The organism is Marinobacterium sp. MBR-111 (assembly GCF_040547585.1).
Classification (GTDB): Bacteria; Pseudomonadota; Gammaproteobacteria; order Pseudomonadales; family Balneatricaceae; genus Marinobacterium; species Marinobacterium iners.
The window spans coordinates 1-56,594 of record NZ_JBEPQA010000001.1 but is presented as its reverse complement, the minus strand read 5'-3'; the positions used below and the strand labels follow the sequence as shown (position 1 = coordinate 56,594).

Here is a 56,594-nt window from a genome sequence, read left to right as displayed (position 1 = left end):
CGGCGCGTCTTCGGTCAATCGACGGATATACTGAATATCGACCACCGCCGCACGCGGTGAAAAGTCCGCCCGGTAGCCCGCCGAAAAACCGCTGCAAAAATGGTTGTAGGTTTTTATTCCCTTTTCTTCACCCAGACTTTCGACCAGCGCCGCGTACAGCTCTTCGTTCCAGCTGCTGGCCGCCTGAGTGATACGCCGCTCAAGATCGACTACATCAAACTCTCGAGTAACTTCCTGATGGTTGCTGGTCCGCAGAATGAATTGGGTACGGGCCAGAACGGATTCGGAAAAATAGGTAGTGAATTCAGCCTGATCACAGCCCAGCTGTTGCTGCAAAATACGCTCAACACGCTGCCTGAAATCGGTGCTGTACACCTCACGCGGGGCATACACCAGCGCAGAGAAAAACTGGCCATAATAATCACGCCGCAGGAACAGCCTGATCTGACGTCGCTCATGAATCTGCAAAATCCCCATGGCGGTATCAAACAGCTCTTCAACACTTGCCTGAAACAAATCATCTCGCGGATGGATTTCGAGAATCTGTTTCAGCTCTTTCCAGTCATGCCCTTGCCTGTGCAGGCCTGAGCGCTCCATTACCGCGTTGATCTTGCGCCTGACGACGGGAATATCGGTGGCGCCATGCAGATAGACCGATGACGTATAAAGTCCCAGAAAACGTGACTCACCTACCAGCTGCCCCTCGGGATCAAACCGTTTGATGCTGATGTAGTCAGGGTAAGCTGGCCGATGCACGCGTGAGCGCCGGGATGACTTGGTAAATGACATCAGATCAGGAATCAGCGTAAACCCGCCATCCTCTCGATCACCGGATGGCAGCACACCCGGATGGCAACTGCCATCCTGCTGTTTAAACAGACCCAGGCAGCTGTCGCATACTGGCTCCAGCTGGCGGCTTTTGCCTTCGCCGGTCAGGGTCAGTTCATCGTATCCTAGAAAGGTGAAATGGTTTTTCAGCCAGGAAATAAAGTCGCGGGCTTCAACAACATCCTCTTCTTCCAGTCCCTCGGGAATCTTTTGATATTCTTGAAGCAGCTCATGCGCCTTGGCCAACATGGCATCAAAGTCCGTTACCGCTGCCTTGACTTCACCCAGCACCTCAAGCAAGCCCTTACGCAGCTCTTCCAGCTGAGCCGGATCCGTATGACGATCCACTTCAATGACAACCAGCGATTCGGGTTCACCGCCCTTGCACGCCACATTACGCGGCTGTAATTCCTGCAGCTCACCTTTCTTCTTGTCCCGGCGGATGCTGAAAACCGTATTGATGATCGCGTGAATGGTAAGGTTTCGACGGTTCAGCTCCATCCTCAGCGAGTCAACAATAAAGGGCATATCCGGCTGCATGACCTCGATAACGGTGTGGGTCGACTGCCAGCCATGCCGTTCAAAGTCAGGATTGAACACCCTGACCTTGATCTCTTCACTTGCAGAACGCTGCTGCAGAAAGTGCCAGATCGCCAGTGTGGCACCATAAAGATCATCGAGGCGCCAGCTGCCAAGATCCTGATCTGCCGCATGGGCAAAGAAGTGATCAACGAAGCTTCCAAGTGGTGCTGCCCGCTCCTTGGGCAACCGCTGCCGAATGGTCGCTTTAAGTTGCTGCATGAGTTCGGTTTTGCTGTCTGCACGTTGCCGGGACATATAGATCCTCAATTATTCTATTCCGCAAACAAGCTGAGCTTTTCGCTTTATCAGCTACTGATGTTCTTCATAATAGACGCTCAAAACGGATCAATCTAAGTCAATACACATGTTGATATTCAAGCCACATCAAACCCTAAACTGGTGATCATATAAAACCCGCCTGTTTTCAGCGTCTGCTACATCCATCAATGTAAACGCAACACTGTCACCGGGCTTGCGCTGGGAGAGTTTGGCAAGGTCCAGTGAAAACACGCAGCCGATTTTGGGATATCCACCAATTGTCTGCCGATCTCGCATCAACACAATCGGCTGGCCGTCCTGAGGAATCTGTATGGCTCCCAGAGCAATACCCTCGGAAATAATGCCGGACTGTTCACTGATGACCGCCTCTCCTTTAAGCCGGTACCCCATTCGATCAATATTGGACGTAACCATATAATCACTGCTGAAAAACTTCATGCGCTGCACTGTTGAGAAGCACTCAAACTGATAACCCGGTATTACCCCCAACAGCAGAGGCGCGCCATAATCCGGTACAGCCCAGTCAGGCATGTGACGCAAGGCATTTGGGTGAGGAGATGTGGACTGAAGAGTGTCTCCCTTTTTCAGCGATTGACCACTCCCATCCAGGCCGCCGACCTTTTCACGGACCACCGTTGCCACACTGCCAAGCCGAGGCTCGGCCTTGATGCCACCGGGCATGGCTATGTAGGCCCTCAACCCGCTGACCGGGGTTGCAAAGCTCAGCCGATCCCCCGCGCTTACCTGACAGGCCCGCCAAGGCAACAGCGGTTTACCGTTCAGGGTGGCCCCCAGGTCTGCACCGGTCAGGGCGATGGTCACGTCAGCCTGCGCTTCAAGCACGACCAATCCATAGGTGATTTCCAGGGCAGCCGCTCCTCTCGTATTGCCCAGCAACCAGTTGGCCCAGTCAAAGGCGTGCTCATCCATGGGGCCGCCCGTTGTCACACCCAAGTGCTGGAAGCCCTTGCGACCACCATCCTGAATCAACACCATGGCACCGGGATCAATCACCTTAAAGCTCATCCAGCCGCCCCCCCATTTCCAGAAACGTGTCGCGATCGATCGGCTCAAAGCGAACCCAGTCTCCAACCTTTACCCGTGTCAGGGTGTCACGGCTCCAGTCAATCATATCCAGTGGCGTTCGGCCGATGATCTGCCACCCGCCGGGTGTTTGGGTCGGATAGATGGCCGTCTGGTTATCCGCGATACCCAGACTGCCGGCGGGCACCTTGAGTCTCGGTGTGGCTTTTCGTGCAACACGCAGTGCTTCGGGGGTATTGCCCAGATAGGCAAAGCCCGGGCTGAATCCAATGGCATAGACACGATAACGCTGCTCGGAGTGCAACCGGATCACTTCATCCGTACTGAGCTGACACTCCCGGGTGATCTGTGCCATATCCAGCGCCGTTTCAGGGCCATAATAGACCGGCAACACAATCTCATCGGCGTCCGATACCTGAGCGGCCAGACTCTGCATCTGGCGTACCGCTGCATTCAATCGCGATTCAATCGCGAATCGGTCTGCCTGTTGCAGGTCAAAGCTGACCAGCACACTGGTATAGGACGGAATGATATCGATCAGACCTGGCCCCAGAGTCGCGCGAATGCTGTGTGTCAACTGCGCCACGCGAGCCGCTACCGCGTCGCTGATTTCGTCACCCAGATAAATGATCCAGGTGTTCTCGTTAACAGCCTGCATCCGAATCATGAGCCCACAACCTCACGTATATGACGCGCCGCTGCAACCGCATGTTCACTGTCGCCGTGGATACAAATGGTATCGGCCTTGATCGAGATCCGATGCCCTCCCAACGTTGTGACGGTTCCCTGCTCAACGATCTGAAGTACCTGAGCCTCAATCGCTTCTGTCGTGGTATGGACGGCACCGGGAAGGTGTCGACTGGCAAGACGACCATGGTCGTCATAGGCCCGGTCCGAGAAAGCCTCAAACCAAACTTCCAGCCCATAATGGCCAGCCCGCCTTCGAATATCATCAGCCTCCGGCGTTGCCATCACCACCAGCGGGCAGTCTATCGAGTAGTCTGCGACGGCCTGCATCAATGCATCCAGTGTCTGCTGATCAACCATCATACGATTGTAAAGGGCACCATGAGGTTTGACGTACTGAATCCGAGTCCCGTTAACTCGACAGATGCCATCCAGCGCCGCCAATTGATAGACCGTCATCAAGCGCAGCTCGTCGGCCGTCAACACCATGTCTCGACGCCCGAATCCAAGCAGATCGGGATACCCCGGATGGGCCCCCACCATCACCCCTGCCGCGCAAGCGAGTCTTACGGTCGCGTCCATCGTCTGGGGGTCTGATGCGTGATAGCCACAGGCAATATTCGCCATATCAATATAGGGCATCACGTCCGCATCCATGCCTTTGCTCCATGAGCCGAAACTCTCACCCATGTCACAATTGAGCTTCATCTCTGATCTCCAGCTGTAAAAGGTCCCTGCAACCGATAAGGTCGCAGTTGCGAAAACTGTTTTGGATAACCATCAAGCCCGCCCGGGTAACTCCCCCAGACGGGCAACGTCGTACACTAGCGCTGTGTCATGGTCGTCGGCAGATAGGTGACAATCTCCGGGAACCAGTAGATCAAGACGATCGCCAGCAGAATCAACAGGAAGAAAGGCAGGGCCGCTTTGGCCACATAGAGAATGTTTTTGCCGGTCAGTGCCTGAATCACGAACAGGTTGAATCCGACAGGAGGAGTTATCTGAGACATCTCGACCACCAGGACGATGTAGATGCCAAACCAGAGCAGATCAATGCCGGCCTGCTGCACCATCGGCAGAACAACCGCAACCGTCAGCACGACAACCGAAATGCCATCAAGGAAACAGCCGAGAATTACGAACAGGACGGTCAGGTAAATCAGCAGTTCAAATGGTGTCAGCCCCAATGTGCCGATCCACTCGGTCAGCGCACGCGGAATACCCAGGAATCCCATTGCCAGGGTGAGAAAATGTGCGCCTACAAGAATCAGGCCGATCATGCAGGAGCTTTTGACGGCACCGAGCAGACTCTGCTTGAAACTTTCAAGACTCAACGAACCTGTCACGGCCGCCAGTACCAGTGCGCCAAAAACGCCCAGAGCTGCAGCCTCTGTCGGGGTCGTAAATCCACCATAGATGGAGCCCAGTACAAAACCGATCAACCCCATGATCGGCAACAGCTTTCGCAGTGCCGCGACCTTGGCGGCAAGGGACACCTGATCGCGGGTATGCTCAGGCAGTTCATCCTTGTGCATCATGGCCCAGACCATGGTGTACCCCATAAACAGTACAACCAACAGCAGGCCCGGCAATGCGCCGGCAATAAACAGTCGTCCGATCGATACTTCCGCAGCCACGCCATACACTATCAGGATGATGGACGGCGGTATCAAAAGCCCAAGCGTACCCGATCCGGCCAGTGTACCCACTGCCATGCGGTCGCTGTAGCCCTGAGCCTTAAGCTCTGGCAGGGTCATGCGTCCGATGGTGGCGGCTGTGGCGGCCGATGAACCGGAGACGGCCGCAAAGATGCCACAACTGAGTACATTCACGTGCAGCAGTTTGCCCGGCAACCCGCCGAGCCAGGGGGCAAGCCCCTTGAACAGATCAGATGACAGGCGGGTTCTGAACAGCACCTCCCCCATCCAAATGAACATCGGCAACGCAGTCAATGACCATGCCGTACTGGCACCCCAACTTGAAGTACCAAAGAGCAGGCCAATTTGTTCATTGCCGGACAGCATCAGCCCGAGAACCGCCACCCCTACCAGCGCAAGCGAAACCCAGACACCCAACGCAAGCATCAATAACATGCTGATCGCGAGGACAATCGATAACGTCATCGGCTCCATCAGATTTCCTCCAGGTTAATTTCATCTTCAGCGCCGATGTAATCCGGAAGGTCGCCCCTGAGCACTGCAATCAATGCATCCAGCACCGCCAGCGCCAGCGCTGAAGCGCCCACTCCCAGCGGCACCTGAGGTGCCCACAGTGGCATGGCGATGTAACCGTGTGTCATCTCTTCAAAGACGTAGGACTCCCACACCATGAACCAGCAGTACCAGGTCATGAAACCGCTCAGAACAAGCCCAAACAACAGAACGCTCAGTTCCTGCAGCCGACGCCAGTGGCGCGGCAGGCGCTGAATGGCCAGCGTAACCCGGATATGGCCACCTTCTCGAAAGGTGTAGGCAAGACCAAAGAAGATGGACGCCGCCAGCGCGTAGCCCGCAAAGTCTTCAGCCGACGGAATAATGAATCCGAAAAATCGGCCGACAATCTGCGCCAGTATCAGCACCATGATGGCAACGATGCAGGCTCCAGACAGGTAACCGGATGTCAGATATAGGTTTTCTTTTAATGCTGACATGGAAAGTGCCTCATCATTGGGCCCCCTGCAGTGCTCGGGGGCCCTTCGCGTTTACTGCTGATACTGCTTGAGAATCTTGCCCACTTCAGCAGGCGCTTCGGCTTCCCACTCCTTGATCATGATGGCACCGATTTTTTCCAGCTCTCTCATCAACTCAGCGGAGGGTTCACTGACGACGATGCCGTTGGCGGCCAGGGTTTCAGTATCCTGTTTGGCTGTTGCTCGCACGCCTTCCCAGCCCTTGCGCTCTGCATTTTCAGCAGCCGCCAGGATGATCTGTTGAGTGTCCTTGTCGAGGCGACGGAACGCACGCTTGTTCACGACCACAATGTTTTTGGGAATCCAGGCGCGGATATCGGTGTAATGGGTTAGATAGTCCCACGCCTGGCCATTTGCACCTGTTGAGGGGGATGTGATCATGGCATCGATGATCCCGGTACTGAACGCCTGTGGGATTTCAGGCACCTGCACCGTTGTCGGTGAGGTATTCATCAGGTCTGCCAGACGCGAGGTTGAAGGGCTGTAGGCACGCATTTTAGTTCCCTTCAGGTCTTCCAGTGTGTTAACCGGAAACTTGGTATACAGGCTCTGTGCCGGCCAGGGGACTGTATACAGCAACTGCATACCCTCTTTGTCCAGCAGCTTTTCGATTTCGGGCTTGGCTGCTTCCCAAAGTCTCTTGGAGTCATCGAAGTTGGTGGCCAGGAAGGGGATATTGTCGTGCTTGAAAACCGGGTGGGTATTACCCATCACACCGATGAACACCTCACCCAACTGTACCTGCCCTGTTCTGACAGCACGCGGGATTTCGGGATGCTTGATCAACGAGGCACCTGAATGCACATTGATATCGATCTGACCGCTGCTTTTTTCACGAATCTCGTCAGCAAATTCATAGGCTATTTTGGTGGGCAGGTTGGCATCGCCATACGGGGTTGGCATATGCCATGTGTCTGCCTGCACCGCAGTGCTCATGGCCCCTGCAAGGGCAACAATACCAGCAATCTTCTTCAACATGATTGGATCTCCACGTGTTATTGTTTCAGCCTAGAGAACGGCCAGCTCATCGTTGAGCCTGTCGGTCACCAGCATTTTGCCGGGGACGTGTGTAATGCACAGCGGTGGCCTTGCATTACGGATAGCGACCTGCGGCGTCACACCACAGGCCCAGAAAACGGGAATTTCATCCTCTCCTACCGGCACGCTGTCTCCGAAATGAGGCGATGTCAGATCATCAATACCGATCAGATCCGGTCGCCCGATGTGGATCGGGGCGCCATGTGCCTTCGGCAGGCGGGTTGTCACTTGTATGGCACGAATTGCATCGGCCGGTGAAAACGGCCTCATGGTTACAACCGTATTGCCGTGAAAGCGTGTACTGGGTGATGTTGGGAGGCTGGTTTCATACATGGACACATTGCGACCGAGGTCAATATTGCGCACCGACAGCCCTGCACGCTGCAACGCCTCTTCGAAGGAGAAGGAGCAGCCCAATACAAAGGTCACCATCTGTTCATTCCACAGGTCAGCAATGTCAATGGCCGTATGCGTCAGCTCCCCATCAACGAACACGTTGTACTCGGGCACATCGCAACGGATATCAATATCGTTGCCCAGCTCTGGCAACAGGGGCTCACCGGGCCGCGACACTGCAATCAGCGGGCAGGAAACGGGGTTGAGCTGGCAGAAGTAGAGGAAGTCCTGCGCCCAGTCTGACGGCAAAATCACCACATTGCCCTGAATCAGCCCCGGGGCGAAACCACTGGTACTGCCGGTAAACTCACCGACTCGAATCTTGTGGCGCAGTGTATGCGCCGTCTCCAGCAAACCCTGCTTATAGTTGGAAACCGCCTGCCTGTTCATGCCTGACCTCTCGTTAAGGACAATCGGTGTTTTACTAAGACTAATCGAGAGGGTAAAAAAGTCTAATTATGGTTTTTTCTATTTAATGATAAAAAAATTTTATATAGCTTCATCTGCATAGGCTTCTGAAACCACCACCGCCAGTTCCGCTGCCCGTTCGGCAATCGGGCTGTAGGGCACCGCCGAGTAGGATGCCGTAAATGTCAGTTCTGAAGGTGTCCAGGTTACATGCAGGCGGGTGATGATCCCCTTTTCAAGCTCTTCAGTGATCATCCGGTAGGGCAAGGTTGAAATGCCAACCCCGTCAACCGTGAGTCGATAGCAGGCAGCAAGCGAACTGGAGGACATGAAGCGTACCGGCGCACCATCAATGGCGCGAAAGCGTTGACTGATCTCGGCAAACGGCTTGGTATTGCGTGCATAGGTGATAATGGGCCACTGAGCCAGCTCTTCGATATACAGCAAACGATCCGGGAGTTTGAGCGCTGGGCTGGCAATCCAGGCCAGCGGAAAACTGCACAGTGAAAGGTTGGCAATACTGGGATCCGAAATCGGTCCCATCAAAAAGGCAAGGTCAATTGATCGGTCGAGCAGACCGGCACGCAAATTACTGGTGACATCGACTGTCATTTCCACCTCGAGGTGAGGCATCTCATTATTCAAGCGACGAAGAAACTCGGGTAGCCATGTGTGTACAATTGTTTCAGAAACACCCAGCCGCAATATACCGGATACCCCCTGTACATTATTTGCACGTTTTTTGAGCTGTTCCTGCATATATATTATTTTTTCGGCATACGGAAGCAATTCCTTACCTTTTGCAGTGAGGGCCACAGGCCCCGGACCCATTTCTCGCTCAAACAGTTTGACACCCAACTCATCCTCAAGAATCGCAATACGGCTGGAGATCGCAGGCTGAGTGGTATGCTGGCGTTCAGCGGCCTTTCGAAAACTGCCAAGAGTGGCTACCCAAACAAAAGTTTCCAGTCGTTTAAAATTCACGCTGCATTTTCCATGATATTAAGAAACCGCTTAGTGATTAGCACATAATTTCCAGATAAGCCATTCTCGTACAGAAAAACATTCTCAACCTCTGAATATATAATATTGATCTAACCTGTCTCATGTTCGATAATCTTCAGAGATTGTTATCATTTATCTTCTGCACCATCACGGAGCTGTGGATGCGTTCATTGCTGGCATTGCTGTTATTGCTGAGCTGTTCATTGCCAGCCTGGGCTGAAGTGCGCGCCTCGCTTGACCGCTACACCCTCACCGCTGCCGATGTGCTCACATTGACCCTGGAAGCAACGGACCAACTGGAGCAGCGACCGGACCTGACGCCACTCGAGGGAGACTTCAGTGTACTGAGCAGCCGCAGGGTCATCATTTCCAGCCACTCCTCCTCCAGCCGTGCCGTACGAACGCGCTGGGAACTGCAATTGCGTCCTCGCACCACGGGCAAAATCCGGATTCCGCCCCTGCGACTGGGTAGCGATCTGAGTGCCCCCATGGAAGTTGAGGTAACAGGTAACCTCGCTCCGACACGGAACCGCGGCAACCTGTTTATGGACAGCCTACTGAGTCAGGATCAGATCTACAGCCATGCTCAGCTGCTGTATACCGCGCGGGTATTTCATACAGAACCACTGCCTGAATCAGCCCGGTTCCAGCCTCCCCAACTGCCCGAGGCGCTGGTCATACCACTGACGGAAAAGCGCAGTTACGAAACCGATCGCGGTGGCGAAAGTTGGCAGATTACCGAACAGGCCTTTGCGCTTTTTCCTTCAAACGAGGGCTTGCACACCCTGCGAGGAGCACGGCTGGTTCTTGACGATAATAGCGATGTCACCCCAAATGCGATTGCACTGGCCCCCGTGGAAAGTTTCGAGATAGAGGTACTGCCACAGGCACATCAGAATCAGCGCGGCTACTGGCTGCCAGCCGAGCGACTTTCATTCGAGGAAAAGACCCCGCTGCCTGACAGCCTGCAGCCTGGTGAAAGCTTTGTCCGAGAGATCAGCCTGACCGCACTTGGCCTGCCCGCCGATGCCTTGCCCACTCTATTTGTTGCAGAGATGGACTCAGCATTTGCCCGTACTGAAGATGTCAGCCTGACGGAAACAGCAACCCCGCAGGGATTGGTGAGTACCCGCACGGAAAGGATTTTGATCGAGCCGCTGGGTGAAGGCGGGCTTGTGCTGCCCGCCATCGATATTCACTGGTGGAATACACTCAGTGACAGAGGGCAAATTCTGACGCTGCCCGGCAGACAGCTGGAGATCGACATGGTGTCCTTGCCACCCGTTACAGACTCAAGCACGCCCGTAGCCCGAGACGCTACCAACCCGAGCAGCCCTTTGCGGATGCTGGTCGCAGGTCTTGGGCTACTGAGCATCATCAGCTCTCTGGGCTGGCTTTACAGTTGGCATCAGCTGCGCCAGCTGCGTAACCGTGACAAGGCTGCCAGCCAGGAAGTGCAGGCAGCGCAGGCAGCGCAGTTGCACCGGTCACACCAGCAGGCCGAGCGCAACACCTTTCAGGCACTGGCCATTGCCTGCCAGCAGAACGATGCCGGCAGCACTCAACAACGTTTGATCGATTGGGGACAGCAATTCTGGCTTGATCACCATGTGCACTCCCTTACGTCCCTGTGCGAAGCGGCAGGTAGCCAGGCGCTGGACTTTCTGATTATGGATCTGGAACACCACCTGCGCCACGAACCAACATTGTGGCAGGGTGACCTGTTACTTGAAGCACTGGAAACGATGCGTCGCAGACGCCTGCGCAACGCAGAGCCGAGTATGGACTCTCGCGAACAGGATCTTTTGATGGTGTCCTGAGGACCTTACCTCATTTCACATCCAGCACCTTTCGCAGTGCATCCTCCAGCCGTGGTTGCTGAAACTCGTAGCCGGCGGTGTGGAGGTTTTCAGGTACAACTCGCTGGCCTTCCACCAACAACTCACTGGCCTCGCCCAGCATTAGTTTTATTATCGTCGCGGGTACACGCATAAACGCAGGTCGACGCAAAACACGCGCCAATGTTCGACTGAACACTTCATTAGGCACCGGCTCTGGTGCAGTCAGGTTAAACGGCCCGTGGAGAGAAGGATTGTCCAGCAAATAAATAATGGCACCCACCTCATCGTCCAGATGGATCCAGGACATCCACTGTTTGCCATCACCAATGGGACCACCCAGACCCAGCCGGAATGCTGGCAGCATTTTTGACAGCGCCCCACCTTCTGGTCCCAGCACCACTCCAGTCCTGATCAGACAGACACGTACGCCGAATGATTCAGCCTCAAGGGCAGCCTGCTCCCAGTCACGACAAAGCTCATGGGCAAATCCGGGCATTGGCTCAGCATTCTCCTCCAGCACTTCATCAGCATGACTGCCGTAATAGCCAATAGCGGAGCCGCTGACCAGAACAGCCGGTGGCTGTGACTGTTGTCGCATCCAGTTCACCAGTGCATCGGTCAGCTGGATACGACTGTCACGCAAAACTTGCTTGCGTGCATCACTCCAGCGTTTATCGACAATTGGTGCCCCCGCCAGGTTGATGACCGCATCAACCTGGTTTTCAATATGATGCAAAGCCCCTACAGCCTGTACTCGCTTGCGTGCAGGCACGGCCTCCGGCGACCGGCTGAGGATGATGACATCATCTCCACGGGCGATGAGGGCCGTACTCAGGGCCTGTCCTATAAACCCGCTACCACCTGTAATCAATACACGCATTTTTTATTCTCCGTGCGGCTTTGGGTTAAACTTACGCTCCCAATACCGGATCAGATCTGATGTATAGAGGTTAGCACAACATGTTTACTGGCATTGTTCAGGGCACCGCCGAGGTTATCGCCTGCCGTCGCCACGAAGGTTTCATGCAACTGGAACTGGAGCTGCCACCTGCCCGTGCAAGCGCCCTGGAGACCGGTGCCAGCATTGCAGTTAATGGCACCTGCCTGACCATCACTTCGTTCAAGGGTCGCCATGTCTGCTTTGACTTGATTGATACCACGCTAGAGTTGACCAACTTGGGTGAGCTGAAACCCGGCGACCGAGTCAACTTTGAGCGTGCCGCCCGCATTGGTGATGAAATAGGCGGCCACCTGATGTCCGGACATATCTTGTGCTGCGCACGCATCAGCCGAATCGAAGCAAGCGAGCACAACCACCATATTCACTTTGAAATTCCACAAGCCGCGGCCCCCTACCTGCTCCCCAAGGGGTTTGTCGGTCTGAACGGCTGCAGCTTGACCCTGGCTGAGGTCGATAACCAACGGGGTGAGTTCGGTATATCATTGATACCGGAAACCCTTTCGCAGACAACGTTCGGCAGCCTGCAACCGGGCGCCAGGGTCAATCTGGAGGTTGATCCGCAGACTCAGGCAATCGTCGATACGGTCAAGCGTTATTTGGTACAGCGCGGCTAGTGCGCCGCACCGTTACGGTTCATGTCTTCCATCAATGCGCGATAGAGATCACGATACTCGGCAGCCTGCTTTTCACCGAAAAGCGGGTCTTCAGGCAACGGCAACGCTTCTTCAAGCTGTTGCCAGTCAGTATCACCGGCCAGTTTGCGAATACCGGGGAACAGTTCTCGCTCTTCAAAATCAAGATGCTGGCGTTCAGTGCTGACAAATTCATCCAACTGATTGGTGAATCGTTCCATCGGCATCACGGCGTCATGCAGGATCGCATCAATGGATTCGGCCAAGTCATGAGACAGTTGCTTCAGCTTTGCGTGTTCGGCTTCACACTGGTCAAAACCCTTATCCAGGTCAGCATCACGGCCACGGAAGTGTTCATACATCACATCTTCACGCGGGTGGTGATGCTGGTCGGCATAGCTGCCGACATACGCCACCACGTCCGCCATCAATGAAAAGTTCGGGTGATTGCCTTCACGCAACCGCTCTACTTTCAGCGTCAGTATTTCGAGCAGACGGTTCAGGTTGATATGATCCTGATGCAGTTCTGACAGAATTGTCATGTTGGTGTCTCCGCTACAGCTTGCTTTACTTCACTATAGACGAGTCTCATTGCCTCATCTTGACAGGGATCAAGCTTAACCAGTGCGGTAGACGAAGGTTGATCAGTGACCGTTGCCGTTGCTGCTGTCGATATCAAGCAGATCCAGCAACATACCCAGCTTGTGCTCGATATCCTGCAGCAGGTGCTGCCCCTTGTCATTGATGACCGGAGCAATACTGTTTTCAAGCTGCACGATGCCATCCTGACTTTGCCGCAAGGCCTGCATCAAATTGCGTGAGCGTTTCTTGTTGCTGTCGGTCAGTTGTTCAATACGTGACAGGGTGCGCTGCAACTGATGATCCAGCTCATGTAAACGCTCGCTCACGCCCAGCATGCCATCACTGAGGGCGTGACTGACACTGCCAAGCTGATGTTCCAGTTGCTGGACGGCATGACGAAAACGGGACAGAAACTGCTCGCCTTCTCGTTCCATGAAAATAGCCAATAACTCTTCCGGCAGCATGGCTCGGTTACGACCATCGGTACGGATGGAGTATTCGCCGCGTTGGGTACAGTAGGGCTTATTCTGCCCGGGGGGAATCTCGACCCGAAAGATGGGCCTGGAAGCCGAGAGGTTTTCGGTAAAAATATGGATATCAACGTTAGGTATACAGCCGGTGGCCTTGTTGACCAGCGTTAGCCTGGCTTTGTCGTCCACTTCACAGCCGACTACCCTGCCACGCTGCACACCGTCTTCAGTGGTGTACTCATCGATGCCGATCAACAATGTGCCACCCAGTGCCGTATTGGCAAAGGCAACCAGATCCGACGCCTTCACCGCCTGGGTTTCACGCTTGAAATCCACGTTCAGACCTTCCGGTAACGACAGAAGGTGGCGGGTGTGCTGGCTAAGGCGTCGGTACTCTCGCTGCATCGTATGGTGTCAGATCAGCGGTAAAGTTCTTCATTAAACGGATCGAGAGGCTGTGCCAGCTGGTCATCATTGCGTTGATACAGCACCCGGCTTTCAAACTTAAGCCCTTTGCTGGCAAACCAGCGCTCAATCCCTTCAACATTTTCCTCAACCTGACTCAGTCGATACCAGGCCGAAAGGATACGGTAGAAATAGAGGCCAAACAGACCAGCTGCAGCACCCAGAAAGAACTCGGAGCCCAGCGCAAACACCATCAACACCACACCTGCCACCCAGACCCTGCTGGCACGGGCATCCTTCAGTATTTCGTTCAGTACCTGGCACTGATCATGGAACTTCAGATAACGGCGGTAATTCTGCTGAAGATCAAATTTGTCACTGGCGTTCAGATACGGTTCCATCTACTTATCCTTCACGGTTTGTTGTTCCGGTTGTGTGCACCACCAAACGGGCGCGCTGTAATGCCCTGTTCAGACAAGGCTCTTGCTTACCACTTCATATACATCAGCCGACAGCTCGGCGGTATCCATCATTCGTTGTAGCTGATCACGCATCAGCGCTCGACGCACCGGTTCATAACGCTTCCAGCGAGTCAGCGGTGTCAGCAGCCTTGCTGCCACCTGAGGATTTTGACGGTCCAGCTTCAGAATCCAGTCTGCCAGCCAGGCATAGCCGCTGCCATCCTCGGCATGAAACTGCACCAGGTTCTGACCACAGAACCCACCGATCAATGCACGCAGCTTGTTCGGGTTGCGCATATCAAACATGGGATGCCGGCTCAGCGAAACCACGCGCTCCAGCGCACCGGGAGCCGAGTCGGATGCTTGAATTGCCAGCCACTGATTCATCACCAGCGACTCATGCTGCCACTGCAGGTAAAACGCTTCCAGCAACTCGGCGCCCACTTCACGAAAGCCCGAATGCACAACCAGCGAGAGCGCCGCCTGCTGATCAGTCATATTATCACTCTGCTCGAACTGCTGGCGTGCAAGCTCCAGCCAAGGCTCACGTCCTGTGGCGATCAGATACTCCAGGGCCAGATTCTTCAGGCTGCGCAATCCGATCGATGCTGAATCCGGCGAGTAGGTACCGGATGCAGCATCACAGCGCTGGTAGACTGCCAGCCACTCCGACTCAAGCGCTCGCGCCAGTGCTGTGCGCATGAATTCACGCGCTTCATGAATGGCAATGACATCAATTTCATCGGCCAGTTCACTCAATTGTGCCTCGGATGGCAAACGCAACAGTTGAGCCACCATCGCGGGATCAAGGTTCTCATCACGCAGCAGGCCACGCCAGGCATCGACAAGCGCCTGTTCACACTGCATCGGCTCGCCCCGGCACCAGGCTTCTGTCTGCTGCTGCAGCAAACGCACGCTCAATCGCTGGCCGGCATCCCAGCGATTGAAGCCATCAGTATCATGACGTAGCAGCATCAACAGTTGCTGATCCGTATAGGCATAGTCCAGTTTGACCGGGGCCGAGAAACCACGCAGCAGTGAGGGTACCGGGCGGCTCGGAATACCTTCGAAGCGGAACACCTGTTCCTCTTCGGTCAACTCCAGCACCCGGCTGCACAGTTCGGTACCATCATCAGCCAGCAGCCCCATGGCCAGCGGCAAATGGTAGGGCAACTTGTGCTCCTGGCCTGGACTCGGTGGACAGCTCTGACTGACGTGAAGCTCGTAGCAACCGGTTTCGGCATCGTACTGATCGGAAACCTTGAGCCTGGGCGTACCGGCTTGAGAGTACCAGCGGCGGAACTGGCTCAGGTCTCGACTCGAGACGTCTTCCATGGCACGTACGAAATCGTCTGTGGTAACGGCTTGGCCATCATACCGTTCAAAATAGAGGTCACTGCCTTTGCGGAACAGCTCCGGCCCAAGCAAGGTGTGCAGCATCCTCACCACCTCTGCCCCCTTTTCGTACACTGTCAGGGTATAGAAGTTGGAAATTTCGATGTAGGACTCCGGCCGTACCGGATGTGCCATGGGGCCTGCATCTTCGGCAAACTGGGCCGTGCGCAACAGCGTCACATCCTCAATACGCTTCACTGTACGGGAGTTCATATCAGCCGAGAATTCGGCATCCCGGAAGACGGTAAAGCCCTCCTTCAGACTGAGCTGGAACCAATCACGGCAGGTGACACGGTTACCCGACCAGTTATGGAAATACTCGTGTGCCACCACTGCTTCCACGCGCTGAAATGCAGCATCGGTAGTGGTTTGCGGGTGAGCAAGCACGCAGGAGGTATTGAAGATGTTCAGCCCCTTGTTCTCCATCGCACCCATGTTGAAGAAATCCACAGCCACGATCATGTAGATGTCGAGGTCGTATTCACGGCCATACACCTGCTCATCCCAGCGCATGGCATTCTTGAGCGAGACCATCGCATGGTCCAGCTTGTCCAGATCCTTGCGTTCGGCATAAATACGCAGTGCCACTTCACGGCCCGAAGCGGTGGTGTAGTGATCCTCAAGCAACGCCAGGTCACCTGCGACCAGCGCAAACAGGTAGCTGGGCTTGGGCCAGGGATCTTCCCACGTCACCCAATGACGGCCGCCATCGGCATCGCCTGAGGCAACCGGGTTACCGTTTGACAGCAGTACAGGATAACGCGTCTTGTCGGCCACCAGCGTAGTGGTAAATACTGACATGACATCCGGACGATCGGGAAAAAAGGTGATGCGTCGGAAACCCTCGGCCTCACACTGGGTACAAAACATGCCATCGGACTTGTACAGGCCTTCCAGTGCAGTATTCTGCTGTGGCAGCAGCCGAGTGACACATTCCAGCGTAAAGCTGTCAGGCACGTTTGGGATGACCAGTCGGCCATCGGCGCGGGCGTAGTCGGATGCACACAGCACCTCGCCGTCAATGCTCAGCCGCTGCAGCTCAATCTCGTCATCACCCAACAGCTCAAGCGCTTGGCGACTGCCCATTTCCGGATTGATGCTGATACTCAGCTGCGCTCGCACCAGTGCCTGTTCTTCTTCCAGTTCAAAGCGCAGCGCTGTACGCTCCACTCGCCAGGCGGGGGGCTGATAGTCTTCCAGATAGATTGCATGGGGCTGTTGAGCTGACATTGCGACTCCTGCCTAAACGCTTAGCTGTACCTTGTAAGCGGAAAATTTACGTATATTGATGACACCGGTATCCAGAATCAGATACTGCCCCTTGATACCCAGGAGCACACCGGATACCTCCGGTTCCTTATCAAAATTATGGGTGCTGATTTTGCTCGGGTACTGGTCTACCGGATACTCGATTTCGACCACATCGGCCTCCAGCTGGCGGATTGCCGCCTCACCGAAACGCTCTCGCAGCTTATTGAGCTCATCAGCGCAGAGCCCAAGCAAACGGTCACGTTCCGCTTTGAGGTCGATACCCGGATTTCCCCCCTTCAGCATGGTCCGCCAATTGGTCTTGTCACTGACGTGGGCCGCAATGATCTGTTCAATCAGACCCGAATGCAGGCGGTTGTCCACTTCAAGGATCGGCAGCGCCTGAATGGCGCCCTGATCCATCCAGCGGGTGGGTATCTGCTCACCCCGGGTGATGCCGACCTTGAGGCCGGATGAGTTGGCCAGATAGACCACGTGGGGCTGAAAACAGTGACGTTCGCCCCAGGCCGGATCACGACAGGTACCTTCGTGATAATGACATTTTTCCGGCTTGACGATACAGCTGTCACACTGGGGAAGCTTGGTAAAGCAGGGGTAGCAATAGCCCTGACTGAAGCTTTTTTTCGTTTTGCGGCCACAGTGAAGACAGTTGATTTCCTGCTGGTACACCAGTCGAATCGGCTTGCCGATCAGTGCATTAAGATCAACCTGCTCATCACCGATCGGCAGCTGATAGTGAACGGGCTGCTCCAGCCGGGTATACATCTTGCGCAAGCCACCAACAGCCGGGGTATCTACAGTATCAACCATCGGCCAGAATCTTCAGAACCTGCGGCTGCAGCGGATCACTGCCATGCTGCTTGCCATCAGGGCGGGTGCGGTCGATGAAACCGACACGTTGATCTTCGGGCATATTGCGCTTGTGCTCATAGGCGATGACGGCACGCAGACTGGTCTCGCGCTGCTCCTGCGTCAAACGCTCGCCATTGGGCCACTTGCCCAGCTCCACTGCGCGGCGCAGTGACTGGTAGATATCCGGCGTCATCGCCTCAATCATCTTGTCCAGAGTCATTAGCATCTCCTGAGTTGGATGTTCCGATTTTAGCACAGTGCTCAGCTGAAACGCCTGCCCAGAAACCGTACCAGCAACAGCCAGAGCAGCCCAGCCAGCAGCCCGGCAAGGTGGGCGGTATTGGCTATTGCGCCAAGGCCTACTCCCTGCAACACACCGGTGAACCCCAATACCAGCCACAGCAGCATAAAGCCCATCAATGCGGGAGGCAGACCAATACGAGGCTGCATCCCAGACCGGTCCCACAACCAGGCATAGCTAAGCAAGGCAAACACCACACCCGACATGCCTCCAAACATGGGGCCGCTGACAACAAACTGAGCTAGGTTGGACAATACGCCACTGAACAGTACCAAGCCAAGGAACGGCAGGCTGCCCTGCTCCGGCTCCACTCTTACGCCGACAACCCAAACCCAGAGCAGGTTAAACATGATATGCAGCAGGCTGAAATGCATGAAAACCGGCGTAATCAGTCGCCACAGCTCACCGGTTGCCAGCATGGCTGCCAGCGTATGCCAACGCGCCTGCTGGCCGAACACCTCAAAGGAGGTAAAACTGAACAGCGCCATCTGCTTCAGATCAGAACCGAAGCCAATCAGAAGACTGAACAGCGCGCTTAACGCTATCAGTGACAAGGTAACCGGAATGCGACGCCAGCTGACAGACCGTATCGCCCGTTCTCGGGAGCGAATTTCGACCTGATCCAGGTTGCCGCCGCCACGCCAGTATTCGTACAACTCATGCACTTGGCCGGGATTGAATTCGGGACTGACATAAAGCCGCTGCCACTCACCCTCCTCGACCACACGATGGGACACCCCATGCTGCCACAGGAACGCGGTAAATTCGGTCAGGTCCTCGCTCAGAGGTGATTCGACAGCCGGTATCATGAGGCACCGATCTCCGACTGAGGCAGATGAACCTCCCGCGCCACATCGACCCAAACAAACTTGTCAGGATCAATGCGGGTTTCATCATCCAGTCGGTAGGCTACCAATTTGCCGTACTTGACCGCACTGAAATCAATGCAGGCAATATTCTCCGTAACAGGCCGCGGCACCCCCTCCCGCCAGTAGTGACCTATGAACAACGGCTTTTCCTGCGGCCCATAATAGATCAGGTCTTTCCGCTGCCTCTCGGTAATGGGCAGGCGTGCCAGGTGAGGCGGCAGCGGATCTGGCTGAAATACCACATCGACGAGGTATTGTGGATCCGGCGTCCAGAATTTGGTGCGGAAAAAGCGACGTCGAAAACCATCCTTGCTTACCATCACTTCGTTATTGGGCAAGCGCAGATGAGTACCACGCAGAAGACGATCCATTATTTCCCATTCAAAGCTGTCTTCGATCGCCGAACGGCACAAAAAATCGTGCGTAATTTGATTGCCGCCGTACTGCTGTCGGAAACGATCAATCAATCCCTGATGCCAGCAAGCATGCACCACCCGAAAATGATCAAATTCGAGAAACAATGGCAGCTGCAGGAACCAGTCCATGTATTCCTGCTGCTCATCCGGCCAGGGTGAAAGCTGCTCAAGCGTTTGCTGCAGAATACGTTGGTGACGTGGGGTGTGCTCACGCAGAAATTCACCGGGCCGGTCCGGATGTGGGGTCATGTAGCAGAGATAGTTGTACTCGTGGTTGCCCATCACGATTTCGGCCTGGCCGGCATCAACCATATCCCTGACAATATGCAACGCTTCACGTATATGCGGCCCGCGATCAATGATATCGCCAATAAAAATGACCTTGCGATCAGCATGGCGATAGACGCCATTGATCTGCCGATACCCCATGCGGGCCAGCAACATGCGCAGACTGAGCGCACAGCCATGCACATCACCGATCAGATCATAACCCTGGCTTTTCACATTTCACTCCTGTTGACCGGGCTTGGAACTCCATCCCAGTTTTTCACGGCAGGTGCGATAGAAATCGTAATCCTGCGGGTGCAACAGTTTCAGCTTCTGCGATTTCTTGCGGATCGTAATACTGTCTCCAGGCGCCAGGCTCAGGTTCAACTGGCCATCACAGGAGATCGCGGGATAGGTCTTGTTATCCTCACTGATCACCATTTTCAACTCGCTGTTTCCGTCAACCACGATCGGGCGGCTTGATAGGGTATGCGGAAACATCGGCACCAGCACCAGCGCATCAATTTTGGGATGCATGATGGGACCGCCTGCTGACAGAGCATAGGCTGTTGAACCGGTCGGCGTGGATACAATCAATCCGTCCGAACGCTGGGTATAGACAAACTGCCCTTCTATATACAGCTCAAACTGTATCATCCGGGTCGCCTTGCCGGGATGAATCACGCAGTCATTTAAGGCGGTCATCTCAGCGATCGGCTCGCCGTTACGCTTGATTTCCACATCCAGCAGAAAGCGTGAATCAACCGTGTAACGCCCGGACAATACCTGTATCAGCTTGTCTTCAAAGTCCTGTGGCGGAATATCCGTCAAGAAACCCAGGTTGCCGCGATTGATGCCAAGCACCGGAATCTTGCTTTGTGCCAGCGAGCGAGCGGCACCCAACAGACTCCCATCACCTCCTACGACAATGGCAAGATCACAGATCTCTCCCATCATCTTCTGCTTGCAAACCTGTTGGCCATGGCCCGGCATCACCTCGGCGATGGACTGGTCCAGTATGACGTTCAACCCTCGATCATCCAGAAAGCGGATCAGCTGCTTCAGGGTATCAATGACAGACTTGCTGCCGAGGCGCCCGATCAAACCGATGTTACGAAAGTTATCCATGCCAGCCCTGCTCTCCCGATAGGATCTTTAGGTGTATGTGAACGCATTATACGACCAGAGGCCCGCTAAAGGCAGACGCCAGCATTGAAAGCCTGGCTTGATAGCCGCGAACGCCCTGCAACCCGCCAGTGTGTACCAGCACCACCTTGCTGCCTGCGACGACCCGCCCTTCGAACAGTAATCGATTGAATGCCATCAACAGCTTTGCGGTATAGACCGGATCAAGTGGCAACCGGTATACCTCATCAACATGCTTGATCATGGCTGCAAGCTCGGCATCCAGCCGCGCATAGCCCCCACGATGGGCATCTTCCAGCAGTTCCCAGCCACTGCTGTCAGCATAGCCGGCCCTGAGGAGCAACGCATTGATCCTTGAGACCATTTCAGGCCCACACTTGAGTACCGGCACACCCAGCACACGGCTACCTTCAGGCTTTGCGGCCACCAGCCCTGCAAGGGTACCGCCACTGCCAACAGCCGTCAGCAGCAGGTCGGCACCCTGCTCACGCATAACCGGCAACTGCCATATCTCGCTTACGGAATGAACGGCCGAAGGCGTAGTTCCACCCTCAGGGACAACCAAGGCATCACCATGCTCCAGCGACAGTTGATGCTGATAGTGCGCACAATCACGAAAACGGTAGGTTTTTCGGTCCACAAACTGCAGCCGCATACCCCACCGCCGCGCATCACTCAACATGGCATTGGCTGCATATTCAGGCTCACCACGAATGATACCAACGGTTTCAACACCTGATTGAAAACCCGCATAAGCCAGTGCGTGGATATGGTTGGACCAGGCACCGCCGAAGCTGAGGATGGGGCATCTCAGTTTTCGTGCCTGTTCAAGCGCAGGCCTGAGCTTGAACCACTTGTTACCGCTCACCAGGGGATGGATGCCATCAAGGCGCAACACTGACACATCAACCCCGAAACGGTCATATAAACGGGAGCACAGCGGTTGCATCACTATTTCGGCAGGCTCAAACAAGGACAGATTCCAGAGTCACATCAAACAGCTTTTGGACAACAGACTATCAGTTCAGTCCAAGTCTGAACCATTCAGCTTTCGTCGGAAGACAGCAACCAAGCGCGACTACTTGTTACAAAGAGATAAATGAGATGTAAAACAGGAAGGATGTTCTGGTGGGCGAAGAGGGGTTCGAACCCCCGACCCTCTGCTTGTAAGGCAGATGCTCTCCCAACTGAGCTATTCGCCCAGAACAGACATGGGTGTAACGTGTAGACATACAGGGCCAGTGACCCGGAACATCCTTGAGAGCTGACAGGCAGGTATTCTAACCTTTCTTCTCTCAGTGTTGGCGGAACGGACGGGACTCGAACCCGCGACCCCCTGCGTGACAGGCAGGTATTCTAACCAACTGAACTACCGCTCCGCGTTTTGGTGGGCGAAGAGGGGTTCGAACCCCCGACCCTCTGCTTGTAAGGCAGATGCTCTCCCAACTGAGCTATTCGCCCAAAACACTTGGCTTGATACAACTTCATCAGCACTTCGATGAAGAGGTTGGCGGAACGGACGGGGCTTGCGACCCAGAACATCCCTTGAGAGCTGACAGGCAGGTATTCTAACCTTTCTTCTCTCAGTGTTGGCGGAACGGACGGGACTCGAACCCGCGACCCCCTGCGTGACAGGCAGGTATTCTAACCAACTGAACTACCGCTCCGTGCTTTGGTGGGCGAAGAGGGGTTCGAACCCCCGACCCTCTGCTTGTAAGGCAGATGCTCTCCCAACTGAGCTATTCGCCCAAAACACTTGGCTTGATACAACTTCACCAGCACTTCGATGAAGAGGTTGGCGGAACGGACGGGGCTTGCGACCCAGAACATCCCTTGAGAGCTGACAGGCAGGTATTCTAACCTTTCTTCTCTCAGTGTTGGCGGAACGGACGGGACTCGAACCCGCGACCCCCTGCGTGACAGGCAGGTATTCTAACCAACTGAACTACCGCTCCACTTACTTCATTCATTCACAAACCGGTGCGTTTAAACTCACCCCGTGAATGAGGTGCGCATTTTAAGGAGTTCGCCTGCGTTGTCAATCGTTTATCAGAGATTTTTTTATTTTCCGCCCGCCCACCTGCATAGAGTTTCAACGAGGCGATCAGACAGCTTGCAGCGCTGACGGGCATAAGACAGAGTGTGACCAAATCAGAAACCAATCGAAAGCACAGCCATGACTTCAGTTGCCGATAATCATACCGCAAGGGCGTTGGACGCATTCATGCAGCGCCTGACTGATCTGCACCAGCCCGATAGCTGGCCACTCACTCCATACGACCCCGACTGGCCCAGCCCCTGTTACCAGCAGGAAGCCGCCACTGGAGTACGGGTACTATGGCGCCCTGTGCTCAATACTGACGGAACAGACCTGTTTGAGGGACTGAGCAACGCGTTTGAACAACCGATACACCCCTCCGTTATCACTTTCTACAGCCGCTACTGGTCGGATCATATTCCGACCCAGCTGCCCGACGGGCGAGAAGTCAGCCTGCTCCAGATCTGGAACCGGGAGGATTTCGAGCGGCTGCGCGGCAACCTGATCGGCCATGCCCTGAGCAAACAGAAGCAGAAGCGCCCTCTCACCCTGTTTTTTGCCACACTGGAGCCGGATACCGATCGTTTTTTCAGCGTCGACAACACGGATGGCAGCATCTGGCTGGAACGAGCCGGCAAGGCACCGCTGGAGCGAATCTCCGACAGTCTGGCCGACTTCCTCGATCAGCTGACGCCTTTGAAACTGCCAGACGTGGAGAGCTGATCAGCCTATGCTGTGTGCCAGCAAGCGACTAATCTGGCACAGAGGACGACCTGACTGCTCTCGCAACTGATTGAAAGCCTCCTGCACCTGTTCCAAGTCACGTTGGGCGGTAGGCTTTTTGTCCACCACGCCCTGCGCCTTCAACGCCACGATTACATCATCGGTTAAAATGAACGTATCCTTGCCCAGCATGCGCAGAAAGTAAGCACCTGAATTGCCGCCCAGCTGTTTGCCGCGCTTTTTGAACAGTTGCCACAGGCCAATGATGTTGTCTTCCGGCCACTGAGCGATCATCCCAGCGACACTGCCATACTCACGCGCCAGGTCGGTCATCAGCACTGCATTGGCGCGGGTCGCCTTGATCTTGCCAAAATGACGAATCAGCTGAGGGTTGTGCATCAACTGCTCCAGCGCCTCGTCACTCATTTCCTCTACCGCTTCCGGGTTAAAGCCGAAAAAGGCCTGCTCGAATGCCGGCCATTTGGCATCAACCAGCGAGTGCTTAAGGCCGGCGCGAAAGATGCGCCGGGTCATTACGGAAAACACCCTGTCATCATTCAGCGCAGCCAGAGTCATTGAGTCCAAAGGCAACGGTCCAAGTATTTCATCAAGTCTTCGTTCCGGATGTAAATTAAGTGCCTGCTCACACAGTTCCGACCAGTTCTTCATGGACACCACCTCCTGTTCAAATCAGGTCTGAAAACAGATCAGTTTGTTGCTCAAGCGGGACCGGGGCGCCATTGTCACGACCAGTACCGAGCGCGTATGATTGGTCACTTTAAATTTGCTGTCCAGTCAGTGCCACGCTCGGCCAGATGCATACGCCCGCCCGTCGCGCCTGGAGCTCAGGAACGAGAAGATGTCCGTCATTCGCAAATCGAATAAGCTGATCAACGTCTGCTACGATATTCGCGGCCCCGTCCTGCAGGAGGCCAAGCGCCTCGAAGAGGAAGGTCACCGCATCCTCAAGCTTAATATCGGCAACCCGGCCCCCTGGGGGTTCGAAGCACCGGAAGAGATCGTGCAGGATGTAATCCTCAACCTGCCCGCCTCGCAGGGCTATTGCGACTCCAAGGGCCTGTTTTCAGCGCGCAAGGCGGTGATGCAGGAGTGTCAGCGCAAAAATATCCGCAATGTGGGCATTGATGACATCTACATCGGCAATGGCGTATCCGAGCTGATCGTCATGTCGATGCAGGGACTGTTGAACGATAACGACGAAATGCTGATTCCGGCTCCGGACTACCCGCTCTGGACAGCGGCGGTGAGCCTGGCCGGTGGCAACCCGGTACATTACATCTGTGACGAGCAGCAGGACTGGTACCCGGACATCGACGACATTCGCAGCAAGATCACCCCCTACACCCGTGGCATTGTCGTCATCAACCCGAACAATCCCACCGGAGCACTCTACCCGGAATCGCTGCTGCTGGAGATTCTGGAGCTGGCCCGCGAACACAAGCTGATCGTGTTTGCCGACGAGATCTACGACAAGATCCTCTACGATGGCGAGCAACACACCTCACTGGCTTCACTGGCTGATGACGTGTTGTGCATCACCTTCAACGGCCTCTCCAAAACCTATCGTGCGGCCGGCTTCCGGTCCGGCTGGATGATCATCAGCGGCCCGAAACACCGTGCCCGCGACCTGATCGAAGGCTTTGAGATGCTGTCCAACATGCGCCTGTGTGCCAACGTGCCTTCGCAGCATGCCATCCAGACGGCACTGGGCGGTTACCAGAGCATCAATGAACTGATCGTGCCTGGCGGGCGCCTCTACGAGCAACGCACCCTGGCCTGGGAGATGCTGAACGACATTCCAGGCGTATCCTGTGTCAAACCGAAAGGCGCCATGTACCTGTTCCCGAAACTGGACCCGGCACGCTACCCGATTCGCAACGACGAGAAGTTTGCACTTGATCTGCTGCAGCAGCAGAAGGTGCTGATCGTACAGGGCAGCGGCTTCAATTACCCTGACACCCAACACTTCAGGCTTGTATTCCTGCCCTCCAAGGACCTGCTCACCGACGCCATTGAACGCATCGGCAGCTTCCTGCGTACCTACGAGCAGTGATGCACCTCCGCTGGCAACCCGCTCGGGTTGTCAGCAAAATGTCACCTGAATGACATATACTCAAGACAGACCCACCCATGACAGAGAGTCATCATGTTTATCAAGATCAAGAAAAACTGCGGTATTCAGATGGAACACAACGGTCTTGAGAAAGGCCGCCTGGTTCCGGTTACCTCCAACTTTCTGCTCAACCTGAGTCAGGTTGCGGAAGCGTCCTTCTATACCATCAAGGATCGCAAGGTACGTCAGGATCTGGAAGGTCACAACATTGAGCTGCCATTGCAGACACGGGTCATCCATCTGCAAATGACCTACCTGTACGCGACCTACAAGGAAACCATCAACGGCAACAAGGGCCGCCTGGTGGAGCGACAGTACTACAAACTGTACTTCTCGCCCGAGAACGTGGATACCTATGAAGAGCTTCGCGGCGTGATCGACCGGCAGGTCGCCAACTCCTGAGCGCTAGGGGGACTCATACAACACCGTACGAATGGCGCTGATCAGATCCTCCACATCACGCATCGCCCGATGCCTGCGAAACTGGGTACGGGCGATGAACTGATACTGGATGCGTTGCTCGCCGCTGAGTACGGCATCAAGCCCTACTAGCCGAAACGAAGGCTGCATGCCAACGGCTTGATATAACCGACGCAACCAGAAACCATCATAATCAAACGCATCACTGATCACTTCCTCACCCTTAAGTGCCTTATTCAGGCGCCGACAGGCTTCGTCCGCGTCGATCCCGTCCTGCTGAAGCAACTCAGGCTCAATGCCGTGCAGCTCTTCGGCAAACTCATCCCAATAGGTCCAGCCGGGTACAGATTCCGGGTTGATCAGAAAGCTGTCATTGCGACCTGTTTCGGCACAGGCCCATGCAATCTCGATCGGATAGGAGTCCGAGGCAAGACCACTGGCTTCAAGGTCGATACAGATCACGCACTGCTCCCAACTGCTTAAGTTCCAAACGGGTGCACATGATACCAATTTATGTGGCGATTCGGAGGCAAAAGCGGAAGCAAAATTTTCTTGTCCAGCACAGTGCACTGATTGAAACTAACGCACAACACCCCCATCTAATGGGCAAACCCAACTTCAGGAACATTTAACCACCATGATGAGAATTGCACTCTTTCTGGCCACCAACCTGGCTGTCATTCTGGTTGCCAGCGTCACGCTGAACCTGCTCGGGGTTGAACACTACCTCAGTGGTACGGGCCTTAACCTGACTTCACTGCTGATCTTTTGTGCCGTGTTCGGCTTTGCCGGCTCCATCATCTCACTGCTGCTGTCGAAAATGATGGCCAAGATGTCGACCCGCACCCAGCTGATCGAACAGCCTCGCACCGAACAGGAACGCTGGCTGCTGGATACCGTTGCAGAGCTGTCACAGAAAGCGGGCATCAAAATGCCGGATGTCGGTATCTTCCCGGCACAGCAGGCCAACGCCTTTGCGACCGGCTGGAACAAAAATGATGCACTGGTTGCGGTGAGTGCAGGCCTAATGCAGCGCTTTCGCCCGGAAGAGATCCGCGCCGTGCTGGCTCACGAAATCGGTCATGTTGCGAATGGTGACATGGTGACACTGGCTCTGATTCAAGGCGTCGTGAATACCTTCGTCATGTTTTTTGCTCGTATTGCCGGTTATGCAGTGGACTCTTTCCTGCGCCGCGGCGAGCAGAGTGGCGGGGTTGGGATCGGCTTCTACATCACCACATTCGTGTTCGAAATCATATTCGGCATTATTGCTTCCACCATCGTGGCATGGTTCTCTCGCCGCCGCGAATACCGTGCCGATGAAGCCGGCGCACAGCTGGCCAGCCCCCATGCCATGATCGGTGCACTGCAGCGTCTGAAGGCCGAGTACGGCATGCCTGATCAGCTGGAGGGTCAGCTGACCGCCTTTGGCATCAGCAGCCACATGAAGCAGGGATTCATGGCCCTGTTCGCCAGCCACCCGCCACTGGATGATCGTATTGCTCACCTGAAGCAGATCGACCGCTAGGGACAAAACCGAAAAGGCGCCTCGACAGGCGCCTTTTCAGCTTCAGGGAAGGTTGTCCGTATGACTACTGATTTACCGGTTTCGCAACGGGATAAAGTACAGCATCGCGATAGCCTGTATGTACCTGAATCAGCCCTGCCAGCGCAGCATCCAGCTCAGGGTCACCACTGTCAACGATCAGCGGCCGCCCATCAAGTGCATTCAGCTTGGTTTTGGTCGCCACCACATAGAGACCGCCCCGACCAGCACGCCTGAGCAATTCAGGGCCAAGCTGCTGATTGCCACGGCCGATGATGTGCCCCTGCCCTCCTATCAGAGTGATGACGATCTGCACTGATTGATCTGCCGTTAAGCGCTCCAACTCGTGGGCAGTACAGTCAGACGCAATCAATTCGCCGTTGCGCACAAGGTCGACACCCAGCAGGGTATTCTCAATCCTAAGCGCATCCATGATGGCCGCCACGGTGGTACCGGAACCGATCAGATAGTTCACGTCCGCGTCCATCTGCTCGATAAAGCCGGCGGCAATATCATCAAGCACCAGCTGCTCATCTTCCTGACCACCGCCGTTTTTAACATGCTGCAGATAGCGGTGCTCGACCGGAACGTTCATTTCGCCAAAAAAGCGAGCCTGTACTCGCCCGGCACGAAAGGCATCTTCATCAAGATCACGCACCTCCTGCCCACCCAGGCTGACCAGCTCACCACGCACCAGCATGGCCAACAACTCTCCTGCGGCGGCAGGTGTAATCGCGTAGACACCGGAGTGAATCTTGACTCCCGCCGGAACACCCAGTACCGGAATCGTATCGTCCACCGCTTCGCAGACATTACGCGCAGTCCCATCACCTCCTGCAAACAGGATAAGATCAGCACCTGACCCTTTCAGGGCTCGCGCCGCAGCCAAGGTATCATCAGCGGTGCTGGGATCGGTCTGTGGCTTACCGATAACCCGGGTGACAAAGCCCAGCTCACGCGCCAGATCAGCCCCCATATCACCGTCCCAGGTCAGTATTTCAATCTCCATGCCCTGGACAGCCATCAGCGCGACACGCGTACGCTCAATGGCACGCGGGACCGCTCCCAGCTCAAGCGCACGTGCAGCAACATTATCACTCCCCTTAAGCGCCACACTGCCACCCAAACCGGCCAACGGGTTAATGATCAATCCCAGCCTGAAGCTCATCTTTCCATCTCCTCCAGGTAGCCGGTATCCAGTAACTGCTGCTGGTAAATAAAGCCCGCCAGAATCAGACGTGTCTCCTCCTCAAGGTCGATGAACTCAATACCATGACTGAAGGCATTGAGCAGTCCAGCAGCAGACTGATACTGGTTGCAGATACGCGCCGGCAGTAACAGCATATGATCCATACCGGCCACACTGACTCGTGCGGTAACATAGAGCGAGTCACCGGGCTGACCGAGAATACGGGCAGCATCAATACGCGCACCTGACAGACTTAGGTCACGGCAGCAGGCCGTAATGGCCGGGCTTGAGCCGGGCAGCGCAAACTCATCCGCTTCAATCCTGACAGTCAGATTCATTGCTACACGGGTGTGCTGGCGCACCTTTTTCAATTCGACCTGCTGCGGGTAGGCCAGATGCCAGTAGTGAAACGGTTGCGACTGGATTTGCAACAGGCGTGTTTCGAAGGTACACAGATAATTGCCACTCATCAGCCGAGCGGTAAAACGGGTTCCTGCATGTACCAGCCCCGAGCCGGACGGCTTCGGGCCCGTCACCAACAGGCTTTGATTTTCCTTCAGGCCAATCAGCTGCACCGTAAAACGCTGACGTGGTGAGCGCACTTCCAAGCGTACCTTTTCACCGATCACCGGATTCAGTTCAGCCAGCGTTTTCAGTGTTTTGCCTGGCAAGAAGGCGGACATATCGGTCATGCGTTACCTGTTGTCTGTTGCAGTTGTCCCAAGCGGTTATCGATAGTGAAGCCCAATGCGTCCAGCTGACGCTCAAGCACTCCACTGGCAGAAACGCGCAGGGTAGCGAATTCTCGGCGTTCAGGATACATGCGCCGCAGCTGATCGAATGCTTTCCCTTGCTGTTCAGGTGACAGGGACAACGTAGCGCGCAGGGCTCGATCATCCCGGAAGGGATCATACACCAGCCGCACCGGTGTCAGCAGGTCGGCATCCAGTGACAGCGCCAGGAATTCCACCTCGGCGGCGGGCAATATCTTCTCCAGCTTAATAGTCACAGGCCGACCAAGATACTCACACAGCGCACGATAGAGCATCCAGCTGCCCCGTATCTTTCCATCCAGCGCATAGCCGGCAATATGCGGCGTCGCTACGGCACAGAGTGCCGCCAGCTGCGGATCAACTTCAGGTTCATGCTCCCACACATCCAGTACAAGCGTCACGTCAGGACGCTGCCGCTTGAACGCCAGCAACGCTCGGTTATCGATCACCGACCCACGGCCGGTATTGAGCAGAATCGCATCCGGTTTCAGCAACGCCAGTGTTTCAGCGTTAAACAGATGCCAGCTTGGCCAGGGCCCTGACCTGACCAGTGGTGTATGCAGAGAGACGATATCAGCCTGTTGCAACAACGTGGCAAGATCAACAAAGCCCGCTTCCCCTTCCCGCTCAACCCTCGGCGGGTCACACAACAGCACTTCGATACCCATGGTTTCCAACCGCTGCTGCAGCCGGCCACCCACATTACCGACCCCTACAATGCCGACCACTTTGTCAAACAGATCGAATCCCCGTTCACCGGCCAGATGCAACAGACTGCTGAGCACATATTCCACCACCGAGTCGGCGTTGGAGCCCGGCGCACTGCTGAAGCCAATACCCTGCCGCTCAAGCCAGGGCAGATCAACATGATCCGTGCCAATGGTGGCCGTGCCCACAAAGCGCACCGGCGTATCGGCGAGGAGCGCTTCATTCACCTGCGTCACCGAACGCACCAACAGTATATCCGCAGCCACCAGGTCATCACGACACAGCTCCCGGCCGGGGCGGCGTACAAGACGACCCAGACCGCCAAACAGGGAATCGAGCGCAGGCATGTTCTCATCGGCCACAATTGTCAGTTCAGCTGTCTTCAAGTTCCTATCCTTATCAGGCCGGGGGCTTTACAAATGCCAGTGAATCAGGCTCAATCACGCGCCCCATTATAAGACTATCCCCCCTTCGGGTCATTGAACGGTAACGCTTCCTTGGTTGTGCGCTGGCAGAAAAATCATGATTTTCTTGTTGTCCGGATCTACCGTGATCTGGCTGGCGATTGGGTCGTGACCCAATGCGAGGGCAACCGGTTAACGCCGAAGTGCTATCACCAGACCCTGACCCCCTCCTATCAGGCAGCGCTGCAGTTACTGCGCCAGATCAGCCGCGAACAACGTCAACGAGGCTATCGCCGTACAGCCGCCCATGAAGAACAACTGGGCTTTGATTTCAGTTGAGTTTTTATCACTTCAGCCTTGGCACCCTCACGCCTGCGTTTTATAGTCTCTGACCGCACCAATATGACTGATTGATGGCAGCCAGATGCCTCAGCGCATGGAGAGAGTATGAGCAGATTCGAGTTTTCCCAGATGCCCGACGCCAACGGCTACTTCGGTGAATACGGTGGCCAGCTGATTCCGCCCGAGCTGAAGCAGGTGATGGATGAGATTGACCATGCCTATGAAGAGATCCGCCACCAGCCCGAATTTCAGCAGGAACTGGCCGATCTGTTCACCGACTATGTCGGACGTCCAAGCCCCGTATTCTATGCCCGCCGCCTGAGCGAGAAACTGGGTGGAGCACGCATCTTCCTCAAGCGCGAAGACCTCAACCACACCGGTGCTCACAAGATCAATCACTGCCTGGGGGAAGCCCTGCTGGCCAAATACATGGGCAAGACCAAGGTAATCGCCGAAACCGGTGCCGGCCAACACGGTGTTGCACTGGCAACCGCCTGTGCACTGGTAGGCATCCCCTGCGAAATTCACATGGGTCAGGTCGATATCGAAAAGGAACACCCCAACGTGGTCAAGATGAAAATTCTTGGCTGCACACTGATTCCTGTGACGCGCGGCACCGCCACCTTGAAAGACGCTGTCGACAGCGCCTTTGAAGAATATCTGAAAGACCCTGACAACTTCATTTATGCCATCGGTTCAGTGGTAGGCCCTCACCCCTTCCCGAAAATGGTGCGCGATTTCCAGAGCATCATCGGCAAGGAAGCGCGTGAACAGTTCCAGCAGCGTGAAGGCCGCTTGCCGGATTATGTCACGGCGTGCGTCGGCGGCGGTTCCAACGCTATCGGCATGTTCACGGCCTTCCTCGAAGACGATGCAGTCAACCTGGTCGGCGTTGAGCCCGCCGGATTTGGTCTGGATACCGACAAGCACTCCGCCACCATGACTCTGGGCAAGCCCAGTGAAATCCATGGTATGCGCTGCTATGTGCTGGAGCAGGAAGATGGCACACCGATGCCGGTACACTCCATCGCATCAGGCCTGGACTACCCGGGTGTTGGCCCGCAGCACAGCTATCTGAAGGACCTGGGTCGGGTACAGTATGAAACCGCCACCGATGACGAATGCCTGGATGCTTTCATGACCCTGTCCCGTGTGGAGGGGATCATTCCTGCACTGGAAAGCTCACATGCCGTTGCCTGGGCGATGCGCAAGGCCCCAGAGCTAAGCCCGGAACAGTGCATTCTGGTCAATCTGTCAGGCCGTGGCGATAAAGACGCGGACTACGTAGCACAGAAACTGGGGCTGTAACGCCCCTTCAGAAGTAATACACCCGCTCTTCAAGCATGATCGACCGATGCAGCGCCTGCTCTGACCGGTCGATCAGCTCGTCTGCGGTAAGACCATCATCGGGGCTGACCGCCACGCCGATATTGATGCACAGCCCCGGCAGATCCGCTTGCTGCATCTGTTCCAGGGACGCCGCCAGCTTGTTGATCACCCGCTCAATGGCTTCCGGGCAGTCGATCTGCTCCAGCACCACCAGCCAGGCACCTGAGTCCAGCCGCGCCAGCGTATCGCCCTTGCGGATCTGCTCCTGCAACACCTGCGACATCCGTTTCAGACTGCTGTTATAGCGCCCCTGTCCCTGCTCCGGCTGCTGTCCGCTGAGCTGAAGCGACAGAAACACAACATACTCCTGAGCCCGCTGGGCACGCTGCAGGGAATGCTCCAGGCGTGCCCGCACCTTCATGTCTGCTGCCGGCGGCAAGTTGTCCTCACTCAAAGGTGCCAGCGGATGTTGCAGGCGGTACAACGGTGTCATGTCACGCCCAGTAATCAGAACCGAATCGATCGCCTCGTCATCGCCGACTCCGGGGGTCACCTCGAATCGAATCAGACGTGGGCTGGAATCAGGCACCTCCAGCCAGCGCTCCAGATCCTTGCGCTCGTCCGTCACCATCAGTTCACGCAAGACAGGCAACGGGTAGGCCTTGCCCAGCAGCACTTCACGAGATTTGCCGGTGAGACGCGCAAACGCAAGATTACACCAGCTGCAGGTTCCATCCAGACTCAGGACCAGAATCAGCTCCGGCAACTGGTCCATAAGGGCATACAGGTGTTGCGGGTTTACAGCCTGTACTGTTTTTTGTTCTGTGCTGCTGGCACTCATTGGGGGGCTTTCCTGATCTGGTTGTTACAAAGTCTGTCGGGCCTGACACGATAACCAATCCTGCGCCATCTGACCAGATTGTCTCGACCTGTCAGGCCATCAGGTGCGACAATTTGTCACCTTCACGGCTTACCCCTGCTCACCTAAACTGGAGCTCGAATGAATACGCGCACCGATACTGCCATGGACTGGCTGAAGCCACTGCTGATGGCACTGTTGATGATCGGCCTGCTGGCCAGCTTCTGGCTGGGTGCACGCTTGATCCAAGAAAGCCTCAGCAGTGGGACGCATGCCCAAACAGTGGACTGTGACCTGCAACAGGGGCCGTGCCAGTTTGAACTGGACGGGGTATTGATGCAGCTTGAAGCAACACCGAGACCTCTGCGGTCATTACTGCCGTTCGAGCTGTTTCTGAAGGTACAGGGTGAACGGGATATTACCCAAGTTAATGCAGAGCTGCAGGGGGTAGATATGTATATGGGACAGAACCGTTTCAACCTCACAGCTGAACCCGGTAAAAGCAACCTATGGCGCGGACGCAGCGAACTCGCCATCTGCACCACCGGCGAGATGCGCTGGTACCTTCTGCTGATGCTTGAAACGGCCACCGGGCAGAAACAGGCCCGATTCGAGTTCAATGCCCGATGAATACACAGCTGAAAACACTCAAGATATTGCTGTTACTGACCGCCTTTCTACTGGCGGGGCTTACGCTCGCGTTCGTATTGCGGCCACAGCCAGTCGAGACACGCATTGCACAGGGCGATACCCGCCTTGGCGGCGATTTCACCCTGACTTCTGCCACGGGGCCGGTATCCCTGTCCGACTTCAGGGGGCAGGTTGCCGTTGTATATATCGGCTACGCCTCCTGCCCGGATGTCTGCCCCACTGCTCTAGCCGTGCTGACCCAGGCACTTCGCAACCTGGATGACACTCAGCGCGAACAGGTACAGGGCATTTTCATCAGTGTTGACCCGGAGCGAGACACCCCCGAGAAGCTGGCACAATACACCGCTTTCTTCTCACCACGCTTGATCGGTGTTACCGGCAACAAGAGTGAAATCGACAGGGTGGTGAAACAATATGGCGCTTTCTATCGACGCGTAGAGATGCGTGATTCTGCGTTGGGATATGCAGTGGATCACTCATCAAGGCTTTATCTGATCAATCGCGAAGGACAGCTGGTGGACACACTGCTGCACAACAGCACCCCGGATGAACTAACGCTGCACCTTAAACAACTTCTCGCCGAACAAGGATAACATCATGACTCGATTGTCGACTCTGCTGACCGCCCTTTGCCTGAGCAGCTCCATGGCCTTTGCCGCCGATATCAGCGTTGAACAACCTGTTGCCCGCGCCACACCACCGGGCCAGCCTAACAGCGCCGCATTCATGCAACTGGTCAACAAGGGCGAGACAACCGCGCTGGTCGCAGCCAAGTCATCCGTGGCAGACGTGGTTGAACTGCACACGCACACCAATGACGAAGGTGTAATGCGCATGCGCAAAATCGGGAAGATTGAACTGCCCGCCGGAGAAACTACTGTACTGCAACCCGGTGGACTGCATGTAATGCTGATCGGCTTGAAGCAACCGCTGCAGGCCGGCAGTCAGATCGACCTCAGCCTTGAATATGCAGATGGCAGCCAACAGCAGGTTGAAGTTCCTGTACAAATGGCGATGCCGGCCGGCATGCAGATGCAACAGCAAAAACACGGTAGCCACTGAGCCCGGAATGGACCGGAGCCGGCAGGCTTCGGTTCAGCACATCTTGCAGCCGCGCAAGCGTGCATCGAAATGGCTGTAAATTGCCAGGCAGGCTTCCTTCTCGCTTGCCACACCCAAAAATTGACTGTTGTAACCTTCCACATAGTGCATGCTGCGCAGTTCGGGATCCAGCTTGTCCGTCTCAACCCGATACGACTTGAAGCCTACCCGGTAAACACCGGCATAATCCGCATAAGTCAGCTTCCCGCCGTCCACCGTTACGGGCGGGCCTGACCGAGGCAGCTCCAGTGCAGGCACTTTCAGCGGATTGTCAGTGTGCAGAGCCAGAAAAAAGTCTGCCTGCCCAGCGGTATCAAATACACCCAGCACCCAGCTGGCGTCTTCATTCCAGGCATAAAGATACCAGAACACCTCAGCCCCACGACTCAGCGCCAGGCGCTGGTAGTAAAACTGGTCAGAGCGGGCACACTCAAGCGTCAGCAACCGCTCCTGATTTGGCAGTTCACATGACGCATCCGGCAGGCAACTGGCCCAGTCGGTTGCCTGAATCATCAGGTTACGCATATTCACACTCGTCATGTTCGAGGCAGAACTGTTCCGGCTGAAGGGGTTCAGTGCCATATTCTTGCTGCAGTCCTTCCACCAGCGTTCTGACCCGCGGCGGCAACCCCCGCTGCAGTATCATCTGCACCTCAGCCAGTACCGACTGCCTGAAGCCATCGCTGGCACCGATACCGGCACTGAGATTATCGGCACTGAAGTGAAACTTGCGTCCGGCGGACATATTGAAGATCCACTCATAGGCCTGTGGACGCACTTCAACACGCTCGAACTCGGCCTGTTCATCCGCAGTGCGACCATCCGGCTTGTACCAGTAACCGAAATCTTCCAGCAGACGACGCTCGGGACCCGCCACGCACCAGTGTGCAATTTCGTGCAGCGCACTGGCATAAAAGCCATGCGCAAAGATGATGCGATGATGCGGATGAACCTGATCGGCCGGCAGATAGATCGGCTCATCGTCACCCGCTACCAGTTCAGTGTTGTAGCTGAGAAGAAAAAGGCGGTTGAACAGCCGAATCAGCGGCTGGTAATCCGGTTCAGTCACTGATGTACTCCTGCCAGCGGGTATCGTTGAGCCACCAGGTACTGCCGGTGTTACGATCAATCCTGACCGCCACATACCCTTTGCGATCCTGGTCCGCTCGGTGCAGCAGCACTTTATAGTCCCCTTGCGATGGCGCTTGCTGCTCCTGCAGCGGACGCCATTCACCTCTGTCCGCAAGCCAGGTCGAACCGTTCAGTCGGTGGTAACGCAGCAGAATCCAGTCGCCGTTGCGTGTATAGGTCGTGCCGAGTGCATATTCACCGTCCGAGGAACCGGTATTGTCGAGCGAATTCAACACCTGCATCAGCTGCCCGATCGCCATATCCAGCTGTTCACTACCATTGGCAGCTGTTCCCGAGGCTTCAGATTCAACATCCACTTCACTTGTAGCTGCAGTACTGCTGCTGATCAGCTGCAAGCGATTGAGCACCATCTGGTTTTGCTCCTGCAGACGCTGATTATCGGAGCGCAGTTGCAGCATCTGCTCCTGAATGAGCGTCAGGCGACCACTGAGTTGATCAAACTGGGACTGGCTCGAAATCGTTGGTGCAGCAGGTGGCTGCTGTTCGGGACGTGAGCGATCTTCGCTGGCAGATTGACCGCCAGAGGCTTCTGCCCTTGCACCATCACGCACCTGCTGAGTTTGTGGGGCTTCGTCAGAGGCGCTTTCCGGCCGCGTCTGATTGGTGGCATTACACCCCAAAAGCAGGGCACTCAACAGCAAGGGAATTAATTTGATGATGCGCACATTAGCCTCGGGTCACCGTAAAATGTGTAGTTATCTTATCCGATCTAGCCGCCGGCATCAGCATTGCCCGAGTCCGTTTCATGGCCCAATTGCAAACGCTGCAGCTTGCGATACAGGGTACGCTCACTGACTCCCAGGCGCCGTGCCAGCTCCCGACGTTCACCGCTGAAGCGGGCACTGACTTGCTCCAGATAGCGGTTTTCAAGTTGATCCAGTGGCATCAGCGGCAACGCATCCAGATCCTGCTGCGGCAGCGGTTGTATCTCCAGGCATTCCTGTGGCAAGTGCTCCGGCTGAATAACACCATCATCGGCCAGCAGAATCCCGCGCTCAAGAATGTTGCGCAGCTCACGGATATTCCCCGGAAAGGCGTAGTGCTGCAGCAGGTCGAGCGTTTGCGCAGCCAGCGTCACCCCCACTCCGCCCGGCAGACGTTGCAGCAGCGACGCCGTCAGCAATGGCAGATCTTCTATACGCTCATGCAACGCCGGCAAGGGTACCGGAAACGCTGAAATCCGATAGTAAAGATCCTGACGGAACAGCCCTTCTCTCACCTGCTGACGCAAATCACGGTGAGTCGCACAGACCAGCCGGAAATCGGCATGTTGTGGCTCAACACTGCCCACGGGCCGAAAGCTGCCGGTTTCGATCAAACGCAACAGTTTGACTTGCAGACTGAGCGGAATTTCGCCAATCTCATCCAGAAACAACGTGCCACCTCGGGCCGCTTCCACCAGCCCCTTCTTGCGACTGACGGCACCGGTAAACGCCCCCCGCTCATGACCGAACAACTCACTTTCAAACAACCCTTCACTCAGGCCGGAGCACTCCACTGTTACGAATGGCGCACGCGCACGCGGGCTGCTCTCATGCAAGGCACGCGCAACCAACTCCTTTCCGGTACCGGACTCGCCCAGCAACAGCACAGTGATTTCACTGGGCGCCGCGCGATGGATCAATGACAACATGCGAGTAAAGGCAGGCGCACGCCCAACCAGCCCTTCCTGATCACTGACCTGCGCCCGCGCTTCGCGTACCTGGTGCATCACTTCCAGAAACCCGGTCAGGCGCCCGCGCGCATCGGTCAGCGGCATCATTTCCACATCCACATGCTCGTCACCATAGGGCGTGTTGTGCAGATGCAATACACGTTGACGCTGACCACTCTGACGGCATTCCTTCAACGGGCAGGATTCCCCCGCCTGGTCACAGGGCACCGAATAACCGTGTGACACCTCATAGCAGGTGCGGCCAATCACCTCCCGCTCACCCGCATAAAGGGCACGGTAAGACTGATTGGTTGCCATTACTCGGTATTCAGTCGACAGCAATGCTGCCGGTTCGGGTATTGCTTCCAGCATTGTCGCAGGATCAAACGGCCCGGTTTGTTGCATCGACTACCTCCATATTTCACCTAAAGCCCTACCGCCACAGATGTCAGCCACGCCATCAACGACTGACATTATTGACGCTCCGCGACACTTTGTCACTTCCATAAGCGCCAAAATCAGCGTAAAACTCCAGTCACTATTGTGATCTACACTTGATGAATACTGACTTATGCAAAAACGTTACCCATTACAAACAAAATGAAATATATGGCACAGGTCCTGCATTATTGCAGGCAGATGCATTACGCACTCGGTTTTAACCTGCAACAGGAGACTGGTAATGATCACTGAGGAAATCGTTGATCTTTCCCGGCTACAGTTCGCCATAACGGCACTGTATCACTACCTATTCGTCCCGCTGACGCTGGGACTGTCATTCATGCTTGCCATCATGGAGTCGGTTTACGTCATGACCGGCAAGCAGATCTACAAGGACATGACCAAATTCTGGGGCAAGTTGTTTGGCATCAACTTTGCGCTTGGGGTCACTACCGGTCTAACCATGGAATTCGAGTTCGGTACCAACTGGGCTTACTACTCGCATTACGTGGGCGATGTGTTTGGCGCTCCGCTGGCGATCGAAGGCCTGATGGCATTTTTCCTTGAATCAACCTTTGTCGGCCTGTTCTTCTTTGGCTGGGAGCGACTGTCCAAGGTCAAGCACCTGATGGTGACCTGGCTGGTCGCACTGGGCTCAAACCTGTCTGCACTCTGGATTTTGGTGGCCAACGGCTGGATGCAGAATCCGGTCGGTTCCGAGTTCAACTACGAAACCATGCGCATGGAGATGACCAGCTTCGCCGAAGTGTTCCTCAACCCGGTGGCGCAGGTGAAATTCGTTCATACCGTTTCAGCAGGGTATGTCACCGCAGCCATGTTCGTGTTGGGCATCAGTGCCTATTACCTGCTTAAGGGGCGCGACCTTGCTTTTGCACGCCGCTCGTTCGCGATCGCATCCGCTTTCGGTCTGGCCTCTATTCTGTCAGTGATCCTGCTGGGCGATGAGTCCGGTTATGAGCTGGGTGACGTACAGAAAACCAAGCTGGCCGCAATCGAAGCTGAATGGCATACCGAAGCGGCACCGGCAGCCTTTACCCTGTTCGGCATGCCGAATGATGAGACCATGAACACCGACTACGCCGTCAAAATCCCTTATGTGATGGGTATCATCGCGACTCGGTCGTTGGATGAAGAGGTCACTGGCATCCGTGACTTGATTGTTGAGCATGAAGCCCGTATCCGCCGCGGCATCTACGCTTACGAGGTACTGCAGAAACTGCGCAATGGTGAAGTGACCGAAGAGCTTGAGGCCGAATTTGATCGCGTCAAAGTCGATCTGGGTTACGGTTTGCTGCTCAAGCGGTATACCGAAAACGTGGTCGATGCCACTGAAGAACAGATTCAGGCAGCCGCCCGGGATACAATCCCAAGTGTTGCACCGATGTTCTGGGCCTTCCGCATCATGGTCGCCAGTGGCTTCTGGATGTTGCTGGTATTTGCACTCGCGTTCTACTTCACTGCCAAGCGCACAGCCTTTACCAAACGCTGGTTGCTCAAAGCGGCATTGTTCTCCATTCCAGCACCCTGGATCGCCAACGAGATGGGCTGGTTTGTTGCCGAGTATGGCCGTCAGCCATGGGCGATCGGTGAGATTCTTCCCACCTTCGTTGCACCATCGGTACTGACCAAAGCTGACCTGCTGGGCAGTCTGGCCGCCTTTATCGTGCTGTACACCCTGCTGGCGATTGTTGAGATCTACCTGATGGTGAGATTCTCGCGCATCGGCCCCAGCAGCCTGCAAACCGGCCGCTACCACCACGAGCAGGATGAGCAATCCGCTTCCGAGCCGGCCAAGGCCTGATCAGGCAAGAGGAGAGATACGATGCTATTCGATTATGAAACACTGAAACTGATCTGGTGGGTGCTGGTTGGCGTGTTGCTGGTCGGCTTCGCCATTACAGACGGCTTCGATATGGGGGCCTGTGCCCTGCTGCCTTTTTTGGGCAAGACAGATGACGAACGCCGCGTGGTGATCAACACGGTAGGCCCACACTGGGAAGGCAACCAGGTCTGGTTTGTTACCGCTGGTGGCGCGTTGTTCGCTGCCTGGCCTGCGGTTTATGCCGCAGCCTTCTCGGGCTTCTATTGGGCAATGCTGCTGGTGCTGTTTGCCCTGTTTTTCCGCCCGGTCGGTTTTGACTACCGCTCCAAACTGACCAATACCAAATGGCGCAAGGCTTGGGATATGGGGCTGATTGCCGGAGGTGTCGTTCCCTCACTGGTTTTCGGTGTGGCCTTTGGCAATCTGCTGCTGGGTGTGCCCTTTCAGCATGACGAGTTTTTACGCCCAAGCTACTCCGGCAATCTGTTCGGTTTGCTCAACCCCTTCGGCCTGCTTTGCGGCGTTGTGAGCCTAGCAATGCTCTCAATGCACGGCGCCGTCTGGGTACAGCTGCGCAGTCACGGCGAGGTAGAGCTGCGCGCCCAGCGTTATGCCCAGTTGCTGTCCGTGGTGACACTGGTGGCCTTTGCGCTGGCTGGCATCTGGCTCAGCATGGGCATCGATGGTTATCGCATCATCAGCCAGCCAGCACTGGATGCACTGCCCAACCCGCTGGCCAAGGAAGTTGAAGTCGCAGCCGGCGCCTGGCTGAGCAACTACAGTCTCTACCCGCTCAGCATGCTGGCACCCATCACTGGTTTCACCGGTCTGATTGGCGTCTTCCTCATGGCAGGACGTGGGCGCACAGGATGGTCATTCCTGTTCAGCGCACTGGCATTGGCCGGTATCATTGCCACTGCGGGGGTTTCCATGTTCCCGTTCGTGATGCCATCAAGCCTGAGCCCGAACTCCAGCCTCACCCTGTGGGACGCTGCTTCCAGTCACCTGACCCTGAATGTGATGACCATCGCCGCCATCATCTTCGTACCAACCGTTCTGGGCTACACCCTGTGGTGCTACCGCTCCCTGTGGGCCAAAATTTCAGTGGAATACATTCAGGACAACGATTACTCATCCTACTAAAGGAGATTCAGCCATGTGGTATTTCGCTTGGATTCTCGGTGTGCTTCTGGCCTGCGCATTCGGCATCATCAACGTGATGTGGCTTGAGGCCGAGGACATCGACAGCGAATGATTCGCTGACGCTATAATCATCTCTCCCCAAAGGCGCCCCGCACAGGCGCCTTTTTATCGCCCGCTCAGCGGTGCGTCCATTCCGGTTTGCGCTTGTTGATGAACGCATCGATACCTTCCTGCGCATCTGCCGTCAGCATGTTTTCCACCATCACCTCACTGCAAGCCGCATAGGCATCCGCCAATGGCAACTCACGCTGGCGCTGGAACGCCTGCTTGCCGATCTGCAACGTGCGTCGTGATTTGGATGCTATCTTGCCGGCCAGTTCAGCGACCGCCTGATCCAGATCGGACTCAGGCACCAGACGATTCACCAGACCGATCTCGTAGGCGCGTTGTGCATTGACCAACTCACCGGTCAGCAACAACTCCATCGCATGTTTGGGTTGAACCGCACGACTCAGCGCCACCATCGGGGTCGAACAGAACAGGCCGATATTGACACCCGGTGTGGCAAAGCGGGCATTATCCGCTGCGACCGCGAGATCCGCCGTGGCGACCAGCTGGCAGCCGGCTGCGGTGGCAACGCCGTGCACCTGAGCGATTACCGGTACAGGCAGACTAACAATGCGCTGCATTAACCCGGCGCAGGTGTTAAAGGTACAACGGTAGTAGTCTTCTTCGCTCTCACCCAGCATTTGCTTGAGATCATGACCAGCACAGAAACCTTTGCCTGACCCCTTGATCACCACACATCGAATGGTGAGGTCATCAGCAATGGCATCAAGCTCAGCATGCAATGCCTGCATCAACTCCATGGAAAGGCTGTTGTAGGCGTCGGGACGGGAAAGCATCAAGGTGGCCACGCCTTCGTGGTCCTGACGCTCCAGTAATGAATGGGTCATGCGGTTACTCCCTTTTTGTTGTTATTCGGGTTTACCCGAATATCGGTCAAAAGGGAGCAACAGGTCAAGCCGGTTTTTCAGACCGAGAGAATATCGATCTTCTCCATCACCTGTACACCCGACCCACCAGCTGTAGCTTCATCATCTTCACCTAGTGGGCCTGCCATAGCCTGCATGGCCGGGCCAATACCATGCGGAAAGCCCAGCTGCAGGTTTTTGAAATCAAACAGCTGTGGATCGGCCAGATGGGAGGGCACCACATTGCACAGGGCACGGAACATGGTCTCAATCCTGCCAGGATGGGATTTATCCCAGCCCTGCAGCATCTCCTTGATCACCTGACGCTGCAGGTTCTCCTGTGAGCCGCACAGGTTGCACGGAATGATCGGGAATTCACGCAACTCGGCGTACTCCATGATGTCCTTTTCACGGGCATAGGCCAGCGGGCGGATTACCATGTTCTTGCCGTCATCAGACACCAGCTTGGGCGGCATCGACTTCAACTTGCCACCGAAGAACATGTTAAGGAAAAAGGTCTCCAGGATGTCGTCACGATGATGTCCCAGCGCGATCTTGTTGGCACCGATCTCATCGGCAAAGCCATACAGTGTGCCGCGACGCAAACGCGAGCAAAGACCGCAGGTGGTCTTGCCTTCCGGCACCACCGATTTGACGATGGAGTAGGTATCACGCTCGACAATATGAAACGGTACGCCCAGTGACTCAAGGTAGGCCGGCAGTACCTCTTCGGGGAAGCCAGGCTGCTTCTGATCCAGATTGACCGCCACCAGCTCAAACCGAATTGGCGCGCTTTTTTGCAGGTTCATCAGGATGTCCAGCATGGCAAAGGAGTCCTTGCCACCCGACAGGCAGACCATCACTTTGTCGCCGTTTTCAATCATGTTGAAGGCTTCGATCGCCTGCCCCATTTCACGGCGCAGCCGCTTTTGCAGCTTGTTAAGGCGGGTTTTCTTCTGCTTATCGAGGCTGTCGGTCTGCATGGTTAGTTACTACTGATGACGGGTTAAAAATTGAGCGCGGATTATACATGAATAGCGCTGCGGATAATAAACCCGATATTTTAATGCAGCCCTGATCCATTAAATAAAAAACCTCTAATTTAATGGAACCTTCATGCCCTAAGGGCTATGCTTTTTGGCTGAACTCCAGCATCAACGTGGCGCAGTTCTGGGTTAACCGTGCAGCTGATCTACCCGTACTTCCATGACAGTGAAGCGACCACTCGACTGAGGCTGGGCCTCGGCGTGCAGTAGGGACAGTGCAATAAACTTCTACTATTGCCCCCATTGCCATGTTAAATTTCATTTTGTTATAAGCTTATAATATTGTGTTCTCAGTAGGGGCGCAGCAGCGCCAAATGAATGACAACAGGAGAAACAAAATGGCACTTCGCATTAATGACACCGTACCCAACCTTGATCTGAAAACCGATCTGGGCGACTTCAAACTGCACGACTTCATCGGTGACAGCTGGGCGATCCTGTTCAGCCACCCGAAGGACTTCACCCCGGTCTGCACCACCGAATTCGGTGCTGTAGCACAGCTGGCTGCCGAGTGGGAAAAACGCGGCACCAAGGTGATCGGTCTGTCCGTTGATGGCGTGGACGAGCACGTTGAATGGAAAGCCGATATCGAGAAATACGCCGGCGCACCGGCCAAGTTCCCGATCATCGCTGACGAAGACATGGCTGTTGCCAAGGCTCTGGACATGCTGCCGGCTGATGCCTACCTGCCGGATGGCCGTACCGCAGCTGACTCCGCCAGCGTACGTGTCGTGTTCATCTTCAGCCCGGACAAGAAGCTTCAGCTGTCCATGACCTACCCGATGTCCATCGGCCGTAACTTCGCTGAAGTCGTTCGTGCTCTGGATGCGCTGCAGGCAACCTACAAGGTGCCGATCGCAACTGGCGCCAACTGGGAAGTGGGTGATGACGTGATCGTGGCTTTGTCTTTGAACGATGAAGAAGCCAAGGCCAAGTTCGGCGATATCGACGTCAAACTGCCGTACCTGCGTACCACTAAACAGCCGTCTTAATTCCGGCTGTCACTATTGCTCGAACACTATGCTCGAAACAATAGTACTCAACAGCTCTGATACACATTGGTGCTGATTCCGGCCTGCCGAGGCAGGCCGGATGGCAGTGTGCCTCTCCGGGTTTCCCCATGCCTGTCTGGCAGCACCTGCATAAATACTGGCCTGTATTTCTGAAAACCACAAACAGACAGGTTCACGATATGAAAATTGCCGTTACCAGTCAAAACCGCAAGACCGTTACTGAACATGCCGGACGCTGCCGGCGATTCTGGATCTACACCGTCGAAAACGGTGTCATTACCGACAAGAACCTGCTCGAGTTAAGTAAGGAAGAGTCTTTTCATGACAGCGACAGCAATGTACCTCATCCGCTGGATGGGATAGATGTACTGCTGACCGGCGGCATGGGTAGTGGTCTGGCCCAGCGTCTGGCGCGCAAGGAGATAGTGGCAAAAGTTACAACCCAGACTGAGCCTGATAAAGCCATCCAGCATTACCTTGATAGCCGGACTGGACAGGAAGATGACTGACATTAAGACGTCATCCGGTAGGTTTTAGTCTGGTCCGTCCTTGTATGGCGCTGTGATCGACAAGGAGCAGGAATGACCCCTTCACCTCTTTTGACGCCTTTTGTTCGCCGGATACTCGTTTTCAGCGTTCTGCTCGCACTGGCAGGTGGTTGGTTGATGGGTCGGCTTACAGCACCAGTGCTGGGCCTGGAAGTCAGTTTTCGCAACGTCAGCGACGTGACAATTGAATCCATACAGCTGGATTTTGGCAGTGCCGATACACAGTCCAGTATTAAGGCTTTTCGCATTGAGCCGGGGGAAGTACGCACACTGGCGCTGAACCACGGTCCCGGAATGGGCTTCAACGTGCAGGTCAGCTACAGTAATGGTCGTAAGCAGGAGTTCTGCGCGTTGCGCGGAGATGAGCGTACTCAGCCAAGGCTGGATTTACGGCCATGAATTTCTAATCACCTGTTCGCAATTGACAAGGAGTTAACATGCGCAAGGTAACAATTGCCGTTATTGGTGCCGGAACTGCCGGCCTTACCGCCTATAGGGCAGCCCGAAAGCATACGGACTCGGTACTATTGATCGATCCAGGTCCGCTGGGCACCACCTGTGCCCGTGTCGGCTGCATGCCCAGCAAGTTGTTGATTGCCGCGGCCGATACCGCCTGGCATATGCGCCACGCGGATATGTTCGGCGTGAGTGCGGCCGACATTCAGGTGGATGGCCACAAAGTGATGCAGCGTGTCCGCCGGATGCGCGATCGTTTTGTCGGCAAGGTACTGGAGGGAATGGAGTCAATTCCGGAACAGGATATGCTGCATAAACCCGTGCGTTTTATCTCTGATCATCTGCTGGAAACGGCTGACGGACAGCTCATTGAAGCGGAAAAAATTGTAATCGCCACCGGATCACGCCCTGCTGTGCCCGAATTTCTGCAAAAAGCCGGCAAGCGGCTGCTGCTCAATGATGATCTGTTTGAGCTGGATACTTTGCCTGAGTCAGTTGCCGTGTTCGGTCCCGGTGTGATCGGGCTGGAACTGGGGCAGGCCCTGCTCCGCCTTGGGGTACGGGTGCGCATGTTCGGCGTTGGTGGAGCCGTAGGACCAATCGGTGATGATGAGATTCGCCAAGCAGCTGTTGAATGTTTTAGCGCTGAATTCCCGCTTGATCCCGATGCCCAGGTAAAAGAGATCCGTGAAACGGACAGGGCTGTCGAAGTCACTTTCATACATACCGATGAAAAGCCTCTGACCGAGCACTTTGACTACCTGCTTGCGGCAACCGGGCGGCGGCCCAACGTGGATCAACTGGGACTTGATCAGACTCATCTGCAGCTGGATGACCGTGGTGTGCCTGTTTTCGATCCACACACGTTGCAGTGTTCGGTCGAACACATATTCATCGCCGGTGATGCCAACAACCATCTGCCCCTGCTCCATGAGGCTGCGGATGAAGGTGGCATTGCAGGCCGTAATGCCGCCCTGCTGCCCGATCTGCAGCCGGGAGATCGCACAGTCCCGTTGGCCGTTGTGTTTTCCGATCCGCAAATTGCGACGATCGGCATGCGCCCTGCCGATATCCACGAGCAGTTTTCCGGCCGCTTTGCAGAAGCCGCGTATGACTTCGCTGATCAGGCCCGCGCCAAGGTACTGGGCAGAGACAGAGGCTTGATGAAGGTATGGGCTGAAACCGGCAGCGGAACCCTGCTCGGGGCCGAAATTCTCGGGCCTGACGCTGAGCATCTAGCCCACCTGCTGGCCTGGGCCATGCAGCAACAGTTGAGCGTTAGCGATCTTTTGGCGATGCCCTACTATCACCCGGTGCTGGAAGAAGGGCTTCGCAGCCTATTGCGTGATCTGCAGACACGCCTTTGAAGTCAGCAGACGATCCAAGTGGCTGCCTGGAATTGATGGCGCTGTTCAGACCCCAGTACTGACAGCGCCTGCAACATTATTGCTTGAAACGGTTGACCAGCTCATGCAACTGGTCGGATACCCGCTGTGACTGGCGAATACTTTCAGCGCTTTCTTCTGTTCTGGCCAGGCTGCGTTCGGCCAGCTCGGAAATCTCTTTCACCTGACGGTTCACCTCCTCCGATACCAGCGCCTGCTCCTCAACCGCCGCGGCCATCTGCTCGGACATCGCCGAAATCTGATTCACCGCCTCGGCAATCCCCTGCAGCATGGATTCCGACTCAATAACCCGCTGTAGACCGGTCTCTGCATCCTCCGCGCCCTCTTTGGCCACGGCAACCGAAGAGTGGGCCTGACCTGTCAACCCTTCGACGATTTTACGGATGTTCTGCGCCGACTCTCGGGTATTGCCCGCCAGTACACGCACTTCATCCGCCACAACCGAGAAGCCGCGACCATGATCACCGGCACGGGCCGCCTCAATCGCCGCGTTCAGTGCCAGCAGGTTGGTTTGATCGGAGATATCTTCGATAGACTGGGCAGCATGAGCAATCTCGCTGGTCTGCTCAGCGAGCAAATGCACTGCCTGACCAATCTCGGACACAGTATTGCGAAGCTCTTCAATCGAGGTACAGGTGATGCGGGCAATCTCGCCGCCTTTTCCGGCCAGTTCCCTTGATTGCTCGGCCTGCCCTGCTGTTTGCTGCACGTTGTGAGAGATTTCATGAATCGCCAACGACATCTCATGCATTGCGGTCGCGACCAGCTCGGTTTGATGAGTCTGAGCCTGAATTTCCTCGCGCGCGGTTTCGGACAACTCCAATCCACGACGCGACTGTTCCGCCACCTGTCGGGACGCATCTTCAATACGGGTCAACACCGCATCCAGGTGTGCACGCAGGCTCATCACCCCCACCATGATATTGCCGGTCATACCGTGCTGATTGGTGTAGGTATTAGCCGCCAGAGGATGCATGAACACCCCGTGCAGCTCCTTGCTGATCAGGTCAAGGTCATGCTTGTGGTGCAGGAACTGAATACCACCGAAGATCAATAGGGCAGCGATCAACCAGAGGGTACTGGCAAGCGGTGACAGCCAATAGCCCAGAACCACGGCCGGTACGATAAAAGCCAGCGCGATCAGGAACTGCTGCAGATAACGAGGCACATGCAACTGACGACGTTTGCGGTTGATACGGGCGTACAGTTTTTCGGCCCGCTCCACATCCTTGCGCGCAGGACAGGAGCGAACGGATTCATAGCCCACTACCTTGCCTTCTTCGGTCACGGGGGTCACATAGGCGCTGACCCAATAGTGGTCACCATTCTTGCAACGGTTTTTGACCAACCCCATCCAGGGGCGACCTGCCTTGAGGTGGTTCCACATCACCTCGAAGGCCTCTGCCGGCATATCCGGATGACGCACCAAATTGTGATTGTGACCAATCAGTTCTTCGCGGGTGTAACCACTGATCTCCTGAAACGCATCGTTGCAGTGGCTGATCACACCCGACAGATCAGTTGATGAGATCAGTTTAACATTCGCATCAAAATGCTGTTCACGCTGAGTCACGGGGCCATTGTTTTTCATCTCAACCACCTCAATTACGCCATAACATCTGCTGCCTGGCCAGAGAGCCAGCGCTGTTCAAATTCTTTTGCAGTCAGCGGACGGGCAAAGCAGTAGCCTTGCCCAAAATCACAACCCATTCGCTTCAACTCGTCCGCGATTGCTTCATTTTCGATCCCTTCCGCGAGAGTTTTCATACCGAAAATATGTGCAGTGGCGATGATGGTTTGTACGATCGCCCGATTGGCAGCATCACGGTCCAGGTTGCGCACAAACGACATATCGATTTTCAACAGATCCGCATCAATGTCTTTCAGATAATTCAGTGATGAGTGACCGGTGCCGAAGTCATCAATGGCCAGGGCAAAACCTTTTTCCTTGAGGTGATGCAGCATATTGATTGCATCCTCGGGGTCACGCATCAAACCGGTTTCGGTCAGCTCCAGCTCAAAATCGCTTGGTGAAACGCCTTCCTCCGCCAGTAACAGCAACAGGTCATTGGCAAAGCGGCTATCATCCAAGTCACGTGCCGACACATTCACCGCCAGTTTTATCTGAATCCGGCCCGGCACCAGCAAGCCCTGCTCCTGCCATACACGGCGCTGGTGTCCCGCCATTATCAGCACCTTGCGGGTGATTTTGTCGATTAAACCTCGCTCTTCCGCCAGCGGTATAAACTGGTTGGGGCTAACCCAGCCCAGTTCGGCATCAAACCAGCGCAACAACACCTCAGCACCACAGAGCTGGCCCGTAGCAAGGCAGATCTGCGGCTGAAAACGTAACTCCAGCCCTTTACCCTGCACCAGCGCGGCCTCAAGCCGACGGGCAAGATAGGCTCTTTCTCTGATTTTCAAACCCAGCAGTGCATCATAAAAACACACCTGATCTGCACGCGCCTTGGCTTGATGCAGCGCAATATCGGCGTGTCGGAGCAGAATCTCGTAGCTGTCACCATCATGAGGCGCCAGCACTACACCATAACGCTTGCGCACAGTCACTTCGGCGCTTTCAATCCGAAATGGCTCAGCGAATGCCTTATTGATGCGCGACACCAGTGACAGCACCGCATCACCGTCCGGCACAAAACAGGCCAGGGCAAACTCGTCACCGGTAATGCGTGCCAAGGCTCCACCGGCAGCCTGTTCCTGCCGCCCCAGAAGATCCATTTCGCGGATTGTCTGCTTCAGCCTCAGGCTCACCGCCTTGAGCAACGCATCCCCCACCTCATGACCAAGAGTCTCATTCACTTCTTTGAGATTAATTATGTCCATATAAATCAAGGCCAGTGTTCGTTGCTCTCGACGAGTAACGGTCAACTGCTGCTCTACCAGCTCACCCAACAAATTACGGTTGGGAAGTCCCGTCAATGTGTCATAGAAAGCCAGTTTTTCAATGTGTTTGGCCTGTTCGTCAAAACGATTTTGTGCATCGTCTCTGGCACGCATAATCGCGTTATGAGCTGCGTGACTGTAAGCATCCAGGGCCAGTGTTACATCCAGCAGTACGAGTTTATTCAAAGCCGTGAGCACCTGACTACTAACTTCAGGAGCGTAACGAAACTCATGCTGTAGCCCCAAACTGAAATGTTGCACAAAACTACCGAAAGCGCCCGTATACCACTGTGGCTGTAGGCCTATTCTCTGATGTGCTATACCAACCGCGAGGCGGTCGAGCGCATATTCATAGTCATATTGACCTGACAGCAAGCGCTCAAAGTAACGCTTTTGGGTAACTTTGAGCCGTTGGAGCGTCGCATTCTCTTTAAGCAGATCAGACACCCCTTCAAACTGTATCAAATGGTTATAAAAGGCTTCTATCAATTGCTCTGTATAAGCCGACATGCGGGGCTGCACCTGGCGCAGTAACTGTTCCTCCTCGGCAGTAAGAGTCAATAATGCTTTACGCTGCGCAAAGCTTTCAGCAGTTAACTCAATACCGACAGCAACTTCACCCACTGTTGGGTATCTCATGCTCATAACGCTTACTCTTTTCCAGAAATCAATATCAGCCGTGGTTGTTTTACAACTGAATTGGTGTTGCTTGACGAAACAACTGTCCGTGGCAGCTGCTTCATTTCATGCAGCAAACTGGAGGTGTTATCGATCATTAACTGATGTAACAAAACACAAGCATGGACAGGGTTATTGGAACGCCGGATAACACCATCGATCCTAAACTGCAAACGCTCAAGCTTTTGATGTTTCGACTCAGGCCTGCTGGCAATATGTTGGGCCACCAATGCTTGTCGCAATGCTTCCAGCGCCTCAGGATCATCGGCCGCCAAACGAGCCAGTTCATCAAAACTCGGAAGCTCAATGCTCATCGTTTATTACCTCCTGATTCCCAACAAATCACATGCGTTGTCACATTCGGCATAAATCATTGGCAAGGCATGCACCAGCTCAACCAACGGCAGCCTCACACCACCCCAAGCGTGAGAAACCACAGTACTTTCAATCTGTTGCTTCAGAACCGCTTCAGGCTCAGCACTCCAGCCAGGATTCGCCGCCAGATAGAAACTCAATGCATCGGCAAACTGAATAATGATTAGCAGATCACGCAGCTCTTTGTGAACTTTCGGGTGGCGTACCACCTCAGGATGGTGGTGATAGCGGACAATATTGCTGATTAAAGCCGGCAAGTGCATTTTTTTGCAGGCCATCTGCCCAACAACTGTATGTGTGAACCCCAGGACACTCTGCTCAGCCGAGATAAGCTCTTCTGCAGCACCCCAGCCGCGTACATCCGTATCTTTCAAAACATCTGGGGCGACCTGCAACATGACGAAGCGCCCAAGGTCATGCAACAGGCCTGCCATATAGGCTGTTTCTGGTTTTACTGTAGAGAAATATGCAGTACGGGCCATGAACAACGCAATTTGAGCGACCTCGAGCGAGTGCCTCCATATATTGCGTTGCTCATCCTTTGCAGGCACGAAAACACGTGCTACAGAAATAGCCATTAGCAGTTGCAGGATGGTGTTAGAGCCAACCCGAGCCAAGGCTGCTTCGATGCTGTCAACAGATGTACTCCCCATACAAGCAGCCGAATTGGCATAACCAATAATCAAACTCGCCAGCGGCGGGTCAGTCTTGGCCAGTCGTACCATGTCATCAAAGAAGGTATCGCTGTCTGGATCCGACCTCATCAGCTCAAACATTACACTTGGCAACAGGGGTAGCTGCTCAAGACGTTCTTCAATTTCTTCAAGAGAAATCACACTGGATTCAACACTGCTCATGATTCTCTCCTTCTGTATGCCATCACCCCATGGAGCTTGGGAGATAACACCACAACATAATACTTGCCATATAAGTCCTTTGTGACAATTATGACACACGTTAACACACACGACCAAATGCCAAGATGCGACTTTTTGTCGCACCTCAACATCAGAAATAGAAATATGGCGGGAGTCGGTAGGGAGGATGTTTTGCAGTAGAGGTCAGGGGTTCAGCTCAAACCTTTTGCGAAACCTCACGCATCAAGCTGTCAATACACCGCACCACACTGAGACTGGCCTTTTCCATCTGCTCGAGTTGTTGCAGCATGCCTTTGTAATCTTTTTGTGCGCCACAGGCCAAGGCGGCACGACCTGAATCATGTACCTGACGGTGTGGGCTTTCCAGCGCCTTGAAACTGTTCAAGCCTGCGTATTTACGGCCACCATAGCCATCATAGTACCAGTGCCCCAAGCGACACTCCGTGTGACTGTTGGCCCCCTCTGAAAACTCGCCACGCTCAATGAGACTGTAAATCTGGTTTTTCCAGACCGCATGATCAAGCTTGACCGTATTGAGGAACGAGGCGGTGGTCGCGATGCGGATAACGCGTTGCATATGATCGGAACGAGTGATGACATCACCGACAACAGAATCAATCTGGGTGGAGGACGCCGCCACATCAGACGCAACTTCAAGGTTCTGATTCACTACCGTCTTGATTGAACTGGTCTGATCAATAACCTGAGTCACCAAGCGTTCGATTTCCTGACTCGCACCGTGTGCCTTAGCGGCCAGCGCACGCACCTCGTCAGCGACAACCGCAAAACCACGGCCAGCCTCCCCCGCACGAGCCGCCTCAATTGCCGCATTCAAGGCCAGCAGGTTGGTCTGATCAGATATCTCCTGAATACTGGAAACAAGCTTCGAGATTGAATGAGCGGTTGTGTCCAACACTGTTGCGGCACTCAGGCTCGCACTGGCCTGGTCGTTAATCAGGCTGGAGCGTTGCCCAAGCTTTTGCAGCGCCTCGCGAGTGTGGTCGAAAACCTCATCTAACTGCTTAAGTGCTTTTCGCTCGTTTATAAGCTCCTCAGCAGTATCCGCCAACCCCTCACGAATGCTGAGTAGCATATCGCCCCCTTTCAGCTGCCAGGACATAACCGCCGCCTCACTATCCCCCTGCTGTTGCAGCTGGCGCAGCTGATCCTCTTTCTCTGCCAGCAACGCCTGCAGGCTCTGTTTTTCTTTCAAATGCTCGGCTTGCATGGCTTGCAGCTGTGCTTTGAGTTCTTCTTCTTTTTTATGTTGTTTACGTCCAAGTACAAACATATGTGCCTCAAGTGTCACATCAGATAATTTATTCGGAATGATAGTGTTTTATTACGCCGGGGATATCGGCAGGTGGTACCGGTTTGCTGATAAAGTACCCTTGGATTTCATCACAGCCCAGAGCAGTCAGCAGTGCCAACTCCTCCTCAGTTTCGACACCTTCGGCAATTACTCTCATATTCAGACTCTCAGCAATGCCCATTACGGCCTTAACGATCCCCTGATCGGCCGAGTTGTGAACCAGGTTTTTGACAAACGCCCTGTCCACCTTGATGAAGTCGACACAGAATTTCTGCAGATATTCAAGCGAGGAGTAACCAGTGCCAAAGTCATCAATGGCCAAGGTGACACCCAGCTGTTTTAATTCATTCAGTAAGTAAAGGGCCTGCTCAGGATTATCCATGGCCACGCTTTCAGTAATTTCCAGATCCAGCAGCTCCGAAGGCAAACCTGACGTGTTGATCATTCGACCAAGCTTGCTGGCCAGATCACTATCCATGAACTGACGACCTGAGAGGTTAATGCCGACCCGTAGCCCAAGCCCTTCTTGATACCATGCGTACGCCTGCCGAATGGCCTCTTCTGCTACCCAGTAGCCGAGACTGTGAATCAGCTCCATCTGCTCTGCGATCGGAATGAACTCAACGGGTGAGACCAACCCCATATCTGGGTGGTCCCAACGAATCAGTGCTTCAACCCCCACAATACGACCGGACTTCACATCCAGCTGGGGCTGATAGAAAAGCTTGAACTCATGCCGTTCGAGCGCGTGCCTGAGTTCAGACTCAATATATAGGCGCTTTGCATAGTCAGCTTGGCAAGTCTCATCATAAATTTTAAAGCGACTGCCTCCTGCCCTTTTGGCAACGAGTCTGGCCTGAATTGCAGCACTGATCAGCTGGTTAGGCTCATTACCATTTTCAGGGCTAATGGCAACTCCCACACTGGTTTCAATAAATACAGGCTGACCATTCAACTCATACGCCGACCCTAAGCGCAGCTGTAGATCGGCTATCCAATTTACCAGCACCTCTTGATCATCCAGATCAGGTATGAGAATGGCAAACTCGTCTGCTCCAAGTCTGGCCATTTGGTATAGTCCCCGGGTCGCGCTTTGCAAACGCAGGGAAAATAACTGCAGCAGCTTGTCGCCCTCCACCTGACCAAAGGAGTCATTGATCATATGAAAACGATCAATATCAAGCGTAACAACGGCACAGGGGTGGGGATCATCCAATTGCTGCGCAAGTAGCGCCTGGAAAGCATTACGGTTCGACATCTGTGTCAAACTGTCATGGTGGCGCTGAAACTCGATCGTCTGTCGTGCTTGCCAAAAATCTGTCACGTCCTGCAACACGCATAGAATGCTATTGTCAGCCGTTTTGCGTGCAATCATGCGAACATGCCGTTCACCATCTCCTGCCCTAAAACCATGCCCTAACATTGCCCGCTCATGCTCATCCATGAGCAATTTTTCCAGCTGCTGCCGTACATGCTCTCGCTGCCCGGATTCAACCCGTTGTAAATACCCATCCAGCCCCATCTCGGAAACGGTTTCAGGTAACTGAAACAACTCAAGCAACCCAGGGGCCCAATCAAGTGTATCGGTCTTTGAATGCCACTCAAAAAAACCCAACTGCGCAACCTCTTGCGCCTCGTTTTGCATGACCCGTACCTGATCCAGTGCACAGGTCATGCGATAGGTTCGCAACGAATATCGAACACGTCGGATTAGAAGCGCCCAATTGATGGGCTTGGTTATGAAATCGGTGGCGCCCTGTGCAAAGGCTTTGTCGATTGCGATCACATCATCCAGCCCAGTCAGCATCACAACCGGCACTCGCGTGTCCAGTCTGCGAATGTGCTCACAGACCTCAAAGCCGTCCATACCTGGCATCACCACATCCAGCAGAACAAGATCGGGAACGGAATGGATTGCAAGCCATTCTACCGCTGACTGCCCACTCACTGCCTGGGCGACCTCATAACCTTCTTTCTGGAGTATCTTAGTCAGTGTCAGCCGTGTGGTCAGATCATCATCAACCACTAGAATACGGCTCACATCTTTAGGGCTTATATTAAATTCGACCAATCTTTACTCCTGATGCGGGCACGACTTCAGAAATTCTTGCAGTGCGCATGCCAGCTTATCTGATTCTGTGGATAGCCGCTGGGCGAGACTAAACAGCTCCGATTTGTCTAGAGTTTTAATATTGCGTTCAATTTCAGCTGACTGCTCAGACACACTCATGCCCCCTACATTGGCAGCACTGCTTTTGAGAGTGTGTGCTGCCCTATACGCCAACTCTTGTTTATCGGTTTCAAGACCCTCGATGACTCCTTGGACAAGGTCAGGCAGTTGCTCAAGAAAGGCTTCCAGTATCATCACAATATCGCCACCCAACAGCTCTTCCAACTGCCGCAGGGTATCGAGACTCAAGACCTGAGTTGTGTTATCACCATCTTCTTCATGCAAGGCTGTTGAGTCAGGCTCTGATATATCTGAGACTACACCACGTGCATGCTCCATCAGAATTTGTCTAAGCTGCTCAGGCTCAAAAGGCTTACCAAGGTGTCCATCCATACCAGCATCCAAACACCGTTGAATCTCTACTGGAGTGACAAAGGCCGTCATTGCTATAACCGGTACACGAGACCAACCGTGCTGCTCTTCGAGCATCCTCAACTCACGGGTGGCAGTGAGCCCATCCATCACCGGCATCTGACAGTCCATCAAAACAACATCAAAACGCTGCCGATGTACCCATTCCAAGGCCTCGCGGCCATTCTCGGCACTGACTGCATGGCACCCCAAACGCTCCAGATTTGCCAACGCTACCATACGATTTACATCATTATCCTCAGCCAAAAGTACCCTGAGTCCTACCAGTTCATGCTGAAGGGTTTTGCTACCGGACGCTTGGTCAGTAGAGATACCATTATGAGAATAGAGCACTCTTTCAATCGCATCATGCAACTCATCACGCCCCAAAGGCTTGGCCAATAAACACTCAAAACCTGCCTTCTCTGCCTGCTGATTCAGTGCACGCCCGGTATACGAAGTAATCAGGATCATTTTGATAGTGCTGAAGCGCTCATCATTGCGTATCTGCCGAGCCAACGTAACACCATCCATATCAGGCATCATCATGTCAGTCAGAACAAGGTCAAATAGCTGCTTTCCTTGCAGCCAGTTTTGCTCAAGCAATTCCAGCGCCTGCTCTCCACTATCGGCACTTTGATGGCTGATTTTCCAGCTATCGCAATAATGTTCGAGAATCAAACGGTTAGTCGCATTATCGTCTACTATCAATGCGCCAAGACCTTGCAACTCTTCGCTGGGCACAAATAGACTGCCGGGATCCTGCGCAGGCTGGAGTACTACACAAAAGTGAAAGGTGCTGCCTTGGCCAGGCTCAGACTCAAGCCACAATTTGCCCCCCATATGGGTCACAATTTCTCGACTAAGGGTCAAACCCAACCCAGTACCGCCATATTTCCGGGTCGTTGATCCATCAGCCTGGCTGAAACTCTCAAAAATGCGCTCCTGCACTTCATGAGGAATGCCAATCCCGGTATCACGAATGGCGGTAGTGTTCAGAATTCTGTGTCATTTCTTTAGACTGAACCGAAAAGAGATGACTCATGACCAAACCTACATTCGATATGGATGCCGCACTTCAAGCTCTGCGTGAGGGCAAAGACCTCACCGGCAAAGACGGTATCCTGACCCCGTTGATCAAGCAACTCACCGA

57 protein-coding genes, 6 tRNA genes and 2 pseudogenes (1 of these 65 running past the window's edge) are annotated in these 56,594 nt (G+C 54.7%); 18 read left to right on the top strand and 47 right to left on the bottom strand.

The genetic code is table 11. The features are described from left to right. The 9 genes from ABIE61_RS00320 to ABIE61_RS00280 all read right to left on the bottom strand — a co-directional run. On the bottom strand, positions 1-1,665 hold the 5' end (the start) of the coding sequence (locus tag ABIE61_RS00320; RefSeq protein WP_354405889.1) for an NAD-glutamate dehydrogenase. It extends 3,195 nt beyond the left edge of the window; only the first 1,665 of its 4,860 coding nucleotides appear in the window; the start codon lies at positions 1,663-1,665; its stop codon lies beyond the left edge, outside the window. Between the two features lie 129 nt (positions 1,666-1,794). Beyond that, a complete protein-coding gene (locus ABIE61_RS00315) occupies positions 1,795-2,715 on the bottom strand; it encodes a 5-oxoprolinase subunit C family protein (protein ID WP_354405887.1) in 921 nt (306 codons plus the stop codon). Then, on the bottom strand, positions 2,705-3,400 hold the full coding sequence (pxpB, locus tag ABIE61_RS00310; RefSeq protein WP_354405885.1) for a 5-oxoprolinase subunit PxpB: 696 nt from the start codon (positions 3,398-3,400) through the stop codon (positions 2,705-2,707). The genes ABIE61_RS00315 and pxpB overlap by 11 nt, the downstream gene beginning before the upstream one ends. Then, entirely contained in the window at positions 3,397-4,128 is a 732-nt protein-coding gene (locus ABIE61_RS00305) for a 5-oxoprolinase subunit PxpA (RefSeq protein WP_354405884.1), read from the bottom strand. The genes pxpB and ABIE61_RS00305 overlap by 4 nt, the downstream gene beginning before the upstream one ends. A gap of 116 nt (positions 4,129-4,244) precedes the next feature. After that, positions 4,245-5,552, bottom strand: coding sequence for a TRAP transporter large permease (locus tag ABIE61_RS00300; RefSeq protein ID WP_206834693.1), 1,308 nt, complete (start codon positions 5,550-5,552; stop codon positions 4,245-4,247). Beyond that, complete coding sequence (locus tag ABIE61_RS00295) at positions 5,552-6,070, bottom strand: TRAP transporter small permease (RefSeq protein WP_206834694.1); 519 nt, start codon at positions 6,068-6,070, stop codon at positions 5,552-5,554. Before ABIE61_RS00295 ends, ABIE61_RS00300 begins: the two co-directional genes overlap by 1 nt. Before the next feature lie 51 nt (positions 6,071-6,121). Next, positions 6,122-7,087, bottom strand: a complete 966-nt coding sequence (locus ABIE61_RS00290) for a TRAP transporter substrate-binding protein (protein WP_206834695.1) — start codon at positions 7,085-7,087, stop codon at positions 6,122-6,124. A 30-nt stretch (positions 7,088-7,117) separates the two neighbouring features. Beyond that, the gene (locus ABIE61_RS00285; protein ID WP_354405882.1) at positions 7,118-7,933 is read right to left on the bottom strand and encodes a putative hydro-lyase; all 816 of its coding nucleotides are present in this window, start codon (positions 7,931-7,933) and stop codon (positions 7,118-7,120) included. A gap of 99 nt (positions 7,934-8,032) precedes the next feature. After that, complete coding sequence (locus tag ABIE61_RS00280) at positions 8,033-8,935, bottom strand: LysR family transcriptional regulator (RefSeq protein ID WP_206834698.1); 903 nt, start codon at positions 8,933-8,935, stop codon at positions 8,033-8,035. Positions 8,936-9,117: 182 nt separating this feature from the next. On the opposite strand from ABIE61_RS00280, the gene ABIE61_RS00275 reads away from it, so the two are divergent. After that, a complete protein-coding gene (locus ABIE61_RS00275) occupies positions 9,118-10,776 on the top strand; it encodes a BatD family protein (protein ID WP_354405880.1) in 1,659 nt (552 codons plus the stop codon). 10 nt (positions 10,777-10,786) lie between these two features. On the opposite strand, the gene ABIE61_RS00270 is transcribed toward ABIE61_RS00275, so the two are convergent. Further along, the gene (locus ABIE61_RS00270; protein ID WP_354405878.1) at positions 10,787-11,677 is read right to left on the bottom strand and encodes a TIGR01777 family oxidoreductase; all 891 of its coding nucleotides are present in this window, start codon (positions 11,675-11,677) and stop codon (positions 10,787-10,789) included. Between the two features lie 80 nt (positions 11,678-11,757). On the opposite strand from ABIE61_RS00270, the gene ABIE61_RS00265 reads away from it, so the two are divergent. Continuing rightward, positions 11,758-12,372 carry a riboflavin synthase subunit alpha gene (locus tag ABIE61_RS00265; RefSeq protein WP_354405876.1) on the top strand — a complete coding sequence of 205 codons (615 nt, stop codon included), beginning with the start codon at positions 11,758-11,760 and terminating at the stop codon, positions 12,370-12,372. Here ABIE61_RS00265 and ABIE61_RS00260 read toward each other — a convergent pair. From ABIE61_RS00260 to ABIE61_RS00185, 16 genes are all read right to left on the bottom strand, one after another. Continuing rightward, positions 12,369-12,932 carry a hemerythrin domain-containing protein gene (locus ABIE61_RS00260; protein ID WP_354405874.1) on the bottom strand — a complete coding sequence of 188 codons (564 nt, stop codon included), beginning with the start codon at positions 12,930-12,932 and terminating at the stop codon, positions 12,369-12,371. The genes ABIE61_RS00265 and ABIE61_RS00260 overlap by 4 nt on opposite strands. A gap of 102 nt (positions 12,933-13,034) precedes the next feature. Then, positions 13,035-13,847: an AlbA family DNA-binding domain-containing protein gene (locus tag ABIE61_RS00255; RefSeq protein ID WP_206834706.1), complete on the bottom strand. Its 813-nt coding sequence runs from the start codon at positions 13,845-13,847 to the stop codon at positions 13,035-13,037. Positions 13,848-13,861: 14 nt separating this feature from the next. Then, the gene (locus tag ABIE61_RS00250) at positions 13,862-14,248 is read right to left on the bottom strand and encodes a hypothetical protein (RefSeq protein ID WP_091823775.1); all 387 of its coding nucleotides are present in this window, start codon (positions 14,246-14,248) and stop codon (positions 13,862-13,864) included. Positions 14,249-14,317: 69 nt separating this feature from the next. Then, entirely contained in the window at positions 14,318-16,933 is a 2,616-nt protein-coding gene (pepN, locus tag ABIE61_RS00245; protein WP_354405872.1) for an aminopeptidase N, read from the bottom strand. 12 nt (positions 16,934-16,945) lie between these two features. Further along, positions 16,946-17,782 carry a DUF2797 domain-containing protein gene (locus ABIE61_RS00240; RefSeq protein WP_354405871.1) on the bottom strand — a complete coding sequence of 279 codons (837 nt, stop codon included), beginning with the start codon at positions 17,780-17,782 and terminating at the stop codon, positions 16,946-16,948. Then, a complete protein-coding gene (locus ABIE61_RS00235) occupies positions 17,775-18,044 on the bottom strand; it encodes a YeaC family protein (protein WP_206834709.1) in 270 nt (89 codons plus the stop codon). The genes ABIE61_RS00240 and ABIE61_RS00235 overlap by 8 nt, the downstream gene beginning before the upstream one ends. Before the next feature lie 41 nt (positions 18,045-18,085). Next, complete coding sequence (locus ABIE61_RS00230) at positions 18,086-18,934, bottom strand: rhomboid family intramembrane serine protease (protein WP_354405869.1); 849 nt, start codon at positions 18,932-18,934, stop codon at positions 18,086-18,088. Then, the gene (locus ABIE61_RS00225; RefSeq protein ID WP_354405867.1) at positions 18,931-19,914 is read right to left on the bottom strand and encodes a metallophosphoesterase; all 984 of its coding nucleotides are present in this window, start codon (positions 19,912-19,914) and stop codon (positions 18,931-18,933) included. The genes ABIE61_RS00230 and ABIE61_RS00225 overlap by 4 nt, the downstream gene beginning before the upstream one ends. Before the next feature lie 3 nt (positions 19,915-19,917). Further along, on the bottom strand, positions 19,918-20,805 hold the full coding sequence (locus ABIE61_RS00220; protein ID WP_354405865.1) for an NAD(+) kinase: 888 nt from the start codon (positions 20,803-20,805) through the stop codon (positions 19,918-19,920). A 46-nt stretch (positions 20,806-20,851) separates the two neighbouring features. After that, positions 20,852-21,796 carry a 1-aminocyclopropane-1-carboxylate deaminase/D-cysteine desulfhydrase gene (locus ABIE61_RS00215; protein WP_354405863.1) on the bottom strand — a complete coding sequence of 315 codons (945 nt, stop codon included), beginning with the start codon at positions 21,794-21,796 and terminating at the stop codon, positions 20,852-20,854. A 153-nt stretch (positions 21,797-21,949) separates the two neighbouring features. Further along, a tRNA-Val gene (locus ABIE61_RS00210) sits at positions 21,950-22,025 on the bottom strand. A gap of 100 nt (positions 22,026-22,125) precedes the next feature. After that, a tRNA-Asp gene (locus ABIE61_RS00205) sits at positions 22,126-22,202 on the bottom strand. A 6-nt stretch (positions 22,203-22,208) separates the two neighbouring features. Beyond that, positions 22,209-22,284, bottom strand: a tRNA-Val gene (locus tag ABIE61_RS00200). A 129-nt stretch (positions 22,285-22,413) separates the two neighbouring features. Continuing rightward, a tRNA-Asp gene (locus ABIE61_RS00195) sits at positions 22,414-22,490 on the bottom strand. A gap of 6 nt (positions 22,491-22,496) precedes the next feature. Further along, positions 22,497-22,572 (bottom strand) — tRNA-Val (locus ABIE61_RS00190). A gap of 129 nt (positions 22,573-22,701) precedes the next feature. Then, positions 22,702-22,778 (bottom strand) — tRNA-Asp (locus ABIE61_RS00185). 221 nt (positions 22,779-22,999) lie between these two features. Between ABIE61_RS00185 and syd the strand changes: the two genes are divergently transcribed. Then, on the top strand, positions 23,000-23,584 hold the full coding sequence (gene syd, locus ABIE61_RS00180; RefSeq protein WP_354405861.1) for a SecY-interacting protein: 585 nt from the start codon (positions 23,000-23,002) through the stop codon (positions 23,582-23,584). Here syd and ABIE61_RS00175 read toward each other — a convergent pair whose 3' ends face one another. Beyond that, a complete protein-coding gene (locus ABIE61_RS00175; protein WP_091826536.1) occupies positions 23,585-24,253 on the bottom strand; it encodes a DNA-3-methyladenine glycosylase I in 669 nt (222 codons plus the stop codon). A 190-nt stretch (positions 24,254-24,443) separates the two neighbouring features. Between ABIE61_RS00175 and ABIE61_RS00170 the strand changes: the two genes are divergently transcribed. Both ABIE61_RS00170 and ABIE61_RS00165 read left to right on the top strand, forming a co-directional pair. Continuing rightward, positions 24,444-25,658 carry a pyridoxal phosphate-dependent aminotransferase gene (locus ABIE61_RS00170; RefSeq protein ID WP_091826538.1) on the top strand — a complete coding sequence of 405 codons (1,215 nt, stop codon included), beginning with the start codon at positions 24,444-24,446 and terminating at the stop codon, positions 25,656-25,658. A 93-nt stretch (positions 25,659-25,751) separates the two neighbouring features. Continuing rightward, positions 25,752-26,120 carry a hypothetical protein gene (locus tag ABIE61_RS00165; RefSeq protein WP_354405859.1) on the top strand — a complete coding sequence of 123 codons (369 nt, stop codon included), beginning with the start codon at positions 25,752-25,754 and terminating at the stop codon, positions 26,118-26,120. Between the two features lie 3 nt (positions 26,121-26,123). Here the strand turns inward: ABIE61_RS00165 and ABIE61_RS00160 are convergent, their stop codons facing one another. After that, positions 26,124-26,600, bottom strand: coding sequence for a 3'-5' exonuclease family protein (locus tag ABIE61_RS00160; RefSeq protein WP_354405857.1), 477 nt, complete (start codon positions 26,598-26,600; stop codon positions 26,124-26,126). A gap of 175 nt (positions 26,601-26,775) precedes the next feature. On the opposite strand from ABIE61_RS00160, the gene htpX reads away from it, so the two are divergent. Further along, entirely contained in the window at positions 26,776-27,666 is an 891-nt protein-coding gene (gene htpX / locus ABIE61_RS00155; protein WP_354405855.1) for a protease HtpX, read from the top strand. A gap of 64 nt (positions 27,667-27,730) precedes the next feature. On the opposite strand, the gene ABIE61_RS00150 is transcribed toward htpX, so the two are convergent. Genes ABIE61_RS00150 through pdxB form a run of 3 tightly spaced genes read right to left on the bottom strand, consistent with a single transcriptional unit; the run spans position 27,731 to position 30,740 of the window. Continuing rightward, positions 27,731-28,852, bottom strand: coding sequence for an ATP-NAD kinase family protein (locus tag ABIE61_RS00150; RefSeq protein ID WP_354405854.1), 1,122 nt, complete (start codon positions 28,850-28,852; stop codon positions 27,731-27,733). After that, a complete protein-coding gene (locus ABIE61_RS00145) occupies positions 28,849-29,565 on the bottom strand; it encodes a flagellar brake protein (RefSeq protein ID WP_354405853.1) in 717 nt (238 codons plus the stop codon). The genes ABIE61_RS00150 and ABIE61_RS00145 overlap by 4 nt, the downstream gene beginning before the upstream one ends. After that, entirely contained in the window at positions 29,562-30,740 is a 1,179-nt protein-coding gene (gene pdxB / locus ABIE61_RS00140; RefSeq protein ID WP_354405851.1) for a 4-phosphoerythronate dehydrogenase PdxB, read from the bottom strand. The genes ABIE61_RS00145 and pdxB overlap by 4 nt, the downstream gene beginning before the upstream one ends. Positions 30,741-30,926: 186 nt before the next feature. On the opposite strand from pdxB, the gene ABIE61_RS00135 reads away from it, so the two are divergent. Beyond that, positions 30,927-31,097 (top strand): hypothetical protein, encoded by a 171-nt coding sequence (locus ABIE61_RS00135; RefSeq protein WP_254775013.1) that lies wholly within the window; start codon positions 30,927-30,929, stop codon positions 31,095-31,097. 108 nt (positions 31,098-31,205) lie between these two features. Continuing rightward, positions 31,206-32,408, top strand: coding sequence for a tryptophan synthase subunit beta (gene trpB, locus ABIE61_RS00130; protein WP_354405849.1), 1,203 nt, complete (start codon positions 31,206-31,208; stop codon positions 32,406-32,408). Positions 32,409-32,415: 7 nt separating this feature from the next. On the opposite strand, the gene ABIE61_RS00125 is transcribed toward trpB, so the two are convergent. Then, a complete protein-coding gene (locus ABIE61_RS00125; protein ID WP_354405848.1) occupies positions 32,416-33,270 on the bottom strand; it encodes a diguanylate cyclase domain-containing protein in 855 nt (284 codons plus the stop codon). Between the two features lie 159 nt (positions 33,271-33,429). Here ABIE61_RS00125 and ABIE61_RS00120 point away from each other — a divergent pair, with 159 nt between their 5' ends. From ABIE61_RS00120 to ABIE61_RS00110, 3 genes are read left to right on the top strand one after another with little or no spacing between them, the layout of a single operon-like run. Further along, positions 33,430-33,918, top strand: a complete 489-nt coding sequence (locus ABIE61_RS00120; protein WP_354405846.1) for a hypothetical protein — start codon at positions 33,430-33,432, stop codon at positions 33,916-33,918. Continuing rightward, complete coding sequence (locus ABIE61_RS00115) at positions 33,915-34,532, top strand: SCO family protein (protein WP_091826553.1); 618 nt, start codon at positions 33,915-33,917, stop codon at positions 34,530-34,532. Before ABIE61_RS00120 ends, ABIE61_RS00115 begins: the two co-directional genes overlap by 4 nt. A 4-nt stretch (positions 34,533-34,536) precedes the next feature. Further along, positions 34,537-35,001, top strand: coding sequence for a copper chaperone PCu(A)C (locus ABIE61_RS00110; protein ID WP_354405844.1), 465 nt, complete (start codon positions 34,537-34,539; stop codon positions 34,999-35,001). A gap of 33 nt (positions 35,002-35,034) precedes the next feature. Here ABIE61_RS00110 and ABIE61_RS00105 read toward each other — a convergent pair whose 3' ends face one another. The 4 genes from ABIE61_RS00105 to ABIE61_RS00090 are packed head-to-tail and all read right to left on the bottom strand — an operon-like array spanning position 35,035 to position 38,251. Then, positions 35,035-35,565, bottom strand: coding sequence for a hypothetical protein (locus tag ABIE61_RS00105; protein ID WP_354405842.1), 531 nt, complete (start codon positions 35,563-35,565; stop codon positions 35,035-35,037). Continuing rightward, the gene (locus ABIE61_RS00100; RefSeq protein ID WP_254775014.1) at positions 35,558-36,109 is read right to left on the bottom strand and encodes an elongation factor P hydroxylase; all 552 of its coding nucleotides are present in this window, start codon (positions 36,107-36,109) and stop codon (positions 35,558-35,560) included. The genes ABIE61_RS00105 and ABIE61_RS00100 overlap by 8 nt, the downstream gene beginning before the upstream one ends. Continuing rightward, a complete protein-coding gene (locus ABIE61_RS00095) occupies positions 36,102-36,857 on the bottom strand; it encodes a hypothetical protein (protein ID WP_354405840.1) in 756 nt (251 codons plus the stop codon). Before ABIE61_RS00095 ends, ABIE61_RS00100 begins: the two co-directional genes overlap by 8 nt. Before the next feature lie 44 nt (positions 36,858-36,901). Continuing rightward, positions 36,902-38,251, bottom strand: coding sequence for a sigma-54 interaction domain-containing protein (locus ABIE61_RS00090; RefSeq protein ID WP_254775015.1), 1,350 nt, complete (start codon positions 38,249-38,251; stop codon positions 36,902-36,904). Positions 38,252-38,528: 277 nt separating this feature from the next. Here ABIE61_RS00090 and ABIE61_RS00085 point away from each other — a divergent pair, with 277 nt between their 5' ends. From ABIE61_RS00085 to cydX, 3 genes are read left to right on the top strand one after another with little or no spacing between them, the layout of a single operon-like run. Next, entirely contained in the window at positions 38,529-40,109 is a 1,581-nt protein-coding gene (locus ABIE61_RS00085; RefSeq protein WP_091826561.1) for a cytochrome ubiquinol oxidase subunit I, read from the top strand. 21 nt (positions 40,110-40,130) lie between these two features. Further along, positions 40,131-41,273 carry a cytochrome d ubiquinol oxidase subunit II gene (gene cydB, locus ABIE61_RS00080; RefSeq protein ID WP_354405838.1) on the top strand — a complete coding sequence of 381 codons (1,143 nt, stop codon included), beginning with the start codon at positions 40,131-40,133 and terminating at the stop codon, positions 41,271-41,273. Positions 41,274-41,286: 13 nt separating this feature from the next. Next, positions 41,287-41,385, top strand: coding sequence for a cytochrome bd-I oxidase subunit CydX (gene cydX, locus ABIE61_RS00075; RefSeq protein WP_206834746.1), 99 nt, complete (start codon positions 41,287-41,289; stop codon positions 41,383-41,385). A gap of 64 nt (positions 41,386-41,449) precedes the next feature. Here the strand turns inward: cydX and ABIE61_RS00070 are convergent, their stop codons facing one another. Continuing rightward, on the bottom strand, positions 41,450-42,229 hold the full coding sequence (locus tag ABIE61_RS00070) for an enoyl-CoA hydratase (protein WP_354405836.1): 780 nt from the start codon (positions 42,227-42,229) through the stop codon (positions 41,450-41,452). A 77-nt stretch (positions 42,230-42,306) separates the two neighbouring features. Then, positions 42,307-43,230, bottom strand: coding sequence for a tRNA 2-thiocytidine(32) synthetase TtcA (ttcA, locus tag ABIE61_RS00065; RefSeq protein WP_354405834.1), 924 nt, complete (start codon positions 43,228-43,230; stop codon positions 42,307-42,309). A gap of 401 nt (positions 43,231-43,631) precedes the next feature. Between ttcA and ABIE61_RS00060 the strand changes: the two genes are divergently transcribed. From ABIE61_RS00060 to ABIE61_RS00045, 4 genes are all read left to right on the top strand, one after another. After that, positions 43,632-44,285 (top strand): peroxiredoxin, encoded by a 654-nt coding sequence (locus tag ABIE61_RS00060; RefSeq protein ID WP_206834752.1) that lies wholly within the window; start codon positions 43,632-43,634, stop codon positions 44,283-44,285. A gap of 200 nt (positions 44,286-44,485) precedes the next feature. Beyond that, the gene (locus tag ABIE61_RS00055) at positions 44,486-44,815 is read left to right on the top strand and encodes a NifB/NifX family molybdenum-iron cluster-binding protein (protein ID WP_354405832.1); all 330 of its coding nucleotides are present in this window, start codon (positions 44,486-44,488) and stop codon (positions 44,813-44,815) included. 72 nt (positions 44,816-44,887) lie between these two features. After that, positions 44,888-45,253 carry a hypothetical protein gene (locus tag ABIE61_RS00050; protein ID WP_354405831.1) on the top strand — a complete coding sequence of 122 codons (366 nt, stop codon included), beginning with the start codon at positions 44,888-44,890 and terminating at the stop codon, positions 45,251-45,253. 38 nt (positions 45,254-45,291) lie between these two features. Then, the gene (locus ABIE61_RS00045) at positions 45,292-46,677 is read left to right on the top strand and encodes a dihydrolipoyl dehydrogenase (protein ID WP_354405829.1); all 1,386 of its coding nucleotides are present in this window, start codon (positions 45,292-45,294) and stop codon (positions 46,675-46,677) included. Positions 46,678-46,753: 76 nt separating this feature from the next. Here the strand turns inward: ABIE61_RS00045 and ABIE61_RS00040 are convergent, their stop codons facing one another. The 9 genes and pseudogenes from ABIE61_RS00040 to ABIE61_RS00005 form a co-directional block, all read right to left on the bottom strand. After that, a complete protein-coding gene (locus ABIE61_RS00040) occupies positions 46,754-48,307 on the bottom strand; it encodes a methyl-accepting chemotaxis protein (protein ID WP_354405827.1) in 1,554 nt (517 codons plus the stop codon). A 14-nt stretch (positions 48,308-48,321) separates the two neighbouring features. Next, complete coding sequence (locus ABIE61_RS00035) at positions 48,322-50,262, bottom strand: putative bifunctional diguanylate cyclase/phosphodiesterase (protein WP_354405825.1); 1,941 nt, start codon at positions 50,260-50,262, stop codon at positions 48,322-48,324. Between the two features lie 5 nt (positions 50,263-50,267). Continuing rightward, the gene (locus ABIE61_RS00030; RefSeq protein WP_354405824.1) at positions 50,268-50,609 is read right to left on the bottom strand and encodes a DUF3135 domain-containing protein; all 342 of its coding nucleotides are present in this window, start codon (positions 50,607-50,609) and stop codon (positions 50,268-50,270) included. Between the two features lie 6 nt (positions 50,610-50,615). Further along, positions 50,616-51,527, bottom strand: coding sequence for an HDOD domain-containing protein (locus ABIE61_RS00025; RefSeq protein WP_354405822.1), 912 nt, complete (start codon positions 51,525-51,527; stop codon positions 50,616-50,618). Between the two features lie 217 nt (positions 51,528-51,744). Further along, positions 51,745-52,125 (bottom strand): CZB domain-containing protein, encoded by a 381-nt coding sequence (locus ABIE61_RS18835; protein WP_502915017.1) that lies wholly within the window; start codon positions 52,123-52,125, stop codon positions 51,745-51,747. Positions 52,126-52,173: 48 nt separating this feature from the next. Then, positions 52,174-52,641 (bottom strand): annotated as a pseudogene (locus ABIE61_RS18830) (methyl-accepting chemotaxis protein); the annotation flags it as partial. A gap of 226 nt (positions 52,642-52,867) precedes the next feature. After that, positions 52,868-54,931, bottom strand: coding sequence for a putative bifunctional diguanylate cyclase/phosphodiesterase (locus ABIE61_RS00015; protein WP_354405818.1), 2,064 nt, complete (start codon positions 54,929-54,931; stop codon positions 52,868-52,870). A gap of 3 nt (positions 54,932-54,934) precedes the next feature. Then, positions 54,935-56,185: a response regulator gene (locus ABIE61_RS00010; protein ID WP_354405816.1), complete on the bottom strand. Its 1,251-nt coding sequence runs from the start codon at positions 56,183-56,185 to the stop codon at positions 54,935-54,937. 45 nt (positions 56,186-56,230) lie between these two features. Further along, positions 56,231-56,425: pseudogene (locus tag ABIE61_RS00005) on the bottom strand (ATP-binding protein); the annotation flags it as partial. Positions 56,426-56,594: the final 169 nt, after the last annotated feature.

Excerpts from the sequence above, each read along its gene's own strand:
- ABIE61_RS00300 (WP_206834693.1), bottom strand. The coding sequence starts at position 5,552 with ATGGAGCCGATGACGTTATCGATTGTCCTCGCGATCAGCATGTTATTG.
- ABIE61_RS00270 (WP_354405878.1), bottom strand. The coding sequence starts at position 11,677 with ATGCGTGTATTGATTACAGGTGGTAGCGGGTTTATAGGACAGGCCCTG.
- ABIE61_RS00260 (WP_354405874.1), bottom strand. The coding sequence starts at position 12,932 with ATGACAATTCTGTCAGAACTGCATCAGGATCATATCAACCTGAACCGT.
- ABIE61_RS00055 (WP_354405832.1), top strand. The coding sequence starts at position 44,486 with ATGAAAATTGCCGTTACCAGTCAAAACCGCAAGACCGTTACTGAACAT.
- ABIE61_RS00220 (WP_354405865.1), bottom strand. The coding sequence starts at position 20,805 with ATGGATAACTTTCGTAACATCGGTTTGATCGGGCGCCTCGGCAGCAAG.
- ABIE61_RS00305 (WP_354405884.1), bottom strand. The coding sequence starts at position 4,128 with ATGAAGCTCAATTGTGACATGGGTGAGAGTTTCGGCTCATGGAGCAAA.
- ABIE61_RS00230 (WP_354405869.1), bottom strand. The coding sequence starts at position 18,934 with ATGATACCGGCTGTCGAATCACCTCTGAGCGAGGACCTGACCGAATTT.
- ABIE61_RS00315 (WP_354405887.1), bottom strand. The coding sequence starts at position 2,715 with ATGAGCTTTAAGGTGATTGATCCCGGTGCCATGGTGTTGATTCAGGAT.
- ABIE61_RS00295 (WP_206834694.1), bottom strand. The coding sequence starts at position 6,070 with ATGTCAGCATTAAAAGAAAACCTATATCTGACATCCGGTTACCTGTCT.
- ABIE61_RS00255 (WP_206834706.1), bottom strand. The coding sequence starts at position 13,847 with ATGCAGCGAGAGTACCGACGCCTTAGCCAGCACACCCGCCACCTTCTG.
- ABIE61_RS00250 (WP_091823775.1), bottom strand. The coding sequence starts at position 14,248 with ATGGAACCGTATCTGAACGCCAGTGACAAATTTGATCTTCAGCAGAAT.
- ABIE61_RS00060 (WP_206834752.1), top strand. The coding sequence starts at position 43,632 with ATGGCACTTCGCATTAATGACACCGTACCCAACCTTGATCTGAAAACC.
- ABIE61_RS00070 (WP_354405836.1), bottom strand. The coding sequence starts at position 42,229 with ATGACCCATTCATTACTGGAGCGTCAGGACCACGAAGGCGTGGCCACC.
- ABIE61_RS00265 (WP_354405876.1), top strand. The coding sequence starts at position 11,758 with ATGTTTACTGGCATTGTTCAGGGCACCGCCGAGGTTATCGCCTGCCGT.
- ABIE61_RS00040 (WP_354405827.1), bottom strand. The coding sequence starts at position 48,307 with ATGAAAAACAATGGCCCCGTGACTCAGCGTGAACAGCATTTTGATGCG.
- ABIE61_RS00045 (WP_354405829.1), top strand. The coding sequence starts at position 45,292 with ATGCGCAAGGTAACAATTGCCGTTATTGGTGCCGGAACTGCCGGCCTT.
- pepN (WP_354405872.1), bottom strand. The coding sequence starts at position 16,933 with ATGTCAGCTCAACAGCCCCATGCAATCTATCTGGAAGACTATCAGCCC.
- ABIE61_RS00030 (WP_354405824.1), bottom strand. The coding sequence starts at position 50,609 with ATGAGCATTGAGCTTCCGAGTTTTGATGAACTGGCTCGTTTGGCGGCC.
- ABIE61_RS00290 (WP_206834695.1), bottom strand. The coding sequence starts at position 7,087 with ATGTTGAAGAAGATTGCTGGTATTGTTGCCCTTGCAGGGGCCATGAGC.
- ABIE61_RS00125 (WP_354405848.1), bottom strand. The coding sequence starts at position 33,270 with ATGAGTGCCAGCAGCACAGAACAAAAAACAGTACAGGCTGTAAACCCG.
- cydX (WP_206834746.1), top strand. The coding sequence starts at position 41,287 with ATGTGGTATTTCGCTTGGATTCTCGGTGTGCTTCTGGCCTGCGCATTC.
- ABIE61_RS00150 (WP_354405854.1), bottom strand. The coding sequence starts at position 28,852 with ATGAGCTTCAGGCTGGGATTGATCATTAACCCGTTGGCCGGTTTGGGT.
- ABIE61_RS00035 (WP_354405825.1), bottom strand. The coding sequence starts at position 50,262 with ATGAGCATGAGATACCCAACAGTGGGTGAAGTTGCTGTCGGTATTGAG.
- ttcA (WP_354405834.1), bottom strand. The coding sequence starts at position 43,230 with ATGCAGACCGACAGCCTCGATAAGCAGAAGAAAACCCGCCTTAACAAG.
- trpB (WP_354405849.1), top strand. The coding sequence starts at position 31,206 with ATGAGCAGATTCGAGTTTTCCCAGATGCCCGACGCCAACGGCTACTTC.
- ABIE61_RS00165 (WP_354405859.1), top strand. The coding sequence starts at position 25,752 with ATGTTTATCAAGATCAAGAAAAACTGCGGTATTCAGATGGAACACAAC.
- ABIE61_RS18835 (WP_502915017.1), bottom strand. The coding sequence starts at position 52,125 with ATGCAACGCGTTATCCGCATCGCGACCACCGCCTCGTTCCTCAATACG.
- pxpB (WP_354405885.1), bottom strand. The coding sequence starts at position 3,400 with ATGATTCGGATGCAGGCTGTTAACGAGAACACCTGGATCATTTATCTG.
- ABIE61_RS00275 (WP_354405880.1), top strand. The coding sequence starts at position 9,118 with ATGCGTTCATTGCTGGCATTGCTGTTATTGCTGAGCTGTTCATTGCCA.
- ABIE61_RS00175 (WP_091826536.1), bottom strand. The coding sequence starts at position 24,253 with ATGAAGAACTGGTCGGAACTGTGTGAGCAGGCACTTAATTTACATCCG.
- ABIE61_RS00285 (WP_354405882.1), bottom strand. The coding sequence starts at position 7,933 with ATGAACAGGCAGGCGGTTTCCAACTATAAGCAGGGTTTGCTGGAGACG.
- ABIE61_RS00170 (WP_091826538.1), top strand. The coding sequence starts at position 24,444 with ATGTCCGTCATTCGCAAATCGAATAAGCTGATCAACGTCTGCTACGAT.
- ABIE61_RS00240 (WP_354405871.1), bottom strand. The coding sequence starts at position 17,782 with ATGGTTGATACTGTAGATACCCCGGCTGTTGGTGGCTTGCGCAAGATG.
- ABIE61_RS00105 (WP_354405842.1), bottom strand. The coding sequence starts at position 35,565 with ATGCGTAACCTGATGATTCAGGCAACCGACTGGGCCAGTTGCCTGCCG.
- syd (WP_354405861.1), top strand. The coding sequence starts at position 23,000 with ATGACTTCAGTTGCCGATAATCATACCGCAAGGGCGTTGGACGCATTC.
- ABIE61_RS00025 (WP_354405822.1), bottom strand. The coding sequence starts at position 51,527 with ATGAGCAGTGTTGAATCCAGTGTGATTTCTCTTGAAGAAATTGAAGAA.
- ABIE61_RS00145 (WP_354405853.1), bottom strand. The coding sequence starts at position 29,565 with ATGACCGATATGTCCGCCTTCTTGCCAGGCAAAACACTGAAAACGCTG.
- ABIE61_RS00120 (WP_354405846.1), top strand. The coding sequence starts at position 33,430 with ATGAATACGCGCACCGATACTGCCATGGACTGGCTGAAGCCACTGCTG.
- htpX (WP_354405855.1), top strand. The coding sequence starts at position 26,776 with ATGATGAGAATTGCACTCTTTCTGGCCACCAACCTGGCTGTCATTCTG.
- ABIE61_RS00050 (WP_354405831.1), top strand. The coding sequence starts at position 44,888 with ATGACCCCTTCACCTCTTTTGACGCCTTTTGTTCGCCGGATACTCGTT.
- ABIE61_RS00090 (WP_254775015.1), bottom strand. The coding sequence starts at position 38,251 with ATGCAACAAACCGGGCCGTTTGATCCTGCGACAATGCTGGAAGCAATA.
- ABIE61_RS00110 (WP_354405844.1), top strand. The coding sequence starts at position 34,537 with ATGACTCGATTGTCGACTCTGCTGACCGCCCTTTGCCTGAGCAGCTCC.
- ABIE61_RS00115 (WP_091826553.1), top strand. The coding sequence starts at position 33,915 with ATGAATACACAGCTGAAAACACTCAAGATATTGCTGTTACTGACCGCC.
- ABIE61_RS00235 (WP_206834709.1), bottom strand. The coding sequence starts at position 18,044 with ATGACTCTGGACAAGATGATTGAGGCGATGACGCCGGATATCTACCAG.
- cydB (WP_354405838.1), top strand. The coding sequence starts at position 40,131 with ATGCTATTCGATTATGAAACACTGAAACTGATCTGGTGGGTGCTGGTT.
- ABIE61_RS00085 (WP_091826561.1), top strand. The coding sequence starts at position 38,529 with ATGATCACTGAGGAAATCGTTGATCTTTCCCGGCTACAGTTCGCCATA.